This is a genomic window from Pseudoxanthomonas sp. X-1 (assembly GCF_020042665.1).
GTDB lineage: Bacteria > Pseudomonadota > Gammaproteobacteria > Xanthomonadales > Xanthomonadaceae > Pseudoxanthomonas_A > Pseudoxanthomonas_A spadix_A.
Genome location: NZ_CP083376.1, coordinates 920,826 through 977,948 on the forward strand (window position 1 = coordinate 920,826; position 57,123 = coordinate 977,948).

The 57,123-nt window shown below is 67.7% G+C and carries 48 protein-coding genes (1 of these 48 cut by a window edge); 28 read left to right on the forward strand and 20 right to left on the reverse strand.

Annotation, left to right across the window (positions count from 1 at the left end; genetic code table 11):
• Positions 1-78: 78 nt before the first annotated feature.
• From LAJ50_RS04140 to LAJ50_RS04150, 3 genes are all read left to right on the forward strand, one after another.
• Positions 79-726: a dihydrofolate reductase family protein gene (locus LAJ50_RS04140; RefSeq protein ID WP_130550661.1), complete on the forward strand. Its 648-nt coding sequence runs from the start codon at positions 79-81 to the stop codon at positions 724-726.
• 119 nt (positions 727-845) lie between these two features.
• Positions 846-1,277, forward strand: a complete 432-nt coding sequence (locus LAJ50_RS04145) for a hypothetical protein (RefSeq protein ID WP_138653160.1) — start codon at positions 846-848, stop codon at positions 1,275-1,277.
• Between the two features lie 108 nt (positions 1,278-1,385).
• On the forward strand, positions 1,386-1,883 hold the full coding sequence (locus LAJ50_RS04150; protein ID WP_130550663.1) for a TspO/MBR family protein: 498 nt from the start codon (positions 1,386-1,388) through the stop codon (positions 1,881-1,883).
• A 93-nt stretch (positions 1,884-1,976) separates the two neighbouring features.
• On the opposite strand, the gene LAJ50_RS04155 is transcribed toward LAJ50_RS04150, so the two are convergent.
• On the reverse strand, positions 1,977-3,197 hold the full coding sequence (locus tag LAJ50_RS04155; RefSeq protein WP_138653162.1) for a hypothetical protein: 1,221 nt from the start codon (positions 3,195-3,197) through the stop codon (positions 1,977-1,979).
• A gap of 184 nt (positions 3,198-3,381) precedes the next feature.
• A complete protein-coding gene (locus LAJ50_RS04160) occupies positions 3,382-3,912 on the reverse strand; it encodes a GNAT family N-acetyltransferase (protein ID WP_138653164.1) in 531 nt (176 codons plus the stop codon).
• A gap of 142 nt (positions 3,913-4,054) precedes the next feature.
• On the opposite strand from LAJ50_RS04160, the gene LAJ50_RS04165 reads away from it, so the two are divergent.
• From LAJ50_RS04165 to LAJ50_RS04175, 3 genes are all read left to right on the forward strand, one after another.
• A complete protein-coding gene (locus LAJ50_RS04165; RefSeq protein WP_138653166.1) occupies positions 4,055-4,516 on the forward strand; it encodes a YbaK/EbsC family protein in 462 nt (153 codons plus the stop codon).
• 316 nt (positions 4,517-4,832) lie between these two features.
• Positions 4,833-6,413 carry a DUF1800 domain-containing protein gene (locus LAJ50_RS04170; RefSeq protein WP_138653168.1) on the forward strand — a complete coding sequence of 527 codons (1,581 nt, stop codon included), beginning with the start codon at positions 4,833-4,835 and terminating at the stop codon, positions 6,411-6,413.
• Positions 6,414-6,443: 30 nt separating this feature from the next.
• Positions 6,444-7,643: a DUF1501 domain-containing protein gene (locus tag LAJ50_RS04175; protein ID WP_130550668.1), complete on the forward strand. Its 1,200-nt coding sequence runs from the start codon at positions 6,444-6,446 to the stop codon at positions 7,641-7,643.
• A gap of 64 nt (positions 7,644-7,707) precedes the next feature.
• Here LAJ50_RS04175 and LAJ50_RS04180 read toward each other — a convergent pair whose 3' ends face one another.
• From LAJ50_RS04180 to LAJ50_RS04200, 5 genes are all read right to left on the reverse strand, one after another.
• A complete protein-coding gene (locus LAJ50_RS04180; RefSeq protein WP_138653170.1) occupies positions 7,708-8,502 on the reverse strand; it encodes a hypothetical protein in 795 nt (264 codons plus the stop codon).
• A 182-nt stretch (positions 8,503-8,684) separates the two neighbouring features.
• Positions 8,685-9,038 (reverse strand): DUF3147 family protein, encoded by a 354-nt coding sequence (locus tag LAJ50_RS04185; protein WP_130550670.1) that lies wholly within the window; start codon positions 9,036-9,038, stop codon positions 8,685-8,687.
• Positions 9,039-9,447: 409 nt separating this feature from the next.
• Positions 9,448-9,888, reverse strand: coding sequence for a DUF3597 domain-containing protein (locus tag LAJ50_RS04190; RefSeq protein WP_130550671.1), 441 nt, complete (start codon positions 9,886-9,888; stop codon positions 9,448-9,450).
• Positions 9,889-9,972: 84 nt separating this feature from the next.
• Positions 9,973-11,142: a hypothetical protein gene (locus LAJ50_RS04195; RefSeq protein ID WP_171044598.1), complete on the reverse strand. Its 1,170-nt coding sequence runs from the start codon at positions 11,140-11,142 to the stop codon at positions 9,973-9,975.
• A 61-nt stretch (positions 11,143-11,203) separates the two neighbouring features.
• Complete coding sequence (locus LAJ50_RS04200) at positions 11,204-11,794, reverse strand: NAD(P)H-dependent oxidoreductase (protein ID WP_138653174.1); 591 nt, start codon at positions 11,792-11,794, stop codon at positions 11,204-11,206.
• A gap of 514 nt (positions 11,795-12,308) precedes the next feature.
• On the opposite strand from LAJ50_RS04200, the gene LAJ50_RS04205 reads away from it, so the two are divergent.
• The 9 genes from LAJ50_RS04205 (at position 12,309) to LAJ50_RS04245 (ending at position 22,736) form a co-directional block, all read left to right on the forward strand.
• A complete protein-coding gene (locus LAJ50_RS04205; RefSeq protein ID WP_138653176.1) occupies positions 12,309-14,198 on the forward strand; it encodes a hypothetical protein in 1,890 nt (629 codons plus the stop codon).
• A 164-nt stretch (positions 14,199-14,362) separates the two neighbouring features.
• The gene (locus LAJ50_RS04210) at positions 14,363-18,046 is read left to right on the forward strand and encodes an RHS repeat protein (protein WP_171044599.1); all 3,684 of its coding nucleotides are present in this window, start codon (positions 14,363-14,365) and stop codon (positions 18,044-18,046) included.
• Between the two features lie 15 nt (positions 18,047-18,061).
• On the forward strand, positions 18,062-19,009 hold the full coding sequence (locus tag LAJ50_RS04215; protein ID WP_224096468.1) for an RHS repeat-associated core domain-containing protein: 948 nt from the start codon (positions 18,062-18,064) through the stop codon (positions 19,007-19,009).
• Positions 19,006-19,479, forward strand: a complete 474-nt coding sequence (locus LAJ50_RS04220; RefSeq protein WP_130550676.1) for a hypothetical protein — start codon at positions 19,006-19,008, stop codon at positions 19,477-19,479. The genes LAJ50_RS04215 and LAJ50_RS04220 overlap by 4 nt, the downstream gene beginning before the upstream one ends.
• A 435-nt stretch (positions 19,480-19,914) precedes the next feature.
• Positions 19,915-20,220 carry a hypothetical protein gene (locus LAJ50_RS04225; protein WP_130550677.1) on the forward strand — a complete coding sequence of 102 codons (306 nt, stop codon included), beginning with the start codon at positions 19,915-19,917 and terminating at the stop codon, positions 20,218-20,220.
• Positions 20,221-20,565: 345 nt separating this feature from the next.
• On the forward strand, positions 20,566-20,952 hold the full coding sequence (locus tag LAJ50_RS04230; RefSeq protein WP_130550678.1) for a hypothetical protein: 387 nt from the start codon (positions 20,566-20,568) through the stop codon (positions 20,950-20,952).
• Entirely contained in the window at positions 20,949-21,404 is a 456-nt protein-coding gene (locus tag LAJ50_RS04235; RefSeq protein WP_130550679.1) for a hypothetical protein, read from the forward strand. Before LAJ50_RS04230 ends, LAJ50_RS04235 begins: the two co-directional genes overlap by 4 nt.
• A 443-nt stretch (positions 21,405-21,847) precedes the next feature.
• Entirely contained in the window at positions 21,848-22,096 is a 249-nt protein-coding gene (locus LAJ50_RS04240) for an antitoxin VbhA family protein (protein ID WP_138653180.1), read from the forward strand.
• Positions 22,086-22,736, forward strand: a complete 651-nt coding sequence (locus LAJ50_RS04245) for a hypothetical protein (protein WP_130550681.1) — start codon at positions 22,086-22,088, stop codon at positions 22,734-22,736. The genes LAJ50_RS04240 and LAJ50_RS04245 overlap by 11 nt, the downstream gene beginning before the upstream one ends.
• 87 nt (positions 22,737-22,823) lie before the next feature.
• On the opposite strand, the gene LAJ50_RS04250 is transcribed toward LAJ50_RS04245, so the two are convergent.
• From LAJ50_RS04250 to LAJ50_RS04260, 3 genes are all read right to left on the reverse strand, one after another.
• A complete protein-coding gene (locus LAJ50_RS04250; protein WP_138653182.1) occupies positions 22,824-24,437 on the reverse strand; it encodes an alpha/beta hydrolase-fold protein in 1,614 nt (537 codons plus the stop codon).
• Positions 24,438-24,504: 67 nt separating this feature from the next.
• Positions 24,505-26,739 (reverse strand): penicillin acylase family protein, encoded by a 2,235-nt coding sequence (locus LAJ50_RS04255; protein WP_138653184.1) that lies wholly within the window; start codon positions 26,737-26,739, stop codon positions 24,505-24,507.
• Between the two features lie 192 nt (positions 26,740-26,931).
• Positions 26,932-28,293 (reverse strand): glycoside hydrolase family 16 protein, encoded by a 1,362-nt coding sequence (locus LAJ50_RS04260; protein ID WP_138653186.1) that lies wholly within the window; start codon positions 28,291-28,293, stop codon positions 26,932-26,934.
• Between the two features lie 317 nt (positions 28,294-28,610).
• On the opposite strand from LAJ50_RS04260, the gene LAJ50_RS04265 reads away from it, so the two are divergent.
• Positions 28,611-29,159 carry a DUF2059 domain-containing protein gene (locus tag LAJ50_RS04265; protein ID WP_138653188.1) on the forward strand — a complete coding sequence of 183 codons (549 nt, stop codon included), beginning with the start codon at positions 28,611-28,613 and terminating at the stop codon, positions 29,157-29,159.
• Positions 29,160-29,354: 195 nt separating this feature from the next.
• A complete protein-coding gene (locus LAJ50_RS04270; protein WP_130550686.1) occupies positions 29,355-31,079 on the forward strand; it encodes a cellulase family glycosylhydrolase in 1,725 nt (574 codons plus the stop codon).
• A 4-nt stretch (positions 31,080-31,083) separates the two neighbouring features.
• On the opposite strand, the gene LAJ50_RS04275 is transcribed toward LAJ50_RS04270, so the two are convergent.
• From LAJ50_RS04275 to LAJ50_RS20260, 3 genes are all read right to left on the reverse strand, one after another.
• A complete protein-coding gene (locus LAJ50_RS04275; protein ID WP_130550687.1) occupies positions 31,084-32,103 on the reverse strand; it encodes a purine nucleoside permease in 1,020 nt (339 codons plus the stop codon).
• A gap of 53 nt (positions 32,104-32,156) precedes the next feature.
• A complete protein-coding gene (locus LAJ50_RS04280; RefSeq protein WP_130550688.1) occupies positions 32,157-32,627 on the reverse strand; it encodes a DUF1456 family protein in 471 nt (156 codons plus the stop codon).
• Positions 32,628-32,865: 238 nt separating this feature from the next.
• Positions 32,866-34,314 (reverse strand): GGDEF domain-containing protein, encoded by a 1,449-nt coding sequence (locus tag LAJ50_RS20260; RefSeq protein ID WP_130550689.1) that lies wholly within the window; start codon positions 34,312-34,314, stop codon positions 32,866-32,868.
• A gap of 163 nt (positions 34,315-34,477) precedes the next feature.
• Between LAJ50_RS20260 and LAJ50_RS04290 the strand changes: the two genes are divergently transcribed.
• Together LAJ50_RS04290 and LAJ50_RS04295 are read left to right on the forward strand one after the other, a co-directional pair.
• Complete coding sequence (locus LAJ50_RS04290; RefSeq protein WP_138653190.1) at positions 34,478-35,458, forward strand: NAD(P)H-quinone oxidoreductase; 981 nt, start codon at positions 34,478-34,480, stop codon at positions 35,456-35,458.
• A gap of 107 nt (positions 35,459-35,565) precedes the next feature.
• The gene (locus LAJ50_RS04295) at positions 35,566-36,888 is read left to right on the forward strand and encodes a glycoside hydrolase family 2 TIM barrel-domain containing protein (protein ID WP_138653192.1); all 1,323 of its coding nucleotides are present in this window, start codon (positions 35,566-35,568) and stop codon (positions 36,886-36,888) included.
• On the opposite strand, the gene LAJ50_RS04300 is transcribed toward LAJ50_RS04295, so the two are convergent.
• Both LAJ50_RS04300 and LAJ50_RS04305 read right to left on the reverse strand, forming a co-directional pair.
• Positions 36,872-37,306, reverse strand: a complete 435-nt coding sequence (locus LAJ50_RS04300) for a VOC family protein (protein WP_138653194.1) — start codon at positions 37,304-37,306, stop codon at positions 36,872-36,874. The genes LAJ50_RS04295 and LAJ50_RS04300 overlap by 17 nt on opposite strands.
• A 98-nt stretch (positions 37,307-37,404) precedes the next feature.
• A complete protein-coding gene (locus LAJ50_RS04305; protein WP_130550693.1) occupies positions 37,405-37,656 on the reverse strand; it encodes a hypothetical protein in 252 nt (83 codons plus the stop codon).
• A 319-nt stretch (positions 37,657-37,975) separates the two neighbouring features.
• On the opposite strand from LAJ50_RS04305, the gene LAJ50_RS04310 reads away from it, so the two are divergent.
• On the forward strand, positions 37,976-38,455 hold the full coding sequence (locus tag LAJ50_RS04310; RefSeq protein WP_138653196.1) for a hypothetical protein: 480 nt from the start codon (positions 37,976-37,978) through the stop codon (positions 38,453-38,455).
• 139 nt (positions 38,456-38,594) lie between these two features.
• Here LAJ50_RS04310 and LAJ50_RS04315 read toward each other — a convergent pair whose 3' ends face one another.
• The gene (locus LAJ50_RS04315) at positions 38,595-39,437 is read right to left on the reverse strand and encodes an endonuclease/exonuclease/phosphatase family protein (RefSeq protein WP_138653210.1); all 843 of its coding nucleotides are present in this window, start codon (positions 39,435-39,437) and stop codon (positions 38,595-38,597) included.
• A gap of 237 nt (positions 39,438-39,674) precedes the next feature.
• Complete coding sequence (gene gndA, locus LAJ50_RS04320) at positions 39,675-41,087, reverse strand: NADP-dependent phosphogluconate dehydrogenase (protein WP_138653198.1); 1,413 nt, start codon at positions 41,085-41,087, stop codon at positions 39,675-39,677.
• Between the two features lie 234 nt (positions 41,088-41,321).
• Here gndA and LAJ50_RS04325 point away from each other — a divergent pair, with 234 nt between their 5' ends.
• From LAJ50_RS04325 to LAJ50_RS04340, 4 genes are all read left to right on the forward strand, one after another.
• On the forward strand, positions 41,322-41,633 hold the full coding sequence (locus tag LAJ50_RS04325; RefSeq protein ID WP_138653200.1) for a zf-TFIIB domain-containing protein: 312 nt from the start codon (positions 41,322-41,324) through the stop codon (positions 41,631-41,633).
• Positions 41,634-41,919: 286 nt separating this feature from the next.
• Complete coding sequence (gene rpoH, locus LAJ50_RS04330) at positions 41,920-42,798, forward strand: RNA polymerase sigma factor RpoH (RefSeq protein WP_138653202.1); 879 nt, start codon at positions 41,920-41,922, stop codon at positions 42,796-42,798.
• A 657-nt stretch (positions 42,799-43,455) separates the two neighbouring features.
• Positions 43,456-45,693, forward strand: a complete 2,238-nt coding sequence (locus LAJ50_RS04335; RefSeq protein WP_138653204.1) for a TonB-dependent siderophore receptor — start codon at positions 43,456-43,458, stop codon at positions 45,691-45,693.
• Positions 45,693-46,631 (forward strand): alpha/beta hydrolase-fold protein, encoded by a 939-nt coding sequence (locus tag LAJ50_RS04340; RefSeq protein WP_138653206.1) that lies wholly within the window; start codon positions 45,693-45,695, stop codon positions 46,629-46,631. Before LAJ50_RS04335 ends, LAJ50_RS04340 begins: the two co-directional genes overlap by 1 nt.
• Positions 46,632-46,909: 278 nt before the next feature.
• On the opposite strand, the gene LAJ50_RS04345 is transcribed toward LAJ50_RS04340, so the two are convergent.
• Both LAJ50_RS04345 and LAJ50_RS04350 read right to left on the reverse strand, forming a co-directional pair.
• Positions 46,910-48,226, reverse strand: a complete 1,317-nt coding sequence (locus tag LAJ50_RS04345) for an NAD(P)/FAD-dependent oxidoreductase (RefSeq protein WP_130550700.1) — start codon at positions 48,224-48,226, stop codon at positions 46,910-46,912.
• Between the two features lie 270 nt (positions 48,227-48,496).
• Positions 48,497-50,674 carry a primosomal protein N' gene (locus LAJ50_RS04350; RefSeq protein WP_138653208.1) on the reverse strand — a complete coding sequence of 726 codons (2,178 nt, stop codon included), beginning with the start codon at positions 50,672-50,674 and terminating at the stop codon, positions 48,497-48,499.
• A gap of 467 nt (positions 50,675-51,141) precedes the next feature.
• On the opposite strand from LAJ50_RS04350, the gene LAJ50_RS04355 reads away from it, so the two are divergent.
• Complete coding sequence (locus tag LAJ50_RS04355) at positions 51,142-52,173, forward strand: hypothetical protein (protein WP_224096469.1); 1,032 nt, start codon at positions 51,142-51,144, stop codon at positions 52,171-52,173.
• Positions 52,160-52,777 (forward strand): DUF3106 domain-containing protein, encoded by a 618-nt coding sequence (locus tag LAJ50_RS04360; protein ID WP_138654930.1) that lies wholly within the window; start codon positions 52,160-52,162, stop codon positions 52,775-52,777. The genes LAJ50_RS04355 and LAJ50_RS04360 overlap by 14 nt, the downstream gene beginning before the upstream one ends.
• 12 nt (positions 52,778-52,789) lie before the next feature.
• Here LAJ50_RS04360 and LAJ50_RS04365 read toward each other — a convergent pair whose 3' ends face one another.
• Positions 52,790-54,001 carry a DUF3667 domain-containing protein gene (locus tag LAJ50_RS04365; protein ID WP_138654928.1) on the reverse strand — a complete coding sequence of 404 codons (1,212 nt, stop codon included), beginning with the start codon at positions 53,999-54,001 and terminating at the stop codon, positions 52,790-52,792.
• Positions 54,002-54,106: 105 nt separating this feature from the next.
• On the opposite strand from LAJ50_RS04365, the gene LAJ50_RS04370 reads away from it, so the two are divergent.
• Together LAJ50_RS04370 and sppA are read left to right on the forward strand one after the other, a co-directional pair.
• A complete protein-coding gene (locus LAJ50_RS04370) occupies positions 54,107-55,459 on the forward strand; it encodes an MATE family efflux transporter (protein WP_138654926.1) in 1,353 nt (450 codons plus the stop codon).
• Positions 55,460-55,567: 108 nt separating this feature from the next.
• Positions 55,568-57,123, forward strand: partial view of a signal peptide peptidase SppA gene (gene sppA, locus LAJ50_RS04375; RefSeq protein ID WP_138654924.1) — the 5' portion only. Its footprint extends 355 nt past the window's final position; only the first 1,556 of its 1,911 coding nucleotides appear in the window; its start codon is at positions 55,568-55,570; the stop codon falls past the right edge of the window.

Genomic DNA, 57,123 nt, shown 5'->3' on the forward strand with positions numbered 1-57,123 from the left:
TGGTTCGCGCACCGCAGCGGGCCATCGGCGCGTGGTTGAAGGAAGATGGGCTTCTTTTGCGTGCCCGGGAGGCCGGCGATGTCGAAGGTCCGTGTCGAAGGTTTCACCCTGTCCCTGGATGGCTTCGCCGCAGGGCCGCGCCAGCGCCTGGAGGCGCCGATGGGCGAGGGCGCGCAGGACCTGCATCGCTGGCTGCGGGGGACGCGCACCTTCATGCAGACGCTGTTCGGCAAGGAGGGCGGCGGCACGGGGCTGGACGATGAGATCGCCGCGCGCGGGTTCGAGAACCTCGGCGCCTGGATCATCGGGCGCAACATGTTCGGGCCCGTCCGTGGCGAGTGGGGCGACGCGGACTGGCGCGGCTGGTGGGGCGACAACCCGCCGCATCATGTGCCGGTGTTCGTGCTGACCCACCACGCGCGGCCCAGCCTGCCGATGCAGGGCGGCACGGTCTTCCATTTCGTCACCGGCGGCATCCACGAGGCGCTGCGCCTGGCGCGCGAAGCGGCCGGCGCGCGCGACATCCGCATCGGGGGCGGCGCCGACACCGTGCGCCAGTATCTGCAGGCCGGCCTGATCGACCAGCTGCACCTGGCCATCGCGCCGACGCTGCTGGGCTCGGGCGAGCGCCTGTTCGACGGCGTGGACCTGACGGTCCCCGGCTACCGCTGTACCGGCTTCCGCGCCTCGGAGGAGGCGCTGCACGTGGTGCTGGAGCGGGGCTGACACGAAGCGCGCGGCCAGGTCTGCGCGGCGGGCGCTCTCCAGGGGACAGGTTGATCTCGCGGATCGGCAGCGCGCAGACTCCAGCGGCCACAGGAGCGTGGCATCGAAAGGGGATTCGCGTGAATCGATGGACAAGGGCCGCGGTACTCGCGGTGGCGACGGCACTGGCCGGCTGTGCGACCCACAACCGCGTGGTGGTGAACCCGGGGCACCAGACCGTGGTCAGGACGGCTTATGTGGTCCTGCATGGCGGCAACTCGGCGGATATGGATGCCCATGTCCAGCAGGAGCTCATGGCGCATGGAATCCAGGTCAAGGCGGGACCGGAAGTGCGCGAGGCGGGCACCGATGTCGTGGTCCGCTACACGGACAACTGGCGCTGGGACATGGCGATGTACCTGCGTTCGCTGGATATCCAGATCTACAACGCCTCCGGCACGCTGATTGCGAGCGGATCGTGGAAGAACTCGGCGCTGCATGGCTACCACTCGGCCGAGAAGGTCACCCGGCAGGTGATGGACGAGGTGCTCGCCAGGCTCGACGCGGGCTAGGGATTGCGGTGGCGTTCCGGCGTTGCCGGGCATCGCCGGCCGTGACATGGCCTACGCCGCCACGCCGCTAGAGTGCCGCGCGAGGATCGAACGCGGGCGAGGTGTGGGATGCAAGGTGTTTCCGGAAAGCGCCAGGTGCTGGGGCTGGTCGGCTGGCTGCTGCTGGCGTGCGTCGCCGGTGGCATCGGCGCGGCCGCGTCGGTGCGGGCGGCCGAGTTCTACGGGCAACTGGCGCAGCCGTCCTGGGCGCCGCCGGCGGCGGTGTTCGGCCCGGTGTGGAGCGTGCTGTACGTCCTAATGGGCATCGCGGCGTGGCTGGTCTGGCGACGCGGCGGCTGGGCCGCGCAGCGGCGGGCGTTGACCGTGTTCGTGGCGCAGCTGGCGCTCAATGCGCTGTGGAGCTGGCTGTTCTTCGGCTGGCACCTGGGCGCACTGGCGATGCTGGACATCGTCGTGCTGTGGGGGCTGATCGTCGTCACCGTGGTGATGTTCTGGCGCGCGCGGCCGCTGGCCGGCGCGCTGCTGCTGCCGTATCTGGCGTGGGTGAGCTTCGCCACTGCGCTCAACTACGCGGTGTGGCAGCTCAACCCGCAGGCGCTGGGGTGAACCGAGCGGGCGGTCCGGACACGATCGCCCGCAACATCGGCAGGCGTGCGACCAGCCGCGCGGCGTGCGCGGTTGGCCGACCCGACGCCGGCCTCAGAGACCCTTCAACAGGCCGCGCAGCAGCTTCTTGCCGGTGCTCTCCTTCTCCGCGGGCTGGGACGCGTCGCCGGCCGGCGTCTCCTGGCCCTGACCCATGCCGCCGAGGTCCATGCCCAGCACGGCGCTGGCGGTGGACTTGGTGCGCACGCGCACGTTCCACTCCGGTGCCCAGGGCTGTTTGGGATCGGCGGGTTTCGGCGGCCAGGTGAGGTTGGTCTCCGGGCCGTAGGCGATCATCGACAGCATTCCCGCGCCTGCCTCGCCGCCGTCCTTGAGGATGCCCTTGGGGATCTGGCAGCGCGTGGTATCCGGGCCCAGCAGCACCTTGTCCTTGACCCAGCGTTCCATGGTGGCGGCCGGCAGGAAATCGATCAGCCCGCCGCCCATGTCCGGCACCTCGGCACTGCTCCACAGCACCATGTCTTGGCCCTGCTTGGCCATGACGCTGATGAAGTAGGCGCCGGCACGCGCCACCGGCTGCCAGCTCAGGACGATGCCGTCGGCCGGCGCGCCCTGCTGCTGCAGGGCGATGTCGGGCATGAAGTCGGCCTGCGCGCCCAGGGTGAACTTCAGCGAGTCCGGCACGCCCTGGCCGGTGATGCGGTGCTCGCCCTGCAGCGAGGCGCCGCGCTCGGCCCGCCTGCGCGCCTTCTGGTTGGGCCACAGCGCATAGCTGGGGTCGGGCCGCACGTCGCGGTCGGGCGCGCGGCGCGATTCGACCGAACCGCTGGCCTCGGGCACGCCGTTGCGCATGCGCACCTGGATCACCCGCGGCTGGCCGGGGCCGATGCTGGCGCCGCAGCCCCAGTACACGAGCATGCGCGCCTCGGTGGCGTCCATTTGAGGGCCGTCGCCCTGCGCGTCTGGGATGGTGGCGCGCGTGGGCGGCAGCAGCGGCAGCGCGTCGCCCAGGCCCAGGCCGGCCGGGATCGCCTGTTGCGCGGGCAGGCCCGGCGCCAGGGTGTTGTGCAGGGCGATGTCGAAGTACAGCCCGCTCGCCCCGCCCGAGCGCGCGTCCGGATAGCCCAGGTCCTGCTTGCCGCCCAGCATCCCGGCCAAGCGTCCCAGCGCACCCATGTCGGGCATGCCGGCCATCCTGTGGGTGTCCACGTCGATGAAGACCTGAGTGGGTGCGACGGGCGCGGCGGCGCGGGTGGGCAGGGCCAGCAGCAGGCAGGCGGCGACGGCGGCGGGCAGGAGGCGGTGGCTGGACATGGGCGTTCCGGTGGCGTGCGTGTCCCGGATATGCGCGGAACGGGGCGCGGACCGGACATGCGGCGCGGATCGTCTGCTGTTCGCTTCGGCGCGGCGAGGTCGGTCGAGTCACGACCCTCGCGCTCCGGCCCGCGGAGGTGCAGGTCCGGCGTCATGCGCCGCGCCAGGGCGCGGCTTCCCTCGCTCAGCCGTCGACCGGGTGCGCCGGCGTCTCCAGCAGCAGCTCGTAGAACGCCAGGTCCAGCCAGCGGCCGAACTTGAAGCCCACCTGCGGCAGCGTGCCGACATGGCGGAAGCCCAGGCGCTCGTGCAGGGCGACGCTGGCGGTGTTGCTGGCGTCGATGCCGCCGATCATCGCGTGCAGGCCCTGCGCCCGCGCGGCCTCGATCAGGGCCTGGATCACCACCCGCCCCAGGCCGCGGCCGCGATGGTCGGGGTGTACGTACACCGAATGCTCGACCGAATACTTGTAGGCCGGAAACGCGCGGAAGGTGCCGTAGCTGCCGAAGGCCAGCAGCGTGCCGTGCGCGTCTTCCACGCCGATCACCGGGAAGCCACCCTCGCCCTTGGCCTTGAACCAGGCCGTCATGGTGGCCGGCGTGCGCAGGGCGTACTCGTACAGCGCGGTGGAGTGGACGATGGCATCGTTGAAGATGTCCAGGATCGCGGCGGCGTGCTGGTCGTGCGTGCAGCGCACGAGGGTGTGGGCGGACATGGGGCTCTCTGGGCGAGGGAACGGCGGCCGGGCGCGGCTTCGCGCAACGGCGGCGCACGCAGGCAGAATAAGGCGTCGGCGTCATCATGTCCCGGCGCCCGCCGCGAAGTCCGCCATCCCTCATGCCTACAAGGAGTACGCCGTGTCGATCGCCTCCGTCCGCGCCTTCTTTCAGCAGCACGCGCCTGAGGTGGAGGTGATCGAACACGCGCAGAGCACGGCCACGGTGGCGATGGCCGCCGAGGCGCTGGGCGTGACGCCGGGCCAGATCGCCAAGACCCTCGCCTTAGGCCTGGACGATGCGCTGTTGCTGCTGGTGATGGCCGGCGATGCGCGGCTGGACAACCAGAAGTTCAAGGCCGCCTTCGGCACCAAGCCGCGCCTGCTGCCGCCCGAGCAGACCCTGGCGCTGACCGGGCATCCCGTCGGCGGCGTGTGTCCGTTCGGCCTGGCCGGCCCGGCGCGAATCTGCTGCGATGTCTCGCTGCGGGCGCATGCCTTGGTGTATCCGGCCGCCGGTTCGCCCAACAGCGCGGTGTGCCTGGCGCCGTCGCGCCTGGCCGACCTGGTGCAGGCGCAGTGGGTGGATGTGGGCAAGGCCTGAGCGCGGCAGTCGCGACGCCGCGCTGACGCGCGATGGTGCGAACGGCGTCGCCGCCTCCCGACCGCGTGGCCATGGAGCGCGCTTTCGGCGCTCGCTTCCATTCGAATGCCAGCCGTGGCACGGTCGCAGGCCCCGCCCACGTCGCGTTTTGCGGCCTCCCAGGCGTCGTTCGTTGCCACGGGCCGCCACATCGCGCCACGTCTGAATCCGTGCCTCCCGCGCGGCCGCGTTCCGACAAATGCTTAACCCGCGTGCAAGACGCCAGGGCTAGGGTTTTCACGCGGCCCCCCTGGACCGCGCCGTCCGGAGGTGGTCGATGCACTCGCCTGCAAGCCCGTCTGATGCTCTGCTCACGCGTGGTCGTCGAAGCGCGCTGACGCTTGGCCTGCTGGCCGTGGCTGGCCTGTGCGCGTTGCCGGCCGCCGCGCGCGACGCCAGTCCGACCCCGGATCAGCTGCGCTGGCTGCAGCGCGTGCAGTTCGGCCTGGACAGCGCCAGCGTGGCCGCACTCGGCCGTCAGGGCCAGCGCGACTACCTGCGCGCGCAGCTGCATGCCGACGCGGGCGATGCCGATCTGCCGCCGGCGGTGCAGGCGCAGCTGCGTGCCTACGAGGGTCTGAACGTGTCGGCGACGGCTGCGCTGACCCAGCTGGCGGCGCGGCAGAAGGAGATCAACGCCATGCCCGACGGCGACGCCAAGGCGGCCGCGAAGAAGGCGCTGCAGGAACAGAAGAACCAGACCGTGCAGCAGGTGCGTCAGGCCGAACTGCTGCGCGCGATCTACGACCCGGATCAGCTGCGCGAGCAGCTGGTGTGGTTCTGGCTCAACCATTTCAGCGTGCAGGCCGACAAGGCGCGCGTGGGCTGGGTGCTGGGCGACTACGTCGACCGCGCCATCCGCCCCAACGCGCTGGGCCACTTCTCCGACCTGGTGCTGGCCACGCTCAAGAGCCCGGCCATGCTGGACTACCTGGACAACGCGCAGAACGCCAGGGGCAAGGTCAACGAGAACTATGCGCGCGAGCTGATGGAGCTGCACACGCTCGGCGTGGACGCCGGCTATACCCAGCACGATGTGCAACAGCTGGCGCTGGTGCTGACCGGCGTGGGCATCGCGCCGCCCGATCGCGACGGCCCGCCCAAGCTCAAGCCGGCCCAGCAGGCCCAGTACCTGCGCGAGGGCGCGTTCGAGTTCAACCCGGCGCGCCATCAGGAGGGCGACAAGACCCTGCTGGGCCAGCGCATCGCCGGCGGTGGCTTCGACGAGGTGCGCAGCGCGGTGGAGCTGATCACCCGCCAGCCGGCGTGCGCGCACTTCATCTCCAGCCAGCTGGCGCAGTACTTCGTCGCCGATACGCCGCCGCCGGCGCTGGTGGACAGGATGGCCAAGGCCTTCCTGCGCAGCGATGGCGACATCGCCAAGGTGATGGAGGTGATGGTGAGCTCGCGCGAGTTCGCCGATGCCGGCCAGCGCAAGTTCAAGGATCCGTACCGCTATCTGGTGTCCTCGATCCGCTTCGCCTACGACGGTCAGGTGGTCGCCAACCCGGCGCCGCTGGTGGGCTGGCTGGGGCAGCTGGGCGAGCCGAGCTTCGGCCGGATCACGCCCGACGGCTGGCCGCTGGCCTCCGACGCCTGGAACAGCTCGGGCCAGATGGCCAAGCGCTTCGAGATCGCCCGCGCCATCGGCGGTGGCGATGCGCGGCTGTTCACGCCGGCCAAGGCCGATGGCAAGGCCGAGCAGCAGGGCGGCTTCCCGATGCCGGCCTCGCGGCTGTTCTACGCCGCGATCGAGCCGAGCCTGGCGCCGGCCACGCGCGAGGCGCTGGCCAAGGCGCGTTCGCAGCAGGAGTGGAACGCCTTCCTGCTGGCTTCGCCCGACTTCAACTACCGCTGATCCCGTACATCCCTGCACGAGGGTGTTGCCATGAAACGTCGTGAGTTCCTCATCGCCAGCGCACTGACCGCCGCCAGCGGCAGCCTGGGCTGGTCCGGGCGGCTGTTCGCCGCCCCGGCCAAGGATCGCAGCCGGATGCTGGTGGTCTTCTTGCGCGGCGGCTACGACTGCAACAACCTGCTGGTGCCGGTCGCCAGTGATTTCTACTACGCCTCGCGTCCCACTCTGGCCATCGCCCGGCCCGACCCGGGCAACGACAAGAGCGCCATCGCGCTGGACGCGCACTGGGGCCTCAACCCGGTGTTGCGCGACAGCCTGCTGCCGCTGTGGCAGAGGAAGCAGCTGGCGTTCGTGCCGTTCGCCGGCACCGACGACCTGTCGCGCAGCCACTTCGAGACCCAGGACGACATCGAATCGGGCGAGGCCGGCGCCGACCGCCACGACTACCGCTCCGGCTTCCTGGCGCGGCTGTCGGCGGTGATGACCGGCGTGCCGGCGATCGCCTTCACCGACTCGCTGCCGCTGAGCTTCCAGGGCGCCGGCGAGATCCCCAACCTGTCGCTGCGCAACGATGCCAAGCCGGTGTTCGACCCGCGCCAGTCCGACATCCTGGCCGGCATGTACCAGGGCACCCAGCTGGCCAGCGCGGCGCGCGATGGGCTGGCCCTGCGCCAGCAGGTGAGCCAGGCGCTGCAGCAGGAGATGATGCAGGCCAGCCGCGGCGCAGCCAGCGCGCGCAGCTTCGCCGACGAGACCCGGCGCATGGCCGTGCTGATGCGCGACAAGTACCGGCTGGGCTTCGTCGATGTCGGCGGCTGGGACACGCACGTCAACCAGGGCAGCACCGACGGCCAGCTGGCCAACAACCTCAAGAACCTCGGCCAGGGCCTGGCCGCCTATGCCGATGCGCTGGGCGATGACTGGAACGATACGGTGGTGGTGGTGCTGAGCGAGTTCGGCCGCACCTTCCGCGAGAACGGCGACAAGGGCACCGACCACGGCCATGGCACCACGTACTGGGTGCTGGGCGGCGACGTCAACGGCGGGCGCATCGCCGGGCCGCAGGTGGAGGTGGCGCAGGCCAACCTGCTGCAGAACCGTGACTATCCGGTGCTGACCAACTACCGCGACCTGTTCGGCGGCCTGCTGCAGCGCATGTGGGGCTTGAACGGCACCCAGCTCGAACAGGTCTTCCCCGGCGCCAGGCCGAAGGACCTGCAGCTGGTGTGAGCGGCAGCAAAACGACAGGGCGCCATGCAGCGCCCTGTCGTATCTTCATTGCGTCGGATCGAACTCAGCCGCGGCGTCCGCCGTCGAAAGGCTCGTCGGACAGATAGGCATCGCGCACCGCGCCCTTGGCCTCATCCCAGTCCAGGCGCGAACTGCCGCGCGCGCTGTTCCAGCCCAGGCGCAGCTCGTCGGCGACGGTGTCGTCCCACATGCGCCCACCGAAGTCGCTGCTGAAGCGCGAGCGCGTGCCGTAGCGATAGGCCGGGACGAAGTCCTCGTACTGATGGTCCGGGCCGCGATAAGGCGCGCGCTCGAAGTGGGTACGGAAGCGCTCGTCGCTGTCGGCATAGGCCAGGTGGCTGCGGTCGGCGCGCTCCCAGGCGTCGCGCGCGGCGGGACGCGCCTGCTCCCAATCCAGCGTGGAGGTACCGCGATGGCGCGGCCAGTCGCGTTCCAGCTCGGCCTCGCGCTCCTCCCAGCTGCGTCCGGGCTCGGCCTCGCGGGCCTGCAGGCCGTAGCCGTAGACGCTGGCGTAGTCGCGGTCGAAGTCCTTGGCCGGATCGTAGTAGGGGCGATGCTTGTGCGCCGCGCGCCAGTAGTCGGCCTCGACGGTCGGGTCCAGCTTCTCGGCCACGCCCTTGCCGACGGCGCCGCCGGCGACCACACCCACCGCGGCGCCGATCAGGGTGCCGATCGGTCCCAGGATCGTGCCGGCGGCCGCGCCCGCGGCGGCGCCACCCACCACGCCGCCGACGCCGACGCCGACCGGGTGCGCGCCCGGCGCACCGGTGATGGGGTCGCGGTTGGGGCTGCCGGCGGTCTCGTCGGCGGGGTCGTACTTCTCGTTGCGGTTGCTCACTTGCGTCTCCCGTGTCCGGCCACGACGTGCGACCGTTGCTGTGTGGACGACGGTGCGGGCCGCGCCGTTAACCACCTGTGGGACCGGCGTGAGCGAGTGTTCGGATGCGATGTGGCGTTCGGTCTTGTGAGCGGGCCTGCACAAGCGTGAGCAGGAGGCGCCGCGCGGACGCCTGCCGCTGTTTACGGCAGCAGCTGGATGCCGAACGGCCGCAGCGCCAACGCGAACAGCCAGAAGCACACCACGGTCAATGCCGCGCTGGCGCCCAGCGTCCACCAGAAGCCCAGCCGCGGCAGCAGCCAGGGGAAGGCGAAGAACATCGGCAGTGTCGGCACCACGTACCAGAAGGTGTACCAGGCATGGTGGGCGATCTTCTCCGCCGGCTGCCGTTCCATCTGCAGCCAGACCAGGGCCAGCAGGGTGACCAGCGGCAGCGCGGCGAGCAGGCCGCCGAGCCGGTCGCTGCGCTTGGCCGCCTCGGACACGACCACGACGATCAGCGCGGTGACGGCGTATTTGGCGATGAGCCAGGGCATGGGATCGTTGGGTGGGGGCGAGGCGAGGCAGTCTAAGGCGCGACGCGGGCGCCGGAGGTTGCTTCCAAGGGCCTCCCGCCGAAAGCGATCGTCGTTCGCGTGAACACGGGACCTCATCGCCTTCGTGGCGGACATCGACGTCCCTGGATTCCCGCGTGTGGAGTGAACGCCGAAGTCGTCCGAAACATGCGCGTCCGGCCACCTGGCGCCGGTCCTGCCGCGCATCGGCGGCGCCACCGGGGCGCGGGTGCTACGTGCCAGCGCGCCAGCCCCCCGCTTGGACAGTACCGGGCGATCCCTGCGCAGCAGGCACGTTCCTGGTCTTCCAAACAAAAAAACCGCGCGCCGTCGCAGGACGGCGCGCGGTTCGAGGTGCGCAAGGCCGGCGGGCAGCCGGCCCGGCGCAGGATCAGTCCTTCAGCTCGGCCGGCACCTTGCCGCCGTTTTCGGCCAGCTTCTTCATCACTGCCTTGTGCAGGGCGATGTTCTGCTCGGCGCTGCCGGGCTCGCCGGCGTGGACGTTGAGTTCCTCGGCCAGCTCCTTGCGCGCGGTCAGGCTGGAGTCCAGGTCGAGCAGCTTGAGCAGATCGACGATCGAATGCTGCCAGTCGCTCTTGCCGCCCTTGCGCGAGGCGATGTCGGTCAGCACGGCGGCCACATCGACCGGCGCGGCGGGCGTCGCGGTCGCGGGATCGGGCGTCCGTGCGGGCGGGGCGATGCCGGCGGTGGCTTCGCTGCCGTCGACGATGACCACTTCGGGCTTGGATGCAGCGCTCGGCGTGGCCGGGGCGGCGGCCTGCGGCGAGGCGTGGCCGAAGATCTTGTTGACGATACTGGAGAAGAGGCCCATCGCGATGTCTCCTTCATTGACGGTGGAGCGGCGAGCCTACCGGCAGCGCTGCTCAGACCGGATGAAGCCGCCGCGTCGCCCGCGTTACGGCGTCAGCGAGATCGGCACGAAGGTGGCCTGGGTGAGGACGGGCGATTGCCACTCGTCCTTGCCGCCGTGGCCGGCGTACCAGGTGCTGCCATCGCGCTTGACCAGGTAGGTGCCGTAGTGCAGCGAGAACACCAGGGCGATGTCGCGCACGGTCAGCCGCTTGGCGCGGGGAACATAGCCGGTCTTCTGGCCCAGCCCCAGGGTGCCCCAGTCGGTATTGCCCCAGCCCACCGCGCTGCCGTCGTCGAACAGCGCGATGGCGTTGTACATGGACAGCTGCACCGCCTTGGGCGCGCGCACGCCTGGCACCGGCAGCGGCGTCGCGGAGAAGCGCTCCGGCGGATCGTCCTGGCGTCCGTCGCCGAGCATGTAGTTGCCGCGGCTGCCCCACGCGAGCAGGGTGCCATCGCGCCGGATGGCCATCGAGGCATAGGCGCCGGCGGCGATCGCGACCACCTCGTTTAAGCCATCGACCGCGGCGGGGAGGTCCAGCGCGGGCTCCTGCACCGGCTGGCGGCCCAGCTGCCCGTAACGGTTGCTGCCCCAGGACAGCACCGTGCCATCGCGGCGCAGCGCCAGCGTGTGCGTGAAGCCCATGGCGACCTGGGTGATGTCGGTGGCGCCGGGGACGTTCACCGGCGTCAGCGCGGGCGGGCTGGCCTCGCCCCAGCGCTTGTTCGCCAGGCCGTCGCCGATCCTGCCGTTCTCGCGCCGCCCCCAGGCGCGCAGGCTGCCGTCCTCGAGCAGGGCGATGGCGGTGCCATCCCGGCCGTAGAGGTGGCGGACCGGCGGCAGGGGCACCTGGACCACGGCGCCGTCCGAGGACGACACGGCGCGACCGCCGCCCAGGCCCACGCCCGCGCCCCACGCCAGGACGCGCCCGTCCTCGGTCAGCGCATAGCCGTTCTCGGCGCCGCCGGCGATCTCACGCGCACGCGCAGGCAGCGGGATGAGCGTCGGCCGCGCCCAGCGCGTGGTGCCGTACTGCCGCGGATTCGGCCCCAGTTGCCCGTCCTTGAACGTGCCCCAGCCCACGACCGTGCCGTCCTCGCGCAGCGCCAGCATGGTCCCGTCCGAGCCGCTGAGCTGGACGATCCGCGGCTCGGCCGCAAGGACGGGCGGCAGGGGGAACAGGAGCAGGCACAGGATCAGGAGGGTGCGCATGGCGGATTCCGGCAGGCAGGACATGCCAGAACACGCAAAACGGGGCCTTCAGGGGACGCGATCAGTACGGCGGCTTGTGTTTGCCGCGCTGGGTGCGCGCGGCCTCGGTCCACCAGGCCAGATCGTCGGCGAAGCGCGCGAAGCTCTTCTCCAGCGACTTGCCGGCCTCCTCGATCGGCTGGCCGTCCGCATCCAGTGTCTTGCCGATCGGCCCGACGGTGACGGTGCTGGAGATCACCACCATGCCCATTTCCGACAGCGTGCCGTGCCAGGCGAAGCTGGCGCGCGCGCCGGACAGGCGGCCGGCCGAATAGCTGACGATGCCGGCCGGGCGCCAGAACCACTCTTCGAGGAAGTGGTCGGTGAGGTTCTTCAGCCCCGGCTGCAGGCCCCAGTTGTATTCGCCGGTGACGAACACGAAGCCATCGGCCGTGCGGATCTTCTCGGCCAGCGCCTCCATCGCCGGCGGCGCCTCGCCCTTGGGATATTCCTTGTACATGCGGTCCAGCATCGGCAGATCGACCGCCTTGGCATCGATCAGCTCGGCCTGCGCACCACGCGCGTTGAGCGTGCGCACCGCGTACTCGGCCAGGCGGATGCCCATGCGGTCGCGGCGATAGGAACCATAGAACACGAGGATGCGGTCGGACATGGGGGCGGCCTGCTGGAAAAGGTCGAATCATCGTAAGCCGCAGCGCAAGGCTTTGTGCACGCAAACATGTACGGATCTCATGAATACGCGGCGCTGGCCTGATCGACCGCACACCAGCAGGACTCTTCCAGTGGCGCTGCTTTAGCCGGATGTTGCTTCCTGCCTGCTTGGCATGGCTTAGGGCGCCACCTTGGCAACATGCATCGGCCAAGGTCTGCCTTGGCACCACAGCGCCGGTGTGGGAGCAAGTGAACGGGCCAGCTCGGTGGCCGGATCCAGTAAAGCTTCCTCAAGAAAGAACGCACATGCACTGGACAAGCTCTAAAGCGGCGAACAAGCCATTAGGTGGGGGACATCGCCAGATAGCTGCGTTTAGTCGTACGCTCGCTCGCTTTATTGCGAAATTGTAATTATTGAACGAATGGGGTGCTGCTAGCGTCGCTCTGTGTGAAGAAGCGGTGTGTCGAGGAGACGGCGGGTCTCCACGCTGTTTTCACAGGGACTGGAGGGGAGCGTGAAAGAGACAGGGATTTCCGAAATAGCAAAGATGCCCGCGATTGATCTCGACCTGCGCGGGCTCGCCAAACTGGCGTTACCAGGTTTTCTATTGGTTACCGGCTCTTTTCCTGTTGCCGCTCAGGTAACCCTGCCTCAGGAATACGATAAGACCATTAATGTGGCTGGCAGTATCGCTTCGTTAGGTGAAGACCTTTTCGGCGATCGAGTGGATCTTTACACTGGTGCTGCATCATTCGAGTCCGTTGATGTAAGCCTCGCGGGGAGTAATGATCTTCCAGTAGAAATCAGAAGAAAATATAGCGTTGAGAGTCGCACTCTTTCGGAAAGGTCTCAGCTGCTCGCGAGAGATGGCGGATTTTCCGACTGGGAGCTCTTCCTGCCCCATCTGAAAGGTGTTTTCGCGGAAGGCAGGGGTTGGCAGGTTGGGGATGCAGGCAGCGATCAACGCTGCCTCCACGGTCTTGGAGCTGCCCCTGTGGTTGACGGCAGTCCCGCTGGCTCCTGGGATCCTGCTGAGTACTGGCATGGAAACCATCTCGTTGTCCCCGACGAAGGATCAAACGAATTGCTTGCATTGGTTGGCGGAAACCCCAACCAGCCGACTTCCGGTGGTCCTTACCTGTGGGCAACGAAATCGAACTGGTTCTTTTCGTGCCTTGCAGGCACAGCCAATGGTGTGGTGGGCGACGCTTTCTTGGCTCATGATCCTAAAGGAAATCTGTACTGGTTCGATTGGATCGTGTCGCGGCCCGCTCCATCGATTATCAAATCTTACGGAGCTCCGATCGATGTGGGGCGATCAGCTGCTAGTTCGGGTCGGAATCACGCTACCGCCGCCGCTGCCGCACCCGGAAGCGAGACAACGGCGCTGGTGCGAGAGGAGGTCCTTATCTTTCCGACGAAAGTACAAGATCGCTTTGGCAACTACGTGACTTATACCTATGACCAAGCTAATCCTTGGCATTTGACGTCGATCAACTCCAGTGACGGAAGAAGCCTGACCGTCACTTACAACACCAGCGGCCATGTTGCGACTGTCAGTGCCGGGACTCGAACCTGGCAATATGTCTACGGAAATGGGTTGGAACAGGTGTTGCTCCCCGATAATGGAAATCCCGGCCTCAGCAGGTGGCTGATCGACTTTTCGAATCTACGCGAAGCTTTCACTACCCCCGAAACGGGGATCTCACTTATGTGTGAGAGATCGGGCGCATCTAACGGTCAAGCTCAAGTGAGTGGCACGCTGACTCACCCATCAGGTGCTGTTGGCGTTTTTACCTTCAAGTCGATCACTCACGGGCGCTCATACGTGCCCAAAAACTGCATTCGTCCAAACCCGAATGACGCCGCCACGAATTTCGCGTGGACCCCTTACCTCTTCAATCAAATTTCGATTACCAGCAAGCAAATTACTAACCTCAGTGGGGGTGCTGTTTCAACTTGGAGTTACAGCTATGGCCCGACAAATCATAGTTGGGAATCAAGCTGTGGATCCGGATGCTTGGACTACAAGACGGTGGAGGTTGTGGGTCCGGGCGGAGAGTGGTCGAGATTTACGTATGGGAATCGCTTCCGATTGAACGAGGGGCAGCTGAGGAAAACAGAAAGAGGGAGCGGTCCATCCTTGGTGATGATGGTTGAGGAGCAGACATATCAAAACGACCCGAACGGACTTTCCTATCCTGCTCGTATTGGAGAAAGCACGTTTACAAGAGGTGATTTCATGTCCGAGCGGTTGAATCCCATAAAGAAGCGGGAAACCAGATTGGGGGCAATGAGCTATGTATGGGAAGTCAGTCAATCTTGCGGCACAGGCAGCACGCTTTGCTTCGACCAGTTCGCAAGGCCGACTAAGGTAATCGAGAGCAGTGCACCGTTGCCCTAGTGCGGTACTGATCAATCATCGGAAAGGCCAGGAACATGCTAAGGAAGCTCGGTGCCGGCATAGCGTTGGCAATCCTTCTCCCATCGCCTCTGCTCGCGCAGAATCACACTCGTCTTAGAGAAATTGGATATCACGACGATTTCTCGAAGTGGGTGATAGGTCAAGTGGCGCAGGAGTCGGTCAATGGCGTCATATCCAAAGAGTTCTCCTTCAACGCCAATTCCCAGATCACCACGTCCAAGGCGTTCGGCAAGCTCCAGCAGACCTTGACTTACAATGCCGACGGCACTCTGGCGACGGTTAAGGACGGCAATAACAACACCACCACGTTCTCCAACTGGAAGCGCGGCATTCCCCAAACGATGAGCTTCGCCGATGGCAGCGCCATGTCTGCCCAGGTTGACGACAACGGTTGGATCACCGCCGTCGTGGATCAGACCGGTGCGCGGACCTGCTACGGCTACGACGCGATGGGGCGAATCAACCTGATCACCTATCCGTCCGAATCGGCGGCCAACACGTGCGACAGCAGCAAGTGGTACACCACCAGCCAGAGCTTCGTTGCTGTCGCGGGTAGCGAGTTTGGGCTGCCCGCCGGCCATTGGCGACAGACCATCACCACCGGCAACGCGGTCAAGGTCAGCTATTACGACGCGTTCTGGCGCCCCGTGGTGGTCCAGCAGTACGACGCTGGCAACCAGGCGGCAACGACCAGCCTGCAACGGTTCACCTACGACCACGATGGCCGGGTGACATTCGCGTCCTATCCGGGCACTTCGCTCTCGACCACCGGTACCTGGACCACCTACGATGCGTTGGGTCGCGTCACCTCGGTCGGCCAGGACACCGAACTCAATCCCTCCTTGCAGCTGACGACCACCAGCTACCTCAGCGGGGGACGTGTCCAGGTCACCAACCCGCGCGGTCAGAGCACGGTCATCAGCTACATGGCCTATGACCAGCCCAGCACGGACTGGCCGGTCAAGATCGAGTCGCCCGAGTCCACGGTGACGGAGATCGCCCGCGACATCTTCGGTAAGCCCACTGCCATCACCCGTCGCAATGGTGACGGCAGCCAGTCGGTGACGCGGCAGTACGTGTATGCCTGGGACCAGAGCCTCTGCAAATCCATCGAGCCCGAGTCGGGGGCGACGGTCTATTTCAATGATGACGCCGGCAACCTCTTGTGGTCTGCCACAGGGCTAAGTCTGCCTTCTGCCAGCGATTGCAACTTCGCCGAGGCCCAATCCAGCGGCCGGGTCGTCAACCGCACCTATGACGCCCGGAACCTTCTGGCAACGCTCTCCTTCCCGGATGGTCGGGGAAACCAATCCTGGACCTATTACCCCGATGGCAAGCCCCATCAGGTGACCACCAACAACGCCAACGGCGGTGATACGGTCGTCAATACGTACTCCTACAACAACCGGCGCCTGTTGATCGGCGAGGGCATGACCCAGACCGGCGTGGGCACCGCCTTGTCCATCGGATATGGGTACGACGCCTACGGCACCCTTGCCACACACACCTATCCCTCCGGGCTGACGGTGTCCTACGCCCCCAATGCGCTGGGCCAGCCGACTCAGGCAGGGGCCTTCGCCACTGGCGTGTCGTATTACCCCAACGGGGCGATCAAGCAGTTCACCTACGGCAATGGCGTGGTCCACAGCATGACGCAGAACGCCCGCCAGCTGCCAACGCGCAGCACCGACACCGGCGGCGGCGCGGTGATCGATATGGCCTATGGCTTCGACCCGAACGGCAACATCGATGCAGTGTCCGACTACGTGGACGGACGCCAGACCCGCAACATGACCTACGACGGTCTGGATCGTCTACTTACTGCTCAATCCATCATGTTCAGCGGCGACAACCAAGCCGCGTTCACCTACGACGCACTGGACAACCTCAAGACCTTCAAGGTCGGCGCGGTGTCCAACTACGTCTATGCGTACAACGCCAAGCAGCAGCTGGAAACGGTCAGCAACGCGGGAAGCGGCAGCGCGGTGATCGGGTTGGGCTACGACGCACAGGGCAACCTTGCCAACAAGAACGGGCAGACCTACGCCTTCGACTACGGCAATCGTCTGCGCTCGGTCCCGAACAAGGAGTCCTATCGTTACGACGCCAGCGGACGCCGCGTGTTGTCGGTCGCCTCAAATGGCAACATCTACTCGCTCTATGGCCAGGACGGCGTGCTGCGCTATCAGCAGAACCAGCGCACGAATCGCCGATACGAATACGTCTATCTGGGCGGCAGCCTTGTGGCGCGGGTCAGTAACGTGCAGAGCGTCGGCACCGCGACCGCCAGCGTGCCCGCCTCGAATGGCACCGGGGCCTATACGGTCAGCTGGACCGCGGTCACCGACGCCACCACCTACACCTTGCAGGAAAAGGTCGGCAGCGCGGGTGCATGGACAACGGTCTACAACGGGAGTACCACAAGCTACGGCGCCAGCGGCAAGGGCACCAGTGTCTACAGCTATCGGGTGCAAGCGTGTGCGGGTAGTACCTGCGGTGGCTGGAGCAACGAAGCCACCGTCGCGGTGACGCTCCCCAGCGCGCCGTCGGCCGCTCCTTCCGTCAGTGCGCCCGCGAGTAGCAGCAACGGTGCCTATTCCATTTCCTGGACGTCGGTGAATACGGCCACGTCGTATGAGGTGACGGAGAATGGCAGCGGCCTCTACAGCGGGGGAGGACTGTCGACTTCGGTCAGCGGGCGTGGCACGGCCAACTACACCTACGCGGCCAGAGCATGCAACAGCGTCGGGTGCGGGCCATGGAGCGCGGGGGCCACCGTGGCGGTGACGATCCCGACGCCGCCGTCGGGCGCGCCTGCCGTCAGTGCTCCGGGCTCAAGTAGTACGGGCTCTTACACCGTTTCGTGGAGCGCCGTTGGCAACGCTTCTTCCTATGAGCTCCAGGAGAACGGCAATACCTTCTACAGCGGGGGCAGCCTGTCGGCTGCCATCAGTGGTCGTGGGACGGGCAATTACACCTACACCGCCCGAGCATGCAACAACGTCGGGTGCGGGCCGTGGAGTGCCGGCGCCACAGTCGCGGTGGCGATCCCGACGCCGCCATCGGGTGCGCCCACTGTCAGCGTTCCCGGCTCGAGCAGCACAGGGTCCTACACTGTTTCGTGGAGTGCGGTCGGCAACGCTTCTTCCTATGAGCTGCAGGAGAACGGCGGCACTATCTATGGCGGTGGTGCCCTCTCATTGAACGTCAATGGTCGCAGCACAGGCAGCTATAGCTATATCGTCCGAGCCTGCAACAACGTGGGCTGCGGGCCTTGGAGCTCATCCGCCATCACGCAGGTGCTCTTGCCGCCTGCCGACGCCCCATCGCTGAACGCTCCAGCAAGCAGCAACACCGGGAGCTACAGCATCTCATGGAGTGAGGTGAGCTCTGCTACGGGTTACGAGCTCCAGGAGAACGGCTCTGTTGTGCAGAACAGTTCTACTACGTCCTACTCCGCGAACGGAAAGGGCGCTGGAAACTATCAATATCAAGTCCGTGCCTGCAACTCCGCCGGTTGTGGCGGCTGGAGCAATGTGGGAACCACGGTGGTTACGCTAGTGCCCCCGACGCCTACAGGTCTGGGCGCTACGATAGAAACGATAAGCTATAAGCAGAAGAGGTTCACTGCCTGGTGGGATGCCTCGTCTGGGGCGACGAGCTATCAGCTGATCGGCTATATGACCTATAACGGCCCGGCGCTTTCGACGAGTGTGGTCAAGAACATGAGCGAATATCCTACTCCTAATCCCCAGTACCAGGTTAGGGCTTGTAATGCACAGGGTTGCTCACCTTATTCGCAAGTTGTGTATTCGGGTCAGGAATAGCTAAGGGGAATGGGCATGACTCCTGCATCGAGACATACGAAGATTTTCCTGAAAATTTTGCTTTCAATGTTTTTTGCGTTTGATGCATTATCTCAAACCGTTGAATACATCCACACCGACGCGTTAGGCAGCCCCATCGCGGTCACGAACGCCAATCAGCAGGTGATAGAGCGTAGCGAGTACGCGCCGTACGGCGATCTGCTCAACCGACCCGATACAGATGGCCCTGGATACACCGGGCATGTGCTGGATGCTGCCACGGGCATGAACTACATGCAGCAGCGCTATTACGACCCGCAGCTCGGTGTGTTCCTTAGCGTTGATCCAGTGAGGGCTTACGAAAGGCCAGTCACAAACTTCAACCGTTACGCATACGCGTTCAATAGCCCGTATAAGTTCACCGATCCGGATGGGCGAAACGGTGTCACCTTTGTTGGTGGAGTGATCACCGAAAGCTGGAATGCACTTAACGGCCGTGGGTTCGACGGCGATATGGTGATGGGGGCGTTAAAGGATGGATATGACGGCGAAGGTGATGGATTCGCGCAGGCAGCTTTCGACGATGCAACAGCATTCGTTCCAGCCGGCGCGATCGCGGGTAGTGCAGTCAGGCTGACACGGATAGCGAGAGCAGCAATCCAGGCGGAAAGGCTGGCTAATTTCTCACGTTTAAGAACTGCGGCTACATCTGCTCAGCAAGCATATAAGGGAAGCACTATAATTGGACATTCGCTTTCCAAGCACGCTGGGCGCAATCCTGGCATATGGGGGAAGATGTCTGGTTCCATGAAAACTTGGAATGCTCAGGCTATGAAGCATTTTCGTGAAATCGTCAAGGGGCCAGGCAAGTTCGAAGAAGTCGCGAACAAGGATGGTGCAAAGTTCCTTGAGAAAACTTTGGAAGACGGAAGAGGAGTCCGGCTCAATATGGACGGCACGTTCAAAGGATTTATCGACAAATGAGCAATCTTATCGAGCTCGCTTTCGAAGGTGTTCCGAGCGCACGATTGAATGATTTCATAGGTGTTCTAGTAAATGACTCCTCGGTCCTTTCAGTGGATGTGAGCGAGGTGGATGGAGTCTTGGCGAAATGGGATGGCGACGTCGAAAAGATCATGAGCGCTATTTCGTCTGCTTCTGCCATGGTTTCTTTGAATCTGGACAGGGTGGACTGGCCGCAGCTGGCAATCCTACGGACGCATCTTCAGGTCGTTAGGTACGATGGTCGGTATGATGTGATGTTGTCCTTTACGGATAGTGACATTTCCTGCAAAGGCTCTGTTGCGCCGATCGAGGCTCTTCACGCTTGTGCGGTTGAGTTCTTGACTATTTCTGGCGGCGAGAATGTCTACTGTGGATATGAGCCAGCGCACGACAAAAAGACAAGGTTCTTCACTAACAACTGCAAAGGTCCGCTGCTTGATTTTTGGTAGCGTGCGAGTACGACGAAAGAAGAGGACGGATGCGATTGACTCTCGCTCATAAAATTTTGGTTAACTTGGTGGCCGAGAGGGTCGGCGCCTCGCGTAAATGGCGCTTAGCCCGGGCCTTGGACTTGCCTTAGCTACCAGCAGTCGCAGCTCGAGGTCCATGACAGCTTTACAGCCTACGTCAGAGATCGGAGCACTTGGGCACTTGGGAAGAGGGACTACTACCAAGGGGCTACAGATGGGGCGTACGGAAGATCATGTGGACGCTGGGCCCTTGTTGCGCGACGTCATTGCGGTAAGGCGTGGCATTGCCTGGGCCGTCATGCTGGCGATAGCGACCGTTTCGCAAGCGGGGTTTGGCTCGGAGCCGCCTCGGGCAGCCTTATAAAGGCAAGATTCGTGTGACTTTGGCCTAAGTAAGTGACCGGAGGCAGCACAATGCAAAATGACCAGCGCATCGCTGACTTTCGTAGACGGAGAGATAAGGCGCTAAAAGCGGAGAAGAATGACATTCTCCGTGGTGAGCATGGTCCTAAAATTGTGCAGGCATTAAGCGCTGCGACTAAATCCAACTTGAGTATTGAGAGCTTTGATGCTGGTAGAGTTCCACCCTTTTCAGTGGACTGGAATGGCAAGTTGCAGGATGCTGGTGGGCTAGTTAAGGCTCATGTTAGTGGGGGAAAGTCCGGGACTTGCTTTTTTGCATGGAGCGCCGGAGTTTATATGCTAATGGATATATTGTAGTTCTAAATAATTATTATCTTGGGCTCTCTCTCTTGTGACTGGTTTGAGTCTGCAGAGAATGGTTGATTCCGCCCAAAGATCAGAAGATTCGGTAACTTCAATCGGTATTGGTACGCAAACAACAATCCCTATCGATTTACTGACCCTGACGGTCGGTTATCGCGGGGTACAGGGTTCACTGACAAGCAGTGGAACAGGCTTGACCGCGCACAACAGCGAGCTGCGACGAATTTGGAGAAAGCAGCGGCGAAGATCACTAATGCAATTTCGACCGGGAAAGGCTTGAACGGGGTCACGAAGGCATTCGAAAGCAACTTTGGGAAAGGTTCTGGAACGGCGGCGAACATGACAAAGGTTGCCGGTGATATGTCGAGTATGGCGAGCGCACTTCGCGACACAAGCGCGAATGCAATCCCTGCAAATGCGATGACGTCTCAGCAGTTGAGTGCGGCGTACCCTGGCATAGGGGCAGGAACGTTGGCGGGCGTGCCGACCAGCGGGCCAACGCAAGTCATCGTGAATGTCAGCCACCCCGGTTTTAACAGCCAATCGACGCTTTCTTGGGGTTTGGGGCATGAAACGGGTCATGCTGTGCTTGGCTACAAAGACCAAGTGTTCAACGGATTTAAGGCTTATAAGTTCGGTGGGCCAGATGAGCAAAACAGTTTCCAGAATTTGCCTAGCACGCAACGCCTAACTAACCCAGATCACTTGATGGATTTTGCGCAATGAGCCAATTGCTTACCTTCGTTCGTATGGCAAGCACAGCGCTACTGCTGACAGCATCTGCTGCTTGTTCGCAGTCAGTCACACGTCCGACTCAGGATCGGTATACGTTGCAGATTAACGACAACATTGCCGAGCGTCGGTTCGACATGGTGCTTAAATCGAACGATACGAAGCCTCTATGTCTATCAATCGAAGCATGGCCTAGCAGCACTGGAAAGTTCCCCACGGAGAATGCTGCCGTGACATTGAAGACTACCCAAGGAATCTTGCCGGTTCGTAGTGAGTTGCAAAGCGCCTATTGCCCTGGCGGTTGTGGTGAGCACCGTATAGAACCGAAAGGCGAGTTGCGCGGCTTCATTGCCTATGAAGCGTTTGATGATCCAACCAAGTTAGCTGCGGACCAGATCAAGCAGCTTCAGTTCTCGGTAATACCGTCTTATTGCCGGAGGCAATGACAGCCAGCGTAGTGCGGAAACGTAATCCGGGATCATGTCGCCACACGCAACAAGGCCCGCATCGCTGCGGGCTTTGTTCGTTGTCGGGTGGTGAGGTTGGTGCCTAGCCCTCGGCTTGCTTCTTAAAAGTGCGCACGAACACCTCAATTACACGGTATGACGCAGGTGTTAACTCGTCTTCAACCGAATCAATAGCTTATCCTGTACTTGTGATACGTGGGTATGACCGCTCTTATCGGCCGCCGCGAAAAATCCCAACGCAGCCAAGGGCTTATGAACCCGCTAGGGTGCGTATGGTGTATGGGCTTCTGAGGGTTAAGGAAAACGGGAAAAATCGGGCCCGCTATTGCCGCTCCAACTAGCCGCGATGCAGAAGGTCATTCCTTCATCCAATTAGCTGGAAACGACATGCCCAATTACCGAAGCCAGCCACCGAACAGCAAATGGCCGAACGCCTGGACGAGCTGGCCAATGCCATCGCCATCAGCGAATCGGAAGGCGCGGTGATGACGCCGGGCATGCAGGCGCTATTAGGTCGCTATGCGTTGGGCGAGATCAGCGGCTCTGTAAATGGCGAGGCAATATCCATCGGTGAAGGGTGGGCAATACCGCAAGCCGTTCCTGTCCTGTCCGAATACACCAATGATGTCTGGGAAGGCCACAACCAACGGAACATCGACGATGCAAAATAAGAAGCTATTCCGAATCCTTGCCGTGATTGTGATGGCCGCGCTTCTCTTTGTGCCAGCACTCTTGATGACCTTGGCTTGGGGAGGGTCATTGAATTTGGAGGTGACTGCTGTAGCAATAGCGAGCAGTGTTGCGGTGGCTATCTGGTTGCCTAGGGTGAAGTGGTTAGTTGCCGTTGTTGCGGCTCTGTTGATTGCTGTCCCACCGTTCCCTTACTGGACAAACTGGGATGAAAGCAGGGGGGCAGTATCTACACTTCTTTCACGGATTCCATTTGGATGGCGTGCTGGTTATCAGGTTTGGTTTTGCTTTTGCCATTGCTATGCTTATTTTTGCAGCGATGTTCTGGGCAATCGGCAGGCCAAAATAATCAATGGCCTCGCGCGCATTGATGTGTCTCGACCCGGCGTTAGGACGGTATCGGGTGCAAGCGTGGGAATGTCGGAGGACGCGCTAAAGCGGCTCTATCACGGGCGCCTTACGCAACAACCCCATGCCTATGTCGAACCCGATGGACTTTACCTGACGTTGCGGTCGCGGGGAGGCGAGTACGGCATTCGCTTTGAAACCGATGGCAGCGTGGTGACTGGCTTTTATGCGGGGACGGGAACGGCAATCCAGTACATTGAAGGCTGTCAGTAGCAGGCCCATCGCTGCTGGCGATCACCGAGCGAAAAAAGCGGCACGTCCTCGCGGAAGCGCCGTCCCGATGCCGACTGCGTCGCGAGCCTACTGACCCGGCCGCGCCACCGCGTACATTTCCCTGGTGATCTGTTTGAGCAGGGCGTCCTCGTCGTCGCCGTCCTGGTACAGGTCGAAGTGGGTGCGGCCTTCGCGGAAACGGACATCGCTCTTGGCGTGCAGGCGATCCAGCACCGCCTTGAGCCTGCGTGCCGGGCCGTCCAGGTAGAACGTGTCGGCGGTGCCGACGATCACGTGGATCTTGCCGTCCAGGTCGGGCGCCAGCTGTGGCCACTGCGCGGCCAGGCGCGCGGCGATGTCGTAGTGCGCCGTCCAGTACGCGGCGACCTTGGGATCGACCTGGCCGGTGTCGCGGTCGAACAGCGGCATCGGCGCGCCATCGACGCCACGCGGGGAGAACACCGATTCGTACGAGGCCAGCTGCCCGCCGTAGGGGCCCAGCACGCGCTCGATCTTGATCAGATCCTCGGCCGACGCCACGACCTTGCCCGCCTCGCGCGCCATCGGGGCCACGCTGCCGTCGGGCAGGCGATACATGTTGGCGTTGGAGGCATAGAGGTCCACGCCGGTGAAGTCGTGGAAGTCGGTGGGGTCCGGTGAGGTCGACCAGGTGCCGCCGAACAGCTTCGGGTAGCGGGTCTGCAGCCACAGTGTGGCCCAGCCGCCGGACGAATGCCCGGTGAGGAAGCGACCGGAGGGCTTGCCGTCCATGCGGTACTGTTTTTCCAGGGCCGGGATGAGTTCCTCGGTCAGCGCCGTGCCCCACGGGCCGTTGTTCACCGAATCGGCGAACTCGTGCGTGCCGCTGGGGATGGCCTCCTCCAGATAGACCCAGATCATCGCCGGCATCTGCTGGCGCGCCATCGCGTCCCAGGTGGTCACGATGCTGTCGGCGAAGGCGTCATAGTTGCCGGTGAAGCCGTGGGTCACATAGACGGTGGGATAGCGCGTGGCGGCCTTGGCGTCGTAGCCGGGCGGCACCAGCACGCGGGCGCGCAGCCGGATGTCGCGGCCCCAGAACGCGCTCAGCACCGGGCTGGTCATCGAGGCGTCGAAGCTGTGCGCCTTGGCCTGCGGCAGCGCGGCACGCGCGGCCTCGGGCAGGCGCGGCGACAGCGCCCAGGGGTCGGACGTGTGCGGCACCGTCTGCGCCAGCGACAGGCTGGGCAAGGGCTTGCCCTGGGCCAGGTTCACCGCGGTGACCGCGCTGACCAGGTCGCCGCCGCTGCGGCCGGTGTAGTTGTAGCTGTGGTCGACATCCAGCACGGCCTGCACCAGGTAGTCGCCGGACAGGGTAGAGAACGGCGCCGGGAAGGCGATCTGGTCCAGGTCCACGTCCACGCTGCCGCCGCCTTCCAGGTGCGTCACTTCCTGCGCGGCGATGAACACCGAATGCGGCGCCGACGGATTGCCGTCGACCGCGGTGATCTGGCCGTTCCTGGACGCGGCCCGCACCGAGGCGGGGTCGCTGGCGAAGACCAGGAGCCTGCCCGAGGTGGGCGCCGCGCCGGCCGGCAGGGTGATGCGGACGAAGCGGTGCGGTGCCGGCGTGTCCGCCGACGCATCGCGCGCCTGCGTGACGGGCGCACAGGCGCTGAAAGCCAGCGCCAGCGAGCCGGCGACTGCAAGACGGTGCAGCATGAAGATCCCCCTGGGGTTGAAGGTTGCGAGCTTTCAACGAACGTAGTGCAGGCGTGCCGCGCGCAGCTCAGCCCTGCGGCACCTCGGGACGATAGCGGCGTTCGGCGTGCGCGGCGACGTCCGCCTCGGTGAACCACACCGGCCGCAGCCGCCCGGTGGTGTGCAGCGGGGCCTGGTCGGCGAAGTGCGGCGAGGCCGGATCGCCGCTTTCCCCGCCCACGCTCACCGCCCAGGCCTGCGGCCCGTCGGCGCCGAAGGCCACCACCGCCACGAAGCTGTTGCCCGAGGTGGTGTAGCGCAGGCGCGTGCCGGGATAGGTGCGCGACTCGGCGCTGGCGAGCGAGCCCCAGCGCGAGGTCGTGAACGGCACCGGCAGGCTCGGCTTGGCATCGTCGAAGGTCTGCACGATGGCGCCATCGTTGCGCTGGTAACGGTTGATCTCGCCCCACGGCACCTGCCAGCGGCCGAAGTCGTGCTGCAGCTGGTCGACCACGGCCTGCAGCACCGCCAGGCGCTGTTCGGGCGTGGCCAGGGTGGCCATCGCATCGACGCCGCCGCGATCGCGTTCGCGCGCCAGCGGCGTGATCTCCTTGAGCAGCGCATCGGCCCAGGTCACCGCCAGCGTAGTCGGCACCGAGTCCAGGCCCCAGCGACGATCCCAGCCGGCCAGCGCGGCCATGGGGCCGGCGAGCGCGGCCTTGCGCGCATCGCCGTCGGGCAGGCCGGCGTAGTCGTGCCGCAGCAGCGGCAGCAGTGTGTCGAAGGCCGGCAGCCACGGATCGTAGGCCGCCTCGATCAGCTGCTGCGGGGTGAAGGTCGGCCGCGCGCTCAGCACGGCGATGGCATGCGGCGCACGCGCGTTCTCGCCGGCCTGGTCCATGTACCGGGGGAAATCGTTGGCGTTGGGGCTGTCGGCGCCGGCCGCGCTCCAAGGCCAGTTGTTGGCGTTGTAGACCCAGCCGTTGCGCGGGTTCACCACCTGCGGCAGCGTGTCCAGCGCATGCAGCCCTTCCCAGGCGGTGGCCGGGTCGCTGCCGTCCACCGGCTTGCGGTAGTCCACATGCGCGCGGCGGATCGGGACGAACTGAGGATGCAGATAGGCGGTGGTGCCGTCGGCATCGGCATAGAGCGTGTCGTTGGACGAGTTGGCCTGCAGCGCGGCCACCTTCATGAAGTCGGCGAAGCCGCCCGCCTTGGTGCGCAGGAACGACTGCTGCAGCGCCGCCACCGGCCGGTCCATCATGGCGAAGGCCACCCAGTGCGTGGCGTCCTGCGCGCGCACGATCGGCCCGTGGTGCGTGGCCCAGACGGTGAAGCCGCGCTGCGCCTGGCCGCCGGCCGCGGTGCGGTAGGACAGGGTGACCTGGCGCTGCTGCAGCGGCCGCAGCGTCTGCCCATCCCGGTAACAGGGGCTGCCATCGGCGCAGGGCGCCAGCGTCTCGACGAACTCGTCGACGTTGTCCACGCCGCTGCTGGTGTGCATCCAGCCCGCATGGCGATTGAAGCCCTGGTAGACGAAGAACTGCCCCCAGGTCACCGCGCCATAGGCGTTGAGCCCCTCGTCGCTGCGCATCTGCAGCTCGGAGCGGAAGAAGTAGCTGGTGTGCGGATTGATCAACAGCAGCGCGCGGCCATCGGCGCTGTGCGAGGGCGCGATGGCGACGCCGTTGGAGCCGCTGGGCAGGCGCAGCTGCGGTTCGCGTTCCAGCAGGGCCATCGCCACCGGCCTGCGCTCGTGGAAGGCCTGCAGCTGGCTCAGCGCGATGCGCTCGATGTCGCCGCCGATGCTGCCTTCGCTGAAGCTCAGCGCCATCCATGGTTCGAAATGGGCCAGCAGTCGCGGCTTCACCTGCGGATGCGCGGCCAGGTAGGCGTTGAGCCCGTCGGCCCAGGCCTGCATCAGCGTCTGCAGCCAGGCCGGACTGGCCTGGTAGTCGGCCTTCAGCCGCGCCGGATCGTAATAGAGCCGCTGGCGCAGGTCCTGCCACAGCATCGTCTCGCCTTCGACCTCGGCCAGCCGGCCCAGGTTGACCAGGTAGTTGGTCTCGATGCGGTTGAAGTCGTCCTCGGCCTGCGCGTAGATCATGCCGAACACCGCATCGGCATCGGTCCTGCCATGGACGTGGGCGATGCCCCAGGTGTCGCGGGTGATCTCCACCTGCGCGGCATGCCGCTGCCAGCGCGCGCGCTCGCCGGCATCGGGCGCGGCCAGGGCGGTGGACGCCGCCAGCCCCCAAGCGAACAGGCTGGCGGTCGGGACGAGGGCGTGTCGGGGCCTGCGGATCGGGCGGGGCAAGGGCATGGCGGCGGCGGAGTGGGGTGGCCCCGCATCCTAGCGTTCCCACCCCGCCCCGCGCCGCAGCAACCGCGGCTCTCAGTCTCCCGCACTCTTCCTGCCGTCGTTCCCGCGAACGCGGGAGCCCAGTCTCTTGGGTTTTGCCGCTTGAGGTCGCTGGCGTCCCGCATCCGCGGGACGACCAGCCGTCAGCCCGCCCTACGGACTCTGATACACGACATCGTCGATGGCGAAATCCACATCCGCCGGCGGCGGATCGGACACCACCATGAAGGGCTGCTTCACCGCGGTCAGGTCCAGGTCGTAGAAGGCGCTGAAGGGAATCGTCACCTGGTGCCAGTTGCCATCGCGCACCAGGCCGTAGTTGTTGCCGCCGTTGACGAAGTCCACCCAGCTGTCGCCGAAGGAGGTGTTGATGCCGATCTTGAAGGTGCCGGTGGCATTGGTCTTCATCTGGAACCTGAGCGACCCGCCTGCGTAGTTGCTGAAGTTCCTGAAGCCGGTGCTGATGCCCAGGCCATACCAGTTGTTGGCCGCGGCGTGATACGACATCACCTGGCTGCCCTCATAGGCCGCGCCGTTGTTGGGCGTGAGGTTGTTCCACAGGAACAGGTCGGTGCCGCTGCCGTAGTCCAGCTGTCCGCTCAGCCCGCCGCGTTCCGAGAACAGGCCGAAGGTCCCGGCCGGCGCGGCGTGGTCCGCGCCGATGTACAGCTCCGAGCCCGGCGTGTCCTGGTACAGGCGGATGTAGTCCACCTCCATCTTGCCCGGGATCGGCGCGGTGATGCCGGCCACGTCGTGGATGCCCGGATAGTTGCCGCCGACGGCCAGGTTGAGCAGCAGGAACTGCTGGGCGTGGAACTCCTGCAGCGAGGCGCCCTGGATGTCGGAGATGGCGAACTCGAAGTACTGCTGCCCATCGATGGACATGCGGATGTAGTTCGCGTCCCAGGTGAGCCGGTAGGTGTGGAAGTCGTTCTGCAGGTCGACCGGGCTGTTGTAGTCGCTGCCGTAGTCGGCCTGCGAGCCGTTGTAGTCCCAGTGCACCGCGGCGCCGACGCGGCGGTTGGCCATGCCGTCGGCGATCGCCTGGGCCGAGCCGGCTTCCATCATGTCGATCTCGCCGCGCGCCGGCCACACGCCGACCGCGCCCAGCATCCAGTAGGCCGGCCACAGGCCGTTGCCCGCCTGCGGGATCTTGATCCGCGCTTCCAGCGTGCCGTACTTGAAGTGCATGCGGCCCTCGGTCTTCAGCCGCGCCGAGGTGAAGGGCATGCCACCGAAGTCCTCGCGCCGGGCCTCGATCACCAGGTGGCCGTTCTCCACGCGCGCGTTCTCCGGGCGGCTGGTGTAGTACTCCAGTTCGGCATTGCCCCAGCCGCAGTTGCCGATCTGGCAGCCGGTGCCGACGTCATAGGTCCATTTGTTGCCATCGATGGCGGTGCCGTCGAAGTTGTCTTCCCACACCAGCGTCTGGGCCTGCACCGCCGGTGCATAGGTGGCACATGCGGCGCTGAGGATCACGGCGGATGACACCGCCAGGGCACGGAATGAGCGCATGGTCTATCTCCTTGGATGGTGGCGCGACCGCCTCCACGGCGGGGCCAGCGCCGACGCTCTTCCTCGTATGACAGCGCTGTCAAAGCCTGTTTTCAGCCATGTGCGAATCCGCGGGTTCTGTCACAGCCACGCGTTCGCGACGCATGAAGAACGGCGTCATTTTTGCCGAGTCTTGCTGCATGACAACAGCGACGACATAGGCAAGTGGTTGATGGGGAAGCGTTTACCGCCGCTTTGTCCGCGCGCGGCAATCGCGCAGAATAGGGCTGCGATGCCTGCATTCCGGCGGGCATGCGAACCAAGACAGGACGTCCTGCATGTTGCGATCCATTTTTGCCGCCGCGCTGCTGTACGCGGTCGCCTTCGCCGCACTGGCCGCACCGGCCGCCCCCGCCCCGGAAGCGCCCGCGAGCGAAGCCTCGGTCAGGGAACTGCTGCAGGTCACCGATGTGCGCGCGATGATGCGGTCCATGGAAGACCAGGTCCGGGCCACCGTCGGGCAGAGCATGCAGCATGCGGTCCAGGGGCAGGCGCTCAACGACGCTCAGCGCGCCATCCTCGACAGCACCGGCAAGCAGATGGTCGATGTCATGCTGGAGCAGATGCGCTATGACGTCATGGAGCCGGAGTACATCCGCCTCTATACCGAGAGCTTCAGCCAGGCCGATGTCGATGGGATGCTCGCTTTCTATCGCTCCCCCGCGGGGCAGAGCATGCTGAAGAAGATGCCAGGGCTGATGAAGAATTCGATGGTCCTGATCCAGCAGCGGATGCAGTTGCTGATGCCGCAGATCCAGAAGCTGCAGTCCGAAATGGTCGAGCAGCTGCGTGCCGCCAAGTCCGAGGACGCTTCCGGCAAGAAGTAAGGCAGACGCAAGCCGGGCCGGCCAAGGCCGCGCAGGATGTCGCGGCCGGTCTGCCAGCGCCAGGGGCGCATGGGCCGAAGGTCGCTGCGGGTGGGGTAGCGAGGCCGATGGCATCATCCGATGCTGCACTGCAGGCGGCGCCTGCCCGCCGCCCGGCTTAGGCTTGCCGGTCCCCAAACCATCCGCGAGCCATCCATGTCGCTGTCCCGTCCCCTCGTGCTGGCCGCCCTGCTGGCGCTGCTGGCCGTCCCTGCCGCCCATGCGCAGCCGCGCGGGTTCCTGCGCGCGCAGGGCACGCAGATCGTCGACGAGGACGGCAAGCCGGTGATCCTGCGCGGCATGGGCCTGGGCGGCTGGATGCTGCAGGAGGGCTACATGCTGGAGGTGCCGAAGTTCGGCGCCCAACGCGTGATCCGCCAGCGCATCGCCGCGCTGATCGGCCAGGATAAGACCCAGGCCTTCTACACCGCGTGGCTGGACCACCACACCACCAAGGCCGACATCGACGCGATGGGGGCGTGGGGCTTCAACTCGATCCGCCTGCCGATGCACTACGCGCTGTACACGCTGCCGGTCGAGGACGAGCCGGTCAAAGGCCGGCAGACCTGGATCGAGGACGGCTTCCGGCGCACCGATGCGCTGATCGCCTGGGCCAAGGCGAACGGCATGGTGGTCATCCTCGACCTGCACGCCGCGCCGGGCGGGCAGGGCAACGACCTCAGCATCGCCGACCGCGACCCGTCCAGGCCCTCGCTCTGGGACGACCCGGCCGCGCAGGACAAGCTGGTCGCGCTCTGGGAACAGCTGGCGCGCCGCTACAAGGACGAGCCGGCCGTGGCCGCCTACGACCTGATCAACGAGCCGAACTGGGGCTTCACCGATCGTGGCGACCTGCATGGCTGCAAGGAGACCGGCAACGCGCCGCTGCGCGCCCTGCTCGAACGCACCACGCGCGCGATCCGTCGCATCGATCCGCGCCACATGATCGTGCTGGAGGGCAACTGCTGGGGCAGCAACTACGCCGGCGTGCTCGATGCGGGCCTGTGGGACGACAACCTGGTGCTGAGCTTCCACAAGTACTGGAACACGCCCGACCGCGACAGCATCGCGCAGATGCTGGCGCTGCGCGACCGCCACAGGATCCCGCTGTGGCTGGGCGAGACCGGCGAGAACTCCAACGACTGGTACACCCGCGCCGTGGCGCTGGCCGAGGGCGAAGGCATCGGCTGGAGCTGGTGGCCGCTGAAGAAGATCCGCTACAACAACCCGCTGCAGATCGTGCCCAATCCCGGCTACCAGGCCCTGCTGGCCTACTGGAACGGCAAGGGCCCCAAGCCCACGGCGCAGGCGGCCGAGGCGGCGCTGATGCAGCTGGCCACGCACGACGTGGCCTTCGCCAACAACCTGCAGCATCCCGATGTGGTCGATGCGCTGCTGCGCGCGCCGCATTCGGATCGCGCGCGACCGTTCAAGCCGCACACCGTCGAGGCCTCCGGCGGGACGTGGGCCGCCGTGGATTTCGATCTCGGGCCGGACGGGGTGGCCTATCACGACCGCACGCCGGCCAACGAATCGACCGAGCCCGGCGGCCTGGTCTGGAACGCGCTGATGGCCTATCGCAACGACGGCGTCGACCTGGGGCGTGGACAGGACGGGCAACTGCACGTGGCCGACCTGCAGGCCGGCGAATGGCTGCAGTACACCTTCACCGTGGCCGCCGCCGGCCGCTACGACCTGACGCTGGAGACCCACGGCGCGGCCAGGGTGGCGCTGGTGCTCAACGGCGATGCGCAGGCGCCGGCACAGGGCTCCGGCGTCTTCCGCGGACTGGCGCTGCAGCAGGGCACCAATACCTTGCGCGTGCGTGCCGAAGGTGCCGGGTTCGATCTGAAGACGCTGCGCTTCACGCCGGCGCGCTGAAGGCTCAGGGCGCCGGCACGCCGTCCTGCCACTGCGGCCAGTGCGCGACGATGTGGTCGACCACGCGTGCGCCGACCGCCTCGATGTTCTGGACGGTCTCGGGGAAGCCGCCGGCGGTCTCGCCCGGGGCCGGGTCCAGGTGCTGCAGCGTGGTCTCGTGCGGGTTGCCCTGGTCGAAGTTGACCGCGCCGCGCAGGCTGAGGATGCGATCGGTGCCGTGCGTGCGCTGGATCACCAGGGCCAGCGCGGCCGCTTCCATCTCGGTGATGACGTAGTCGTCGGCGCCGTAGAGCCTGGCGATGTACTGCGCCTGCCGCGACAGGCCGGGACCGTGGAAGAAGGTGTCGCCGGTCATGTGCGTGCCGGTGCCCACGAACGGCGCGCGCCGCGCGGCCGCGTCGGGATAGCGCAGGCGATAGGCGCGCGCGGCGTCGGAATCGGCCAGCGGCACACCCTGCGACAGTCGCATCGCCCAACCGACCAGCGCCGGGTTGAGGTGGAACACGCGATAGGCCTCGTAGCCCTTGCGCGGCATGAAGGTCGGCGCGCCGGGCGTGTTCTCCTCCGGCGCCCAGCGATGCCCCAGGTCGTAGTCGACCAGCCAGCTGGCCCAGTTGACCTCGCCGATGGTGCCGCGCTGCGGCGGCGTGCCACCGACGCCGGTCAGCAGGTAATAGCTGTGCGAGAAGTCGAACGTGGGATCGAGCAGGATCGCCTGCATCGACGCCGAACTGTTGACCTTGCCCATGCCCAGCACGGCGCCGCAGACGCCATCGGCGTTGCAGTACACCGGGTTCAGCGCGCCCGGCACGGCGATGGGCCTGGCGTCGGCCCAGTAGCGCTCGTACCAGTGCTGGAACTCGCCGGCCCGGTCGCCGCTGTTGGCGCCGATCTCGAACATCGCCGCCACGAACACCTTGACCCTGATCGGCGCCGGCGTCGCGGCATCGGCGCGAACGCCGGCCAGCGCGCCGAGGACCATCAGGCAGAGCGACAACAAGCGCACGGGCAGGGGACGAGGCATCGGCAGGCTCGGCGGATCGAAGGAACTCGCGCGGGGCATCGGCGAGAGGGCGCTCAGGCGCCGCGCAGGCGCAGGGTCAGTCCCTTGAGGAAGGCGCGCAGCAGCTGATCGCCGCAGGGGCGATAGTTCTTGTGGTCGGGCTGGCGGAACAGCGCCGACAGCTCCGGCTTGGACACCGGAAAGCCGGCGCTCTCGAAGATCGCGTGCATGTCCACGTCCTTGAGCTGGAAGGCCACCCGCAGTTTCTTCAGCACCAGGTTGTTGGTCACGCGCGTCTCCACCGGACGCAGGGGTTGGGTCTCGTCGCGGCCGCGGAACTGCACGATCAGCCCGTCCAGCACGTGCGCCAGCAGCGCATCGCTGCAGGGCGCGAAGCCTTCCTCGTCCTCCTTCTTCAGCGCGGCCTGCAGCTGCGCGCGGTCGATGGCGAAGGCCGGGTCGGCCAGCTGGGCGATCTCGATGAGCCGGGGCTCGCTCAGGTCCAGCATGTAGCGCACGCTGCGCAGGACGTCGTTGGTGATCATGGGTCAGGCTCGGCGGAAGCGCCGCGTGTGCGGCAATCGCCCATTTTACCGGGTGAACCGCATCCCCCCGCCAACCGCGGCCGCAACGCCCGCGAGGCGACCGGTCATCCCCCAGCCGTGGTTCCCGCGGACGCGGGAATCCATGGACTTCCGAACGAGGCACCGGACCACTGGGCTACAGCCACGCCGCTACAGGCGACCCCGCCAGTTCTTCTCGCTTCGAAACGTACGCCACGCCCTAACTCAAGGCTGGCGCAGATCCCGCACCTGGCGCCAGCGACCGGAACGCCAAGCGATTGCGACCGGCCCGCTTGGCGTCGTACAGCGCCGCGTCGGTCGCCTCCAGCAGCGCGGCGGGGTCGTCATTCTCCATTGCCACGGCGGCGCCGACCCCGATGCTGACGGTGACATAGGGCCCGGGATCGGGCGCGTGCAGCCTGAGCGCCTCGACCGCGGCGCGCAGGCGTTCGGCCAGGGCCTGGGCCGCCTGCGCATCGGTGGCCGGCAGGATCACGGCGAATTCCTCACCGCCGTAGCGCGTCACCACATCCGTCGCGCGCGTGCAGCCGGTCGCCAGCGCCCGCGCGACCGCGCGCAGGTGCGCATCGCCGACCTGGTGGCCGCTGCTGTCGTTGAGGCGCTTGAAGTGATCGATGTCGATCATCAGCAGCGCCAGCGGTTCGCCGGAGCGGCGCGCACGCCGCCATTCGCGCTCCAGCACCGCATCGAACTCCCGCCGGTTGGCCAGCCCGGTCAGCGTGTCCACGCGCGCCAACGCATGCAGTTCCTCGCGTTCGGCCATGGCGCGCAGCTGCTGCAGCACGCTACGCGCGCCGTATCCCAGCAGCGCGAACACGAATCCTGCGATCGCCCATTGCGGATGTGCGCCGAGCATGAGCGCCGAGGTGGCCAGCACGCTGATGGGCAGCAGCAACGGGCTGCCGGCACGCACGATCGAGGCCAGGCGCGGCAGCCGCCAGGCGGGCGGCGCAGCGGCCACCGGGCGCAGCGCCAGCGCCGCCAGCAGCAGGAACGGCACGTCGATCAGCAGGTCCCAGAACAGCCCGAACGGGCTGTCCGACGGCGCGCCATGGTTGATGTAGGCCGCCACGACCAGATAGACGCACGCGAACGCGGCCTGGCTGCCGTGGAAGTGGCGCTGGGCGGCAGTGCCGCTGGCCAGCCAGCGCATTACCGAGAACACGGCGATGAAGGCGTTCTCCACGTCCAGCATCAATGCGAGCCGGTGCAGCCCCTCCTCGCTGGCGCTGCTCAGGGTGGCGAAGGTGAAGGTGTGCACGAAGAACAGCAGGCCCAGGGCCATCGCCATCAGCGCATCGAGCAGGCGCACCGTCCAGGCTTCGCCCTGATGACTGGCCAGGGCGAACGTGAGCGGCACGCCGTAGAGCACGTACAGCAGCACGCTGGCGCCGGAGGTGGACGACGGGCTGTCCAGGACCACGATCTGCAGCATGTTCACGGCCATGCCGCCGGCCCACAGCAGCAGTCCGATCGCCAGCGCGATCCAGCCGCTGGCCGCGAGGTTGCCGCGGCTGCGCCACAGGCAGGTGCCCGCCGCCAGCAGCGGCGCGCCGAGCAGGAACGTGAACGACACCGCTTCGGCCTGCGCAGGCAGTGCCCACAGCGCCGCTGCGTGGATCAACAGATACGTCAGAGGCAGCAGCATGCGCACGCCATCGGGTCCTCCCCCGGCGCCACCATACTTGGCTGTCGCCGTGGCTCACAAGCCGCCGCCCGCGCCAGGCGGACGATGCGTCCCACCGCGCGGACGCGCCCGACATCGCCCCTGGCTTAGCATGGCCAGCCCGATCGTTCGCACAGGAGTCCCCATGGCCGACCACACGATGACCGCCATCGCCATCCGCGACGGCAAGGGCGCGGCCGACGCGCTGCATCCGGTGCAGGTGCCGCGCCCGGTGGCGGGCGAGGGCCAGGTGCTGATCCGCGTGCATGCCGCCGGCATCAATCGGCCCGACCTGCTGCAGCGCCAGGGCCACTATCCGCCGCCGCCCGGCGCGCCGGAGACGCTGGGGCTGGAAGTGGCCGGCGAAGTCGTCACCGGCGCCGGCCGCTGGCAGCCTGGCGACCACGTCTGCGCGCTGCTGGCCGGCGGCGGCTATGCGCAGTACGTGGCGGTGGACGCGCGCCAGGTGCTGCCGCTGCCGGAAGGCTGCGATTTCGTCCATGCCGCGGCGCTGCCGGAGACGGTGTTCACCGTGTTCGCCAACGTGTTCGAGCACGGTCAGCTCAAGGCCGGCGAACGGCTGCTGCTGCACGGGGCCACCTCGGGCATCGGCGTGATGGCGATCCAGATGGCCAAGGCCGCCGGCGCGCAGGTGCTGGCCACCGCGCGCGGCGCGGACAAGGCCGCGCAGGCGCGCACGCTGGGCGCCGACATCGCGGTGGACACCCGCGCCGGTTCGTTCGTCGAGGCGGCCAAGGCGGCCGGCGGCGTCGATGTGTCGCTGGACATGGTCGGCGCCAGCGTGTTCGCCGACACGCTGGCGGTGCTCAACCCGCGCGGCCGCATCGTCTACATCGCCGCCCAGGGCGGCGGCACGCTGGAAGTGCCGATCATGGAGCTGATGCGACGCCAGGCCGTGCTGACCGGCTCGACCCTGCGCCCGCGCAGCGCGGAAGAGAAAGGCCGCCTGGCGACCGAGATCGAACGCCGGGTCTGGCCGTGGATCGCGCAGGGCCAGGTAAAGGTGCTGGTCGATCGCACCTTCCCGTTGGAACAGGCCGCGCAGGCGCATGCCTATCTCGAAGCCGGCCAGCATCTGGGCAAGGTCGTGCTGACGATGGCGTGACCCGATCGCCGCTTCGGTCTGCCCCCGACGTGGCATCATCGCCAGCCCCCACGATTCCAACGTGCCCACGCCGCATGGCGTGCGGCGCCTGCAATGAGGAGCGTGGCATGCGGATCAACGGGTGGTGGGTGCTGGCGGTGCTGTTGGCGGGCGTGCCCTTGGCGCACGCCGCGGAGCGGGCCGAGCGGCCGGCGCAGGTGCGCATCGTCGAACGGCAGGGCGCCTTCGAGCTGATGGTGGACGGCCAGCCGTTCTACGTCCGTGGCGCCGGCATGCGCGGCGATGCGCGCGAGCAGGATGCGCTGGCCGCGCGCGGCGGCAATGCCTTCCGCACCTGGCAGACCGGCGCCGACACCGCCCGGGTGAAGGCGATGCTGGACCACGCGCAGGCCAAGGGCCTCAAGGTGGCGATGGGCATCGAGGTCGCGCGCGAGCGGCACGGGTTCGATTACGACGACGCCGGCGCCGTGGAGGCGCAGCGCACGCGCATCCGCGGCGAGGTGCTGGCCTGGAAGGACCATCCCGCGGTGCTGATGTGGGTGGTGGGCAACGAGCTGAACCTGGAATCGACCAACCCGCGCGTCTGGAATGCCGTGGGTGCGCTGGCCGACATGATTCACCGCCTCGATCCGAACCATCCGGTGATGACCACGCTGGCGGGCCTGGACAAGCCGCTGGTCGATGCGATCAAGACGCGCGCGCCCTCGCTGGACCTGATCGGCATCCAGCTTTACGGCGACCTCGACCGGCTGCCGGAGAAGCTTCGCCAGAGCCAGTGGACCGGCCCGTACCTCGTCACCGAATGGGGTCCGACCGGCCATTGGGAGAGTCCGCTGACCGCCTGGGGCGCGCCGATCGAGGACACGTCCACCGACAAGGCGCGGCTGCTGGCGCAGCGCTACCGCCAGGTGATTCAGGCGGACAAGCGCCAGGGACTGGGCTCGTTCGTCTTCCTGTGGGGACAGAAGCAGGAGCGCACGCCGACCTGGTACGGCCTGTTCCTGCCGGACGGCACCACGACGCCGGCGGTGGACACCCTGCAATGGCTGTGGACCGGCCACTGGCCGCGCAACCGCGCGCCGTCGATCCAGGCGCCGACGATCGATGGGCAGGGCGCGCGCGCCAGCGTCACCCTGGCGCCGGGCAGCGCCCATACCGCGTCGGCGCCCGCACAGGATCCCGATGGCGATGCCCTGGACTATCGCTGGACCGTCCTGCGCGAGAGCCAGGCGACCAGTGTCGGCGGCGATCCGGAAACCGTCCCCGCCCAGGTCGACGTGGCCATCGGCGACACCGCCGATGGCGCAACGCGCCTGGTCGCACCGCAGGCGCCCGGCAACTACCGGCTGTTCGTCGAAGTACGCGATGGCCAGGGGCACGCGGCCACCGCCAACCTGCCGTTCCGGGTCGAGCTCACGCCGGGAAAGTGATCCGTACCGCTTCGTCGCTTCGTTCGGCCGGACCATGGAAGACGGCCTCGATGTTGTTGCCATCGGGGTCGAGGACGAAGGCCGCGTAATAGTTCGGGTGATACGGCCGCAGCCCCGGCGCGCCATGGTCGCGGCCGCCGTGCGCCAGGGCGACCTTGTGGAAGGCATCGACCATGGCCGCATCGCGCGCCTGGAAGGCCAGGTGATGGCGCCCGGTGAGTTCGCCGGTGGCGGCGGGGCTGTCGGCGCTCGAGACGAACAGTTCGTCGGCCCAGAAGTAGCCAGGCCCGGTGCCGCCGATCGGGATGCCCAGCGCGCCGAGTACCGCGCTGTAGAACTCCTGGCTGGCGGGCAGGTCGCGCACCACCAGATGCAGGTGGTCGATCAGGCGGCCGCGGAAGAGGGCCTGGGTTTCCATGGGAAGGCTCCGGCAGGGAAGGTCTGACGAGGTTGTAGCACCGACGTTGCAGCGGTCCCGTCATGTTGCGGAGGCCGCCATCGCCGGCGCCGTCGCGCTTACTCGTAGAACGCGTCGGCCGCGTCGATCTCCAGCCCCTGCGCCTTGGCATAGGCCACCGCGGCCCGGCACGCGGCCAGCGCGACCGGGTTGTCCTCCAGATGCGACAGCGGCGCGCAGCGCATGGTGAGCAGGTCGGCGTCGTGGCACAGCGCCACCTCGCCATCGGCGGTCACGCTGATCGTGTCGTCGCCCGAAGTAACGAAATAGAGCCGTTCGGTATTGCGTCCATAGATATGGAAAAAAGCCATTGCACTCTCCTTGTGTTGAGCGCTGGCGACCACGGTACAGATCCCGTGCGGCCAGCCTGTTCAGGAACGCTCACGAACCCCGCCCGGTTCCGAACCGTCATCCATGCTTCACCCGGCCTTGACCGTTTGGCGCGACGTTGGCCAACGTTGGCGTCAAAGCCGCTGAATCGCGCCACACCGCCCCTGATCTGCCCCGGTTCCCCGACCTTGCGTTCCTCCTCTGGCACCGCCTTGGGCGCGCACCCCTTCCAGCGCGGCGGCGGCGGGTGGAGTATGTGCCGCGTCAGGCGCAAACGGACCTGGGCGACAAGGAGGAAGTGTGTACTGGAAGACCTGGGACGAGGATCGACTGACCGACGCGCTGCTGCACGCATCCGCGCGGGAAGGCCCGCCGCGGCAGGACGACTACCTGATGGTGGCCGGCTGCCTGCATCACGCCCGCAGTGAGGTCCGCAAACGCGCCATCCTGATCGGGGGCGTGCGCTGGGCCGATCCGACGCTGCTGGGTTATTTCCAGGGCGCGCTGGCGACCGGCAGCGAGCTCGACGACGAGAACCGGCGGCTGATGATCGAGTGCCTGGTCTCCGACTGCATGGGACGACGGGCGCAGGTCGAACCCCTGCGCGCGCTGCTGCGATGGGTGATGCCGACCCAGCCCCGCGACAGCCTCGCCGCCAAGGCCGCCTACGTGGGCATCGAACTGCTGTCCGGGCGTCTGGAGGCCGGCGATTACGCGCGGATCGACTACGCCCGCGTGCACCTGCCCGGCCACGAGGAGCGCGGCCCGGCGCCCGAGTGAGTGCGGTTCCGGCGCGCGCTACGCCCTCAAGTTGGCGACAGCCCCGCGAGTCCGTCGTTTCGGCGAACGCCCGAACCCAGGAACGTAGGCATTGCCTTGCCTGTCCGGATCGGCGATCCCTCTCGCGGCCGGGCCTCGCTCAGGGCCTGGCGGAGGCGCGTGCGGGGAAGGCGAAGGTCGCCACTACCGGGAAGTGGTCGGACGGATAACGCGCTCCGTCGTGGTCGGTCAGCGTGGCCACCGACAGCGGCTGCAGGCCGCGCGAGAGGATCCAGTCGATGCGCTTGTCCGGTGTGCCGGTGAAGTCGTGGAAGGTGCGGTCCGGTCCGCTGCGCGAGGGGGCCGATTCCCAGCTGTCGTGCAGCAGCGCCGTCAGGGTGGCGTGTGGCGCGGAATCCGGCGTGGTGTTGAAGTCGCCGGTCAGCACGACCGGCTCGCCGGCCGGCAGCGCCTTGAGCCGCTGCGCGATCAACAGCGCGCACTTCACGCGCGCGGCCTCGTCCTGATCGCGATAGGGGAAGTGGGTGTTGTAGAGCACGAAGGTGCGTCCGTCGGCGATGCGCTGGAAGCGTGCCCAGGTCACCATGCGCGGCAGCGGATGCCCCCAGCTGATGCTGCCGGGCACCTCCGGCGTGTCCGATAGCCAGAAGTCGCCCGAATCCAGCACCTTCAGTTTGTCCTTGCGATAGAACACGCCCATGTGCTCGTCTTCGTCGCCGCCGCGCCGGCCCTGGCCGAACCAGGCGTACTGCGGCAGGCGCGCGGCCAGGTCGTCGGCCTGGCGCTTGACCAGCTCCTGGGTGCCCATCACGTCGGGCGCCTGCTCGGTGACCACGCGCGCCAGCAGGTCGCGGCGGTTCTCCCAGCGGTTCTCGTTGGTATCGGCCGGCGTGCGCACGTTGAAGCTCATCACCTTCAGCGCGGCGGACGTGTCCGGCGTGGCGGCAAGCGCCTGCGCCAGCGGCAGGCCGATGAGCAGCATCAGCATCAGCCGCGCCTGGCGGCGACGCGCTAACAGCAGCTGGAAGGCGGGAGACAACAGGCGGGACAGGAGCATGGGCGTGTAGGCAGACGGCGCGACGGGCGCCATGGTCCGCCAAACGCGCGCCGGGCGAAACGCTGCGAAAGTCGCAGGGCCCGTGCGGGCCTTCACTGGAAGGGCCCGCGTTTGTTGAGCTGCATCACGGATCCGCAGGGCCGTCGTGGCGGCCCGCGCACCTCATTCACCCCAGCTGGCGTGGAAGCTGCCCTGCGCGTCGACGCGCTCGAAGGTATGCGCACCGAAGAAGTCGCGCTGGGCCTGGATCAGGTTGGCCGGCAGGCGCGCGCTGCGGTAGCCGTCGTAGTAGGCGATGGCCGAGGCGAAGCAGGGCACCGGGATGCCGGCCTTCACCGCCGTGGCGACCACCTCGCGCAGCGCGTCCTGGTAATCGGCGGCGACCTTCTGGAAGTACGGTGCCAGCAGCAGGTTGGCCAGCTTGGCGTCGGCCGCGTAGGCGTCGGTGATCTTCTGCAGGAAGCGCGCGCGGATGATGCAGCCGGCGCGGAAGATGCTGGCGATCTGGCCGTAGCGCAGGTCCCAGCCGTACTCGTCCGAGGCCGCGCGCATCTGCGCGAAGCCCTGCGCATAGGACACGATCTTGCTCAGGTACAGCGCCTTGCGCACCGCCTCGACGAAGGCCGCGCGATCGCCGTCGAAGGCGGGCGCGTCGGGCCCCGCGAGGATCTTCGCGGCGGCCACGCGCTCGTCCTTCAGCGACGAGAGCACGCGGGCGAACACCGATTCGGTGATCAGCGGCAGCGGCGTGCCCAGGTCGAGCGCGCTCTGGCTGGTCCACTTGCCCGTGCCCTTCTGCGCGGCGCGGTCGAGCACGTTGTCCAGCAGATCGCCCTCGCCGCGGTCATCGCGCTTGCGCAGGATCGTGGCGGTGATCTCGATCAGGTAGCTGTCCAGTTCGCCCTGGTTCCACTGCGCGTAGGTGTCGGCCAGCTCGGCGTTGGACAGGCCCAGCACGTGCTTGAGCACGGCATAGCTCTCGGCGATCAGCTGCATGTCGCCGTACTCGATGCCGTTGTGGACCATCTTGACGTAGTGGCCGGCGCCATCCGGGCCGATGTAGGCCACGCACGGCGTGCCGTCCTCGGCCCGCGCGGCGATCTCCTCGAGGATCGGCGCGACCAGGTCGTAGGCGTCCTTCGGCCCGCCGGGCATGATCGAGGGCCCCTTGAGCGCGCCTTCCTCGCCGCCGGACACCCCGGTACCGATGAAATGCAGGCCGGCCTGCGCCAGTTCCTCGTTGCGCCGGCGCGTGTCCTGAAAGAAGGTGTTGCCGCCGTCGATCAGCACATCGCCCTTGGCCAGCAGCGGCTTGAGTTCGGCGATCACCGCGTCGGTGCCGGCGCCGGCCTTGACCATCAGCAGGATGCGGCGCGGGGTTTCCAGCGAATCGACGAACTCGGCCAGCGTATAGGTCGGCACCAGCCCGGCATCGGGATGTTCGGCCATCACCTCGTCGGTCTTCTCGCGGCTGCGGTTGAAGATGGAGACCTGGTGCCCGCGGCTGGCGATGTTCAGCGCCAGGTTGCGGCCCATGACCGCCATGCCGACCACGCCGATGGGTTGCTTGCTCATGCGCACTCCAGTTGCCTTCAACGGCACCACGGGAAAGGGGCGGGCATGATAACGAGCGGGTCAGTCACTGCATGTCCGCGGGCGGCCGAGCGCGCGCGATGCAGTGTCCCGCGGGAGCCAAACGGACCGCACGCTGTCGCGACGGTGACCATGCGGACAGGCCCAGGCCGGTTTCAGCACGGCTTCAATCCGGCCTGCCCAGGATCGAGATCACGCCCACACCGGTCACCCACGATGGACTGTCCCGTCTGCAAGACCACCGCGCTGATGATGTCCGAACGTCAGGGCATCGAGATCGACTACTGCCCGCAGTGCCGCGGCATCTGGCTGGACCGCGGCGAGCTGGACAAGCTGATCGACCGCGCCAGCCCGGCGCCGGCCCCGCGCCAGGCCGCGGCCCCACCGCCGCCACCGGCGTCGGCCTATGGTGAGCGACCCCGGGATCGCCGTGACGACGAGCGCTATCGCCACACCGCCGGGGGCTACGACGGCTACGGCCGCAAGCGCAAGAAGGAAGGCTTTCTGTCCGAGCTGTTCGATTTCTGAAGCCGCTCCCCCTTGGTGCTCCGGGGCCGGGTGTTCGGATGAGGCGAAGAATGCCGATCGGCCTCTTGAACAGTCCGCTACAGCCCGCATGTGATCCTGAGGCAGCGTCGCGGATCCGCCCGGATCGCCCAAGCGACTGATTGCAAAGGGAATTGCGTTGGAAGGAACTGGATTTCCAAAAATGAATGCAATGCAACAGGTGGCGCGGTAATTGTTCCTTTGGTAGAACAAAGGGAACCATCCCACGCCTTAGCAGTCCAACCCCCACATTGCTAAGATCGCTGCCATGAACCAGAGCTCCGCCGCCACCGCCCTGGTGGCCAACAACCTCCCGATTCCCAGCCCGCTTGGCTCGCTGGACGCCTACATCGGCGCCGTGCACCAGATCCCGGTGCTCACCGTCGATGAGGAGCAGGCGCTGGCCCACCGTTTCCGCGATGCCAACGACCTGGACGCCGCGCGCGAACTGGTGCATTCGCACCTGCGTTTCGTCGTGCACGTCGCCCGTGGCTACAGCGGCTACGGCCTGCAGCTGGGCGACCTGATCCAGGAAGGCAACATCGGCCTGATGAAGGCCGTCAAGCGCTTCGACCCGGACATGGGTGTGCGCCTGGTGTCCTTCGCGGTGCACTGGATCCGCGCCGAGATGCACGAGTTCATCCTCAAGAACTGGCGCATCGTCAAGGTCGCCACGACCAAGGCCCAGCGCAAGCTGTTCTTCAACCTGCGCAAGTCCAAGACCCGCCTGGGCTGGATGAACGCGGCCGAAGTCAGCGCCGTCGCCAAGGACCTCAACGTTTCCGAGCGCGAAGTGGTCGAGATGGAGTCGCGCCTGTCCGGTCGTGACATCGGCTTCGATGCCCCATCCGACGAGGACGACGACCACGCCCCGCCGTCGCCGGCCGCCTATCTGATGGCCAACGAGGAGGATCCCTCCCAGGCCTACGAGCGCGCCGACAGCGAGGACAACCAGCTGGAGCTACTGCGCGAAGGCATGGCTAACCTGGACCAGCGCTCGCGCGACATCATCGCGCGCCGCTGGCTCGACGCCGATGCCAAGGTGACCCTGCAGGAGCTGGCCGACGAGTACGGCGTCTCGGCCGAGCGCATCCGCCAGATCGAGGCCAATGCGCTGAAGAAGATGAAGGCGCTGTTTACCGCCTGATTGAGGTCAGCGCCTCGATGATCGAAAAGCCCCGCTTCTGGCGGGGCTTTTTTGTGGTGCTTCACTGACCCGCCTCGCCCCGGCCGGGCGCGGCTCTTCGGCTCGGTCCTCCCTCCCTGTCGCACTCGCCGCCGCAAGCCATCCCTGTGGCCCGCTTTCCGCGCCCGACCGGGGCGAGGCACCGCGAGCGTAAAAAGCACGACTTCTTTCGACCCGAAGTCCCGGTGCGTGACGCGCAAGGCAGAGGGCCGGCGGGCGGGGGCCGCGACGAGCGAGGCAGGACGCCGAGCGCCCGAATCAGGGCAGGATGCCCTGGTTGAGGGAAAAGCGGCCCCCGCCCGCCAGGCCCTGTCCTCCCGGAGCCGAACCGCGCACGCATCGTGATCGCTCGATCGGGAGAAGCTTGTTGATCACCTGCGCCAGCCGCGAGCACCAGCAGCAGATCGCAAGCCGCCCTGACAATCGCGTAATCGCGATTCAAGAGTCATTCTCATTTGCTAAGCTGCCGTGCATCCGGTCGCCGCCGCACGCGGCGACACGCGAAGTCCGTCCTCGTCCTGCACATGCCCGCCTCGCGAGCGTGATCGGTGGCGTGCGGCATTGCCAGATTCGCCCCAGCCGTCGCCAGGGCATCACCCCTGACCGAGGCTGTTCGAGATGACTCCTGTTGCGCGTCGCACGCTCCGTGCGCCCGTTTCCCGTCCCCTGCGCCTGGCCCTGCTGGTGGCGCTGGCCGGTTCCCTGCCTGCCCATGCGCAGCAGGCCGAGACCGAGCAGGACGCCGACACGACCCTGGACACGCTGCACGTCACCGCCGAGCAGATCGCCAAGCAGGCGCTGGGAACCTCGATCATCACCCGCGAAGACATCGAGCGCCGGCCGCCGGCCAACGACCTGTCCGACCTGCTGCGGACCATGCCGGGCGTCAACCTGACCGGCAACAGCGCCTCGGGCGCCTATGGCAACAACCGCCAGATCGACCTGCGCGGCATGGGGCCGGAGAACACGCTGATCCTGATCGACGGCCGCCGCGTGAGCGCGCGAGACTCGGTACGCATGGGCGTGGCCGGCGAGCGCAACAGCCGTGGCGATACCAACTGGGTGCCGGCCGAGGCGGTCGAGCGCATCGAAGTGCTGCGCGGCCCGGCCGCGGCGCGCTACGGCTCCGGCGCGGCCGGCGGCGTGGTCAACATCATCACCAAGCGCCCCACCGGCGATCTGTCGGGCAGCATGACGCTGTACGGCCTGGTGCCCGAGCACCGCGACGAGGGCGGCAGCCAGCGCGCCGGGTTCACCCTGAGCGGACCGCTGGCGCGCGACCTGTCCTTCCGCCTGTACGGCAATCTCAACAAGACCGATGCCGATGCGCCGGACATCAACACCGCTCATTCCCAGAGCGGTGTCGCCGCCGCCGGGCGCGAGGGCGTGCGCAACAAGGACATCAACGGCCTGCTGCGCTGGGATGCCAGCGACGCGCAAGTGGTCGAGGTCGAGTCGGGCTACAGCCGCCAGGGCAACATCTTCGCCGGCGACTATCTCAACAATTCCAACGCTACCGTGCTCAGCAAGGTCGGCGACGAGACCAATGTGATGACCCGCCGCGATGCGGCGCTGACCCATCGCGGCAAGTGGGACTTCGGCACCTCACGCCTGACGGTGTCCCATGCGCGGACCGACAACGACCGCATCGCCGAAGGCCTGGCCGGCGGGCCGGAGGGTTCGCTGTCGACCAATCCGGTGTGGACGCATTCGACCCTGCGCGACGTCGCCGCCGACGGCGAGATCAACGTGCCGACCACGCTCGGTGGCGTGGACAACATCTGGACGGTGGGATTCGAGTACCGCAAGAGTCGGCTGGACGATCCGTACTCGGTCTCGCAGGCGGCCACCGGCGTGGTCGGCATCGACCCGAGCGGTCGCAACGGCAAGACCGACGAACAGGTCAGCGCGGTGTTCGTCGAAGACAATCTCTACGCCACCGAGCGGCTGACCCTGACGCCGGGCCTGCGCTTCGATCACCACAGCGCGTTCGGCAACGAACTCAGCCCCAGCCTCAACGTGCAGTACAGGCTTGCGCCGGACTGGCTGATCAAGGGTGGCGTGGCGCGCGCGTTCAAGGCGCCCAACCTGTACCAGGCCAACCCGAACTATCTCTACTACACGCGCGGCAACGGCTGTCCGGACTACTACACCGGCACCGGCGGCTGCTACATCCAGGGCAGCGCGGACCTGGATCCGGAGACCAGCATCAACAAGGAGATCGGCGTCGAGTGGCTGCCCGACACCGGCCACCACGCCTCGCTGACCTACTTCCACAACGACTACGACAACAAGATCGTGGCCGGCTACAGCGATTACTACCAAACGCCGGGACGGGCCTATGTCTATCAATGGATCAATGCCTCCAAGGCGCTGGTGCAGGGCGTGGAAGGCAATCTGAAGCTGCCGCTGCTCGGCGATCGTGGCGAGACGCTGAGCTGGAACACCAATCTGACCTGGATGATCGACAACAAGAACGAAGCCACCGGCCAACCGCTGTCGGTGATTCCCAAGTACACGCTCAACTCGACCCTGGACTGGCGTGCGACCCGGCGCCTGTCCTTCGCGCTGATGGCCACCTTCTACGGCAAGCAGGAACAGGCGCGGCTGGACCGCAACAACGAGGCGGTGTGCGGCGCGGCGGGCCTGCCGGCGTGCGACACGCTCGGCGCCTACCAGCTGTGGAGCACCAGCCTGCGTTACCGCATCACGCGCGAGGTCAGCTTCGGCCTGGGCGTCAACAATCTTGCCGACAAGCGCATCTTCCGCGAAGGCAGCCGCGCCAGCAGCGCCGGCGCGCAGACCTATAACGAGCCCGGCCGCGCATACTGGGCCAGCCTGCGGTTCGGCTTCTGATGCGCGCGCTCGTCTCCTGCCTGACCGGCCTGCTGCTGCTGCTCGCGCTCGTCGCCGCGCCGGCGCGGGCCCAGCCCGATCTGAGCCGCACCACCGGGCCGACGCTGGCCGACACCGGTTCGCGCGCGTACGCCTTCCACGTGCTCAAGTTCGTCTCCGCCGATGGTCAGCGCCCTTACCGCGTGCGCGTGGCCGTGCCGAAGACGCCGGCGCCGGCCGGCGGCTTCCCCGCGCTGTATCTGCTCGACGGCAACGCGGCGCTGATGGAACTGGATGAGGCCGCGCTCGAGCGGCAGCGGGCCGGCGGGCATGCGCCGGTGCTGGTGTTCATCGCCACCGACAACGACCTGCGCATCGACAGTGCCGCGCGTTCCTACGACTACACGCCGACGCCGGCCGATGGCGCGCAGGAGGACGCGCTGGGCCGGCGCAGCGGCGGCGCCGATGCGTTCCTTGCGGTGATCGTCGATCGGATACACCCGGCCGTGGCCCAGCTGGTGGCGCTGGATCCGGCGCGGCAGACGCTATGGGGGCATTCCTACGGCGGGCTGTTCGCGCTGCATGCCTTGTTCACCCGGCCGCAGGCGTTCAGTCGCTATGTCGCGGTGGACGCCTCGCTGTGGTGGGGTAGCGGCCAGATCCTCGAGGAAGCCGCGCGCTTCCAGGCCAAGACACTGCCGGCGCCGACCGCGCTGCTGATGCTCAACGGCCGCGGCGCGCAGGAGCGCGCCACGCCGCGGGCCGCCGATGCCGCGCGCAGCCAGGCGATGCAGGCGGCGCGGATGCGGCTGCCCGCCGATGCGCCCGACACGCTGGCCGCGCAGCTGCGCAAGGTGTCCGGGCTCAGGGTGGAGCAGACGGCGCTGCCGGGGCTCTCGCATGGGCAGACGCTGGGCGCCTCGCTGCGGCAGGCGATGGATTTCGCCGGCGCGCCGTAGGGCGGGGCCGCGCCTTGCAACTCGCTTGGTTTCTGCTGGAGCGGGAATCGGGGTCTGTCACGCCTCGCGCCAGGCTTCAGCCAATGCTCAAAGCCGCCGTCCACACCGCTTCGTTCCCGCGAACGCGGGAACCCAGCGCGCTGGGAGCTTGTTGAGCGAACGTCCATGGGTTCCCGCTTTCGCGGGAAGACGGGAGGTTCGGCGAACGACCGGAGGTGGGTTCCTGCCGCGACGTTGAGGACACGCATCGGCCCGCGTGCAACGGGCCGATGCGAAGCTCAGTCCGCCGCGCGGCGCGCTTCCGGCGCGAGGTCCTGCACGGCATGGTCGGGCACGGTTTCGCGCGGGGCCTGGCCGAAGATGATGCGGGCCGCGCGCTGGTAGCTCCAGTACGCCATGGCCCAGTTGACCAGCACGACGAAGCGGTTGCGGAAGCCGATCAGGAAGTACACGTGCGCGGCCAGCCAGAACCACCAGGCCAGCGGCCCGGACAGCTTGAACCGGCCCACGTGCACGATCGCCGCCATGCGGCCGATCGTGGCCAGGTTGCCGTAGTCGCTGTACTTGAACGGCGTCACCGGCTTGCCGGCCAGGCGCAGACGCAGGCTCTTGGCGATGTAGCGGCCCATCTGCTTGGCCGCCGGCGCCACGCCGGGCACGGGCTTGCCGTCGGCCTGGGTGACGGCGGCCAGGTCGCCGCCGACGAAGATGTCCGGATGGCCCGGCACGCTCAGGTCCGGCCGCACCAGCACGCGCCCGGCCCGGTCCAGCGGCACCCCCAGGCTGCGCGCCAGCGGCGAGGCCGCCACGCCCGCGGCCCAGACCACGGTGCGCGCGGCGAAGGTCTGATCGCCCAGGGTGTAGCCATGCTCGTCGATGTGGGTCACCGGCGTGCCGGTGCAGACCTCCACGCCCAGCTTCTCCAGCTGCGCGCGCGCCTTGTCGGTGAGGTCTTCCGGGAAGGAGGGCAGCACCCGCGGGCCGGCCTCGATCAGGCGCACCCGCGCCTGGGTCGGATCGATATGGCGGAACTCGTGCCTGAGCGTGTGCCGCGCGATCTCGGCCAGGGTGCCGGCCAGCTCGACCCCGGTCGGGCCGCCGCCGACGATGGCGAAGTGCAGCCAGGCCGCGCGCTTGGCGGGATCGGGCTCGGCCTCGGCGCGTTCGAAGGCCACCAGCATTTCGCGGCGCAGGCGCAGGGCGTCATCCAGCGTCTTCAAACCGGGCGCGTGCTCGGCCCAGGCGTCGTTGCCGAAGTAGGCATGGCCGGCGCCGGTGGCCAGCACCAGCGTGTCGTAGCGCAGGGAGGTGCCGTCGGCCAGTTCGATGGTGTGCGCGTCCGGCAGCAGGCGGGTGACCTCGCCCAGCTGCACCTCGACGTTGCCCTGGTCGCGCAGGATATGGCGCAGCGGCGCGGCGATATCCGGCGCGGACAGGCCGGCGGTGGCCACCTGGTACAGCAGCGGCTGGAACAGGTGGTGGTTGTGGCGGTCGATCAGGGTGATGCGCACGGGGGCGTCGTCGAGTGCGCGCGCGGCCCACAGGCCGGCGAACCCGCCGCCGACGATGACCAGATGGTGTGTTGAAACAGGCATGAGCGACAGACTTTGAAACGGGGGGAGGGGCGGGCGCCCGTGAGGCACCGCACGCCCCATCCTGTCACAGCCGGGTCGGCCTGGCGCTGAAGTCAATTCAACTTCCTGCTAATGCGGCGCCGGATCGCATCGCCAGGCGCAGCGCGATATCCCAACTCCACAAGTCGCCTCCCTCATCGTCATTCCCGCGAAAGCGGGAATCCAGGGACTTTCGCCCGAACGCGGGAGACCCCGACTTCCCGCCCGCGCAGACCAACGCCACCGCCCCACTCAATACAGATCGGTCGGATCCACATCCAGCGACCAGCGCACGCGCCGGGCCTCGGGCAGTGCCTCGACCTGCGCCAGCGCCGCCTGCAGCGCGGCGTGCAGGCGCGGTCGCTGGGCCGAGGAGAGCAGCAGCTGCATGCGCTGGAAGCCGGCCCTGCGCGGCATGGGCGCCGGCATCGGGCCGTGCAGCTCCAGGCCGGCATCGGCCTGCGCCAGCGCCGCGCGCACCGCGCGCAGGAAAGCCTGGACGTGCTCGATCTGCTTGGCCTCGGCGCGGAACATCGCCAGGTGCGCGAACGGCGGGAAGCCGGCCTCCTCGCGCTGGGCCAGCTCGGCCTGGGCGAAGGCGCGATAGCCGCCGGACAGCAGCGTCTCCAGCAGCGGATGGCCGGGATGGTGGGTCTGCAGCCACACCTGGCCGGGGCGCGCGGCGCGCCCGGCGCGGCCGGCGACCTGGATCAGCAGCTGGGCCAGCTTCTCGCCGGCGCGGAAATCGGCCGAGAACAGGCCCTCGTCCACGCCGACCACCACCACCAGCGTCAGCAGCGGCAGGTCGTGGCCCTTGGCCAGGATCTGCGTGCCGACCAGGATGCCCGGGCCGTCGCCGAGCGTGGCGAAGGCCTGCTCCAGCGCGTCCTTGCGCTGGGTGGTGGAACGGTCGATGCGCAGCACCGGCACCTGGGGAAAGGTGTCGGCCAGCAGTTCCTCCAGCCGCTCGGTGCCCACGCCCTGCGGCTGCAGCGCCAGCCCGCCGCAGTCCGGGCAGGCCAGCGGCGCGCTCTGGCGATGGCCGCAGTGGTGGCACTGCAGGCGCCGGCCGGCGGCGTGCACCGTCATCGGCGCATCGCAGCGATGGCAATGCGCGCTCCAGCCGCAGTCGTGGCACAGCAGCACCGGCGCATAGCCGCGGCGGTTCTTGAACACCAGCACCTGGCCGCCGGCCTGCAGCTGCGCGGCGATGGCCGCCAGCGTCTCCGGCGACAGGCCGGCGGCCAGCGGACGCTTGCGCACATCCACCACGCGCACGCTGGGCGCCTTGGCCTCGCCGGCGCGCATGGACAGGCGCAGATGCGCGTAGCGGCCGGCGTGGGCGTTGTGCAGCGTCTCCAGCGAGGGCGTGGCGCTGCCCAGCACCACCGGCACGTCCAGCGCCTTGCCGCGCACCAGGGCGAAGTCGCGGGCGTGATAGCGGATGCCGTCCAGCTGCTTGTAGCTGCCGTCGTGCTCCTCGTCGATCACGATCAGCCCGGCCTCGGGCAGCGGCACGAACACCGCCGAGCGCGTGCCCACCACCACCCGGGCATCGCCGCGCAGGCAGGCGGCCCAGGTCAGCGCGCGTTCGCCGTCGGCCAGGCCCGAGTGCAGCGCATGCACCTCCACGCCCAGCCGTGCGCGGAAACGGGCCAGCGTCTGCGGGGTCAGGCCGATCTCGGGCACCAGCACCAGCGCCTGCCGGCCGCGCGCCAGGCAGGCGGCGATGGCGTGCAGGTAGACCTCGGTCTTGCCCGAGCCGGTCACCCCCTCCAGCAGGATCGGGGCGAAGCCCTGCGCGGGGATGGCAGCTACCGCCGCCTGCTGTTCGGCATTGAGCGCCGGGCCGGGCTGCGGATCGCGCGCGCGGCTGCGCGGCGGCTGGGCGATGCGTTCGGCGAAGCCGCGCTGCTGCAGGCTGCGTGCGGCAGTGCGCCAGCCGGGGTGGAGGTCGTCGAGCTGCCATTCGGCCAGGTCCTCGCCGCGCAGGCGTTCGGCCAGCAGGCGTGGCTGGCTGCCGGCGCGCAGGCGGTCCAGCGCGGTCATGCCGGCCTCGGTCAGGCGCCAGCCCCAGGCTTCGCGGACGGGCAGCGCTTCGCCGTGGCGCAATGGGCCGGGCAGGGCGGTCGCCAGCACCTCGCCCAGCGGGGCGTGGGTGTACCCGGCCAGCCACTGCAGCGAGCGCGCCAGTTCGCCCACCAGCAGCGGAGCCTGATCGAGCACGGCAAGCGCGGCGCGCAGCTCGCCGGCGGCGGCATCGGCGGCGACCACCTCGATCACCACCCCGACCAGTTCGCGGTTGCCGAACGGCACCCGCACCCGCCGGCCGACATCGTCCGGGCCGGCGTCATGACCGGGCGGCGGCAGGTAGTCGAACGCCTGCCGCAGGGGGACGGGCAGGGCGACGCGGAGCAACAGGGCGGACATCCGGACAAGTGTAGGGCACCGGTCACGGCGCGCCGGCGGGTTGTGCAGTTGCGGCACGAACCTGTCTGTCAGGTGACGAAACCCACGCAACTGGCCGACACACATGGGAAAACCGCCTTATCCACACCGGCTGTGGATAAGGCTGTGCATCAAGCCGTTGCTCCACGCCGGATCAGGCGTCTTTTCTGGGTCGGCGTCATATTGGTGAAAAAAACGCCAAGGCTCATTACTTCATATGGATCAAATACTTACCCGTGGAACAGCGCCGAAATGGGCCTCTGGGCGGGCGCTCCGGCGGGCTCGATGACGCCGCCTTGGGTGCTGTGCACAACCGTCGATTCGTCAAGCCCCGGAGAATCCCGGGAAATTTGAATGTTTGGACAATGTCAAGGGTTTTGTTGACGAACCCAACCGTCCCGGCGACGCCTATCATGCGCTGTCACACGCCGCCGCCGACCGATCCTGACTTGAATATGCCCGCCGATGTCCCCGCCGCGCTCTCAGCCTTCCTGCGCGGCGTCGAACGCCGCGGCATCGTCCTGGCCGAGCTGCAGTGCGGTCGCCGCGAGACGGGCGAGATCGCGATGGCCGCGGCCCTGCGTGCGTTCGGCCAGTACGCCAGCGAGCAACCCATGGCCGAATGGCCGCGCGGCTTCTGGTCACTGCTGGCCTCGGCCCCGCCGCTGCGCCAGGCGCATCCGGAGGCGCGCTGGCCGCAGGACATGGACTGGCTGGCCGACCTGTCCGACAGCGACCGTCTGGCCCTGCTGCTGCGCCTGGCCGCCGGCCTGGACGAGGAGGACGCGGCCGCGGTGATGGGCCTGAACCAGACGGGCTATCGCGGCGCGCTGGCCCGCGCCTGCCCCCGCGACGATGCCGGCCAGCCCGATGCGACCGCCTGGCGCGCGCTGGCCGAGGCGATCCAGCAGCATCTGCGCGCGCTCTCGCCCGAGCGTCTGGCCCACCTGACCCGGCTGCGCGAGGCCCTGGCGCCGGACGCCCCCGTGGCCGCGTCGGCGCCGGCCAGCGCCGCGCCCACACCCGTGCCGTCCGAAGCGCCAATGCCGAAACCGGCGCCGCGCCGGCCGCGCGCGGTCACCGCGCGGCGACCGTTCCCGTGGCGCCAAGTGCTGATCGCCGCCGCCGTCCTGCTGGCGCTGGCCGCCATCGCGGGCGGCTGGTGGTACCTGCATCAGGGGCGTCTGGCCGCGCCCGCCACCGCGGTCGCCGGCGGCGACGGCGTCGCGCAGCCGTTGCGCGACGAGGCCCAGGTGCAGGTCGAGTCACTGTCGCGCGACGACGAAGCCGACAAGCGCTTCAGCAAGGCCGACGCGGTGCTGACCCATCCCGATTTCGATGCGCTGATGGATCCGCAGGGGCTGGCGCTGGCGCAGCGGGCCGGGTTCCTGGCTTGGTACGCGGCCGCTCCGCAGGACCGCCAGCGCGAGGCCGCCGAAGCCATGAACACCCCGGCGGAGGCTGGCGATGCGGCGCAGTAAGACCCTCGCGGCCCTGGCCGTGGCGGCCGTGCTGGGCGTGGCGACCTCGGTGCTGCTGGCCCAGGCGAGCGACGAGCAGGCGCTCACGCCGGCGATCCAGGCCGCGCGCGCCGCGCGCCTGGCGGCGCTGAGCGCCCCGGCGCGGCATGCCTTCGCCGATCGCATGGTCGCCTGGGATGGGCTGCCGCCGCTGGAACGCGCCCGGCGCAGGGCCGAGTACGCGGACTGGCTGGCCCTGGATCCGGCCACCCGCACCCGCCTGCAGCAGGCGGCCGCGACCCTGGCCACGCTGCCGCCGGCGCAGCAGCAGGCGCTGCTGGCCCGGTTCGGGCAGCTGGATCGCAGTGAACAGGCCGGCTGGCGCCTGGGGCCGGATGTCGGCGCCGACTTCGCCCGCCTGCAGCCGCTGCTGGCCTACATGCCGCAGGCCGAGATCGCGCCGATGCGCGCGATGCTGCGCCAGCTGACCGCCCCGCAGCGCGCCGACCTGGCGGTGCTGGCCCAGCGCACGCCGCCGCAGGACCGCGACGCGCTGCGCCAGGCGCTCATCGCCACCGATCCCGCCGCGCGCGGGGCATGGCTGCAGGAGCGGCTGCGCCGCTGAGCCGCGCGCGCCCTAGTGGGTGATGCTGGAGAGCACCGGCACCAGCGAGAACAGGCCGACCAGGAAGAAGTACAGGACGCCGATCACGCCGTACTTGAGCGTGGTCAGCCACCACGACTCGCCATAGACCCGGCGCTGGGTCAGCCACAGATAGACCGGCAGCCACAGCGCCAGCAGCACGCGCAGGATGCCGAGGCCCTGCGCCAGCCAGGCGGCGCGGGCGGGCAGCGCATCGCCGATCAGCATCAGCACGAACATCGCCAGCAGCGCGAGCACCAGGAAGGCATGGCTGTAGAGGCCGACCACCAGGTGCTCCAGATAGCCGCGCCCGCTGCCCAGGTAGCACAGCTTCAGCAGCAGCGCGAAGGCCGGCACCAGCACGAACAGCGCGCTGGGGATCGCGGCGATGAAGACGTGCACGAACTCGCCCGGGTCTTCGCTGTAGCGCTGCAGATTGAGCCTGGCGCGCGCCACCTTGGCATTGAGCCAGCGGTTGGCGAAGCCGGGCAGGGCGTCGATGTGGATCTGCTCGTTCGTGGCCTGGCTGGCTTGGCCGGCCGGCCTGGGCGCCTCGGGCGCGCGGGCGCGCTCGGCGGGCTCTCCCGCGCCTGTGTCCGTCTCCGCGGCGAGCGTGGCCGGCTGGGTCGGATCGAGCTGATGCAGGCGCGCCTGCGCATCGGCGCGCAGCTTGCGCTCGCCCATCGCCATGGCCCGGGCGGCGAGGGAGTCGGCGGCGACCTGGGTCCTGGCCTCGCGCAGGGCGGCGAGCTTCTCCTCGCGGCTGGCCTCCACCGCCGCGACCGTGGTCTGCGCGCCGAACTGGTCCGGATCGGCGATCAGCTCGGGCCGGTCCCAGGCGCCGCCCTGCACGCCACGCAGCAGGCCGCCGACGCCCTTGTCGCTGTCCACATGCACTGCGTACTGGGCCACGAAGAAGGTCAGCACGCTCAGCACGACGAACAGGCGCAGCGGCGGCACATAGGGCGCGCGATGCCCGCGCAGGAAGCGCGCCGGCAGGCGTCCGGGGAAGAGCAGGTCGCGCAGCGTGCGCCCGATGCGACCGTCCAGGTGCCAGAACGATTCGAAGACTTCCTCCACCGCATGGGCGAAGCTGCGCAGCGGGTTGTGCGCCGGCTGGCCGCACGCGTGGCAGTAATGGCCCGCCAGCGGCGTGGCGCAGTTGTCGCATGCGGCGGAGGCGTGTCCGCCGGGCTGTGTGGTCATCGAAGCGGCGCCCCTTTCCCCAGGTCGGCCGGTAAGATAGCGGCCCTTCCTGGCCCGATGCCAGCGCCCATCCCGCGCGCGATCGCAGCCGCTGTGCGTGTTTCCATGTCCGCCCCTTCCTTGCCCGCGCCGGGCCTTGCGCACGAGATGCGCAGCACCGGCCGCCTGGCGCTGCCGCTGGTCATCGGCCATGTCTCGGCCGGCCTGGTCGGCTTTGTCGACAATGTCATCGCCGGTCACCACGGCACCGCCACCCTGGCCGCCGTCACCACCGGCACCGCGCTGATGTGGCTGCCGCTGATGGTGCCGATCGGCACGCTGGTGGCGCTGGCCGCGTCGGTGTCGCACCACGACGGCGCCGGCGAGCACGACCGCATCGGTCCGTTGTTCCGCCAGGCGCTGTGGCTGGCGGCGGGGCTGGGGCTGGCGATGTTCGTCTTCCTCAGCCTGATCCCGCGCGCGCTGGCGCCGATGGGCATCGCGCCGGAGATCGTTCCCGGCGCGCGCGACTTCCTGCACGGCATCCGCTGGGGCATGCCGGCGATGGCGGCCTACCTGTGCATGCGCAACCTCAGCGAGGGCATGCACTGGACGCTGCCGACGATGGTGCTGGGCTTCGGCGGACTGTTCCTGCTGGCGCCGCTGGGCTATGGGCTGGCGTTCGGCGCCTGGGGCTTTCCGGCGCTGGGCGCCGGCGGACTGGGCATCGCCTCGGCGGTGATGATGTGGGCGCAGGCGCTGCTGTTCCTCGCCTATCTAGCGCGCGCGAAGCGCTTCGCACCGCTGGCGCTGTTCGCGCGTTTCGAGCCGCCGCGCTGGTCGCAGATCTCGCCGCTGCTGCGCACCGGGCTGCCGATCGGGGTGACCGTGCTGATGGAGGGCGGGCTGTTCATCAGCACCGCGCTGCTGATCGCGCGGCTGGGCGCGGTGCCGGCGGCGGCGCACCAGATCGCGATCAACCTCTCGGCGATCTGCTTCATGGTGCCGATGGCGCTGGCCGAGGCCACCACGGTGCGCGTGGGCCATGCGCTGGGCCGGCGCGATGCGCACGGCGTGCGTCGCGCGGTGCGCGCCGGCTACGCCATCGTGCTGGGCACGCAGACCTGTTCGGCGCTGGTGCTGGCGCTGTTCCACAACCAGATCGTGGGCATCTACACCGACGATCTGGCCGTGGCCGCGCTGGCCGGCAGCCTGCTGGTGCTGGCGGCGATCTTCCAGTTCCCCGACGGCATCCAGGTGATGTCGGCCGGCGCGCTGCGCGGGCTGAAGGACACGCGCGTGCCGATGCTGCTGGCGGCCCTGGCCTACTGGGGCATCGGCATGCCGGCCGGGGCGACGCTGGGCCTGGGGCTGGGCTACGGCCCGCGCGGGATGTGGATCGGCCTCACCATCGGCCTGGCCGCCGCGGCGGTGATGATGGCCCTGCGCCTGCGCCGCAGCACCGCGCGGCTGACATGAGCGTCAGGCCCGCTCGCTGAACGGCCCCGCCGTGACGTGTGGGGCATGCCGAAGCCCCGCGGGTGCGGCTAAGCTGCCGCACAGTTCCCGAACGAGCCTCCCGCGCCCATGAACCAGCCCGTCCGCCGCGATCCGATCAGCCGGTTCTTCATCGGCCTGTGGGACGTGATGAATTTCACCCGCCGGCTGATCTTCAACCTGGTCTTCTTCGGCCTGCTGTTGCTGATCGCGGTGCTGGTGATCGTGGCGCTGGCCAAGGGCGGCGGCCCCAAGCCGCTGCAGGACCGCACCACGCTGGTGATCGCGCCCGACGCGGCGCTGGTGGAGCAGTACTCCTCCGATCCGGCCAGCCGCGCGCTGTCCAAGGCCTTCGGCCAGGCCGGTGGCGAGGTCCAGTTGCGCGACCTGCTGCGCGCGCTGGAGACGGCCAAGTCCGACGGCAGGATCGAGCGGGTGTTCGTCGACTTCGACAAGCTGCGGGCCAGCGGCTACGCCTCGCTGCGCGAGGTCGCCGCGGCGCTGGCCGACCTGCGCGCCTCGGGCAAGCAGATCGTGGCCTTCAGCGAGAACATGAGCCAGGGCCAGTACCTGCTGGCCGCGCAGGCCAACGAGGTCTACCTGGATCCGATGGGCAGCGTGGAGATGACCGGCCTGGGCCGCTATCGCCAGTACTACCGCGAGGGCCTGCAGGACAAGCTGGGCGTGGACGTGCACCTGTTCCGCGTGGGCGAGTACAAGTCCGCCGCCGAGCCCTACATCCTCGACGCCGCCTCGCCCGAGGCCAAGGAAGCCGACCTGTTCTGGATGAACGACGTCTGGGGCCGCTACCTGGGCGACGTCGCCAAGGCGCGCAAGCTCACCCCCGAGGCGCTCGGCGCCGGCGTGGCCAACATCCCCGCCGAAGTGGCCGCCACCGGCGGCGATCTGGCCAAGGTCGCCCTGCAGCAGAAGCTGGTCGACGGCCTGAAGACCTGGCAGGACGTGCAGCAGGTGCTGATCGAGCGCGGCGTGGCCGAGGAGGACGATGCCGACAAGTCCGGCCTGGGCTTCCGTCATGTCACGCTCGAGCAGTACCTGGCCCAGCTGCCGGTCAAGCCGGCCGCGCTGGACGAGCGCCCGCAGGTGGCCGTGGTGGTGGCCGCCGGCGAGATCAGCTCCGGCGACCAGCCGGCCGGCCGCATCGGCGGGGAGAGCACCTCGGCCCTGCTGCGCGCCGCGCGCGAGGACGACAAGGTCAAGGCCGTGGTGATGCGCGTGGATTCGCCCGGCGGCGAGGTGTTCCCTTCCGAGCAGATCCGTCGCGAGGTGGTCGCGCTGCAGGCCGCCGGCAAGCCGGTGGTGGTGTCGATGGGCGACCTGGCCGCCTCGGGCGGCTACTGGATCAGCATGAACGCCGATCGCATCTACGCCGATCCCTCGACCATCAGCGGCTCGATCGGCATCTTCGGCCTGGTGCCCAACTTCGCGCGCGCGCTGGGCAAGATCGGCGTGCACACCGACGGTGTGGGCACCACGCCGCTGGCCGGCGCGTTCGACGTGACCAAGCCGATGGATCCGCAGGTGAGCCAGATGATCCAGTCGATCATCAACAAGGGCTACGCCGACTTCACCGGCCGCGTGGCCGCCGCGCGCCACAAGAGCGTGGAGCAGATCGACCAGATCGC

Coding starts and splice junctions, on each gene's coding strand:
- LAJ50_RS04265 (WP_138653188.1), top strand. CDS start 28,611: ATGTTGCGATCCATTTTTGCCGCCGCGCTGCTGTACGCGGTCGCCTTC.
- LAJ50_RS04260 (WP_138653186.1), bottom strand. CDS start 28,293: ATGCGCTCATTCCGTGCCCTGGCGGTGTCATCCGCCGTGATCCTCAGC.
- LAJ50_RS04365 (WP_138654928.1), bottom strand. CDS start 54,001: ATGACCACACAGCCCGGCGGACACGCCTCCGCCGCATGCGACAACTGC.
- LAJ50_RS04335 (WP_138653204.1), top strand. CDS start 43,456: ATGACTCCTGTTGCGCGTCGCACGCTCCGTGCGCCCGTTTCCCGTCCC.
- LAJ50_RS04155 (WP_138653162.1), bottom strand. CDS start 3,197: ATGTCCAGCCACCGCCTCCTGCCCGCCGCCGTCGCCGCCTGCCTGCTG.
- LAJ50_RS04240 (WP_138653180.1), top strand. CDS start 21,848: ATGGCCGAACGCCTGGACGAGCTGGCCAATGCCATCGCCATCAGCGAA.
- LAJ50_RS04230 (WP_130550678.1), top strand. CDS start 20,566: ATGACAAAGGTTGCCGGTGATATGTCGAGTATGGCGAGCGCACTTCGC.
- LAJ50_RS04360 (WP_138654930.1), top strand. CDS start 52,160: ATGCGGCGCAGTAAGACCCTCGCGGCCCTGGCCGTGGCGGCCGTGCTG.
- LAJ50_RS04220 (WP_130550676.1), top strand. CDS start 19,006: ATGAGCAATCTTATCGAGCTCGCTTTCGAAGGTGTTCCGAGCGCACGA.
- LAJ50_RS04175 (WP_130550668.1), top strand. CDS start 6,444: ATGAAACGTCGTGAGTTCCTCATCGCCAGCGCACTGACCGCCGCCAGC.
- LAJ50_RS04255 (WP_138653184.1), bottom strand. CDS start 26,739: ATGCCCTTGCCCCGCCCGATCCGCAGGCCCCGACACGCCCTCGTCCCG.
- LAJ50_RS04370 (WP_138654926.1), top strand. CDS start 54,107: ATGTCCGCCCCTTCCTTGCCCGCGCCGGGCCTTGCGCACGAGATGCGC.
- LAJ50_RS04280 (WP_130550688.1), bottom strand. CDS start 32,627: ATGATCACCAACGACGTCCTGCGCAGCGTGCGCTACATGCTGGACCTG.
- LAJ50_RS04245 (WP_130550681.1), top strand. CDS start 22,086: ATGCAAAATAAGAAGCTATTCCGAATCCTTGCCGTGATTGTGATGGCC.
- gndA (WP_138653198.1), bottom strand. CDS start 41,087: ATGAGCAAGCAACCCATCGGCGTGGTCGGCATGGCGGTCATGGGCCGC.
- LAJ50_RS04290 (WP_138653190.1), top strand. CDS start 34,478: ATGGCCGACCACACGATGACCGCCATCGCCATCCGCGACGGCAAGGGC.
- LAJ50_RS04200 (WP_138653174.1), bottom strand. CDS start 11,794: ATGTCCGACCGCATCCTCGTGTTCTATGGTTCCTATCGCCGCGACCGC.
- LAJ50_RS04345 (WP_130550700.1), bottom strand. CDS start 48,226: ATGCCTGTTTCAACACACCATCTGGTCATCGTCGGCGGCGGGTTCGCC.
- LAJ50_RS04235 (WP_130550679.1), top strand. CDS start 20,949: ATGAGCCAATTGCTTACCTTCGTTCGTATGGCAAGCACAGCGCTACTG.
- LAJ50_RS04185 (WP_130550670.1), bottom strand. CDS start 9,038: ATGCCCTGGCTCATCGCCAAATACGCCGTCACCGCGCTGATCGTCGTG.
- LAJ50_RS04300 (WP_138653194.1), bottom strand. CDS start 37,306: ATGGAAACCCAGGCCCTCTTCCGCGGCCGCCTGATCGACCACCTGCAT.
- LAJ50_RS04160 (WP_138653164.1), bottom strand. CDS start 3,912: ATGTCCGCCCACACCCTCGTGCGCTGCACGCACGACCAGCACGCCGCC.
- LAJ50_RS04190 (WP_130550671.1), bottom strand. CDS start 9,888: ATGGGCCTCTTCTCCAGTATCGTCAACAAGATCTTCGGCCACGCCTCG.
- LAJ50_RS04295 (WP_138653192.1), top strand. CDS start 35,566: ATGCGGATCAACGGGTGGTGGGTGCTGGCGGTGCTGTTGGCGGGCGTG.
- LAJ50_RS04270 (WP_130550686.1), top strand. CDS start 29,355: ATGTCGCTGTCCCGTCCCCTCGTGCTGGCCGCCCTGCTGGCGCTGCTG.
- LAJ50_RS04340 (WP_138653206.1), top strand. CDS start 45,693: ATGCGCGCGCTCGTCTCCTGCCTGACCGGCCTGCTGCTGCTGCTCGCG.
- LAJ50_RS20260 (WP_130550689.1), bottom strand. CDS start 34,314: ATGCTGCTGCCTCTGACGTATCTGTTGATCCACGCAGCGGCGCTGTGG.
- rpoH (WP_138653202.1), top strand. CDS start 41,920: ATGAACCAGAGCTCCGCCGCCACCGCCCTGGTGGCCAACAACCTCCCG.
- LAJ50_RS04215 (WP_224096468.1), top strand. CDS start 18,062: ATGACTCCTGCATCGAGACATACGAAGATTTTCCTGAAAATTTTGCTT.
- LAJ50_RS04275 (WP_130550687.1), bottom strand. CDS start 32,103: ATGCCTCGTCCCCTGCCCGTGCGCTTGTTGTCGCTCTGCCTGATGGTC.
- LAJ50_RS04250 (WP_138653182.1), bottom strand. CDS start 24,437: ATGCTGCACCGTCTTGCAGTCGCCGGCTCGCTGGCGCTGGCTTTCAGC.
- LAJ50_RS04350 (WP_138653208.1), bottom strand. CDS start 50,674: ATGTCCGCCCTGTTGCTCCGCGTCGCCCTGCCCGTCCCCCTGCGGCAG.
- LAJ50_RS04170 (WP_138653168.1), top strand. CDS start 4,833: ATGCACTCGCCTGCAAGCCCGTCTGATGCTCTGCTCACGCGTGGTCGT.
- LAJ50_RS04140 (WP_130550661.1), top strand. CDS start 79: ATGTCGAAGGTCCGTGTCGAAGGTTTCACCCTGTCCCTGGATGGCTTC.
- LAJ50_RS04315 (WP_138653210.1), bottom strand. CDS start 39,437: ATGCTGCTCATCGGCCTGCCGCTGGCGCAGGCGCTTGCCGCCACGCCG.
- LAJ50_RS04305 (WP_130550693.1), bottom strand. CDS start 37,656: ATGGCTTTTTTCCATATCTATGGACGCAATACCGAACGGCTCTATTTC.
- LAJ50_RS04195 (WP_171044598.1), bottom strand. CDS start 11,142: ATGCGCACCCTCCTGATCCTGTGCCTGCTCCTGTTCCCCCTGCCGCCC.
- LAJ50_RS04225 (WP_130550677.1), top strand. CDS start 19,915: ATGCAAAATGACCAGCGCATCGCTGACTTTCGTAGACGGAGAGATAAG.
- LAJ50_RS04150 (WP_130550663.1), top strand. CDS start 1,386: ATGCAAGGTGTTTCCGGAAAGCGCCAGGTGCTGGGGCTGGTCGGCTGG.
- LAJ50_RS04325 (WP_138653200.1), top strand. CDS start 41,322: ATGGACTGTCCCGTCTGCAAGACCACCGCGCTGATGATGTCCGAACGT.